44 protein-coding genes (2 of these 44 running past the window's edge) are annotated in these 57,671 nt (G+C 65.5%); 25 read left to right on the top strand and 19 right to left on the bottom strand.

Annotation, left to right across the window (positions count from 1 at the left end; all coding sequences use genetic code 11):
* Together ACVIYL_RS39290 and ACVIYL_RS39285 are read right to left on the bottom strand one after the other, a co-directional pair.
* On the bottom strand, nt 1–2,216 hold the 5' portion of the coding sequence (locus ACVIYL_RS39290) for a glycosyltransferase family 2 protein (RefSeq protein WP_456781939.1). 64 nt of this gene lie to the left of the window's left edge; 2,216 of the gene's 2,280 nt are visible here — the first part of the coding sequence; its start codon is at nt 2,214–2,216; its stop codon lies beyond the left edge, outside the window.
* A gap of 301 nt (nt 2,217–2,517) precedes the next feature.
* The gene (locus ACVIYL_RS39285; protein WP_225641897.1) at nt 2,518–3,444 is read right to left on the bottom strand and encodes a hypothetical protein; all 927 of its coding nucleotides are present in this window, start codon (nt 3,442–3,444) and stop codon (nt 2,518–2,520) included.
* Between the two features lie 194 nt (nt 3,445–3,638).
* Between ACVIYL_RS39285 and ACVIYL_RS39280 the strand changes: the two genes are divergently transcribed.
* The 5 genes from ACVIYL_RS39280 (at nt 3,639) to galE (ending at nt 7,957) form a co-directional block, all read left to right on the top strand.
* Nucleotides 3,639–4,874: a glycosyltransferase family 4 protein gene (locus ACVIYL_RS39280; protein ID WP_456781088.1), complete on the top strand. Its 1,236-nt coding sequence runs from the start codon at nt 3,639–3,641 to the stop codon at nt 4,872–4,874.
* A gap of 15 nt (nt 4,875–4,889) precedes the next feature.
* A complete protein-coding gene (locus ACVIYL_RS39275; RefSeq protein ID WP_028345280.1) occupies nt 4,890–5,552 on the top strand; it encodes a ParA family protein in 663 nt (220 codons plus the stop codon).
* Nucleotides 5,553–5,776: 224 nt separating this feature from the next.
* Nucleotides 5,777–6,406 carry a transglutaminase-like cysteine peptidase gene (locus ACVIYL_RS39270; protein ID WP_225161207.1) on the top strand — a complete coding sequence of 210 codons (630 nt, stop codon included), beginning with the start codon at nt 5,777–5,779 and terminating at the stop codon, nt 6,404–6,406.
* 158 nt (nt 6,407–6,564) lie between these two features.
* Nucleotides 6,565–6,822, top strand: a complete 258-nt coding sequence (locus ACVIYL_RS39265; RefSeq protein ID WP_143271190.1) for a hypothetical protein — start codon at nt 6,565–6,567, stop codon at nt 6,820–6,822.
* Nucleotides 6,823–6,961: 139 nt separating this feature from the next.
* Nucleotides 6,962–7,957 carry a UDP-glucose 4-epimerase GalE gene (gene galE, locus ACVIYL_RS39260; protein ID WP_456781087.1) on the top strand — a complete coding sequence of 332 codons (996 nt, stop codon included), beginning with the start codon at nt 6,962–6,964 and terminating at the stop codon, nt 7,955–7,957.
* 121 nt (nt 7,958–8,078) lie between these two features.
* Here galE and ACVIYL_RS39255 read toward each other — a convergent pair whose 3' ends face one another.
* Nucleotides 8,079–9,065: a UbiA family prenyltransferase gene (locus ACVIYL_RS39255; protein WP_456781086.1), complete on the bottom strand. Its 987-nt coding sequence runs from the start codon at nt 9,063–9,065 to the stop codon at nt 8,079–8,081.
* 36 nt (nt 9,066–9,101) lie between these two features.
* A complete protein-coding gene (locus tag ACVIYL_RS39250) occupies nt 9,102–10,679 on the bottom strand; it encodes a hypothetical protein (protein WP_456781085.1) in 1,578 nt (525 codons plus the stop codon).
* 126 nt (nt 10,680–10,805) lie between these two features.
* Between ACVIYL_RS39250 and ACVIYL_RS39245 the strand changes: the two genes are divergently transcribed.
* Both ACVIYL_RS39245 and ACVIYL_RS39240 read left to right on the top strand, forming a co-directional pair.
* Nucleotides 10,806–11,963 carry a hypothetical protein gene (locus ACVIYL_RS39245; RefSeq protein ID WP_456781084.1) on the top strand — a complete coding sequence of 386 codons (1,158 nt, stop codon included), beginning with the start codon at nt 10,806–10,808 and terminating at the stop codon, nt 11,961–11,963.
* Entirely contained in the window at nt 11,960–12,193 is a 234-nt protein-coding gene (locus ACVIYL_RS39240) for a hypothetical protein (protein WP_456781083.1), read from the top strand. Before ACVIYL_RS39245 ends, ACVIYL_RS39240 begins: the two co-directional genes overlap by 4 nt.
* Nucleotides 12,194–12,211: 18 nt before the next feature.
* On the opposite strand, the gene ACVIYL_RS39235 is transcribed toward ACVIYL_RS39240, so the two are convergent.
* Nucleotides 12,212–12,811, bottom strand: a complete 600-nt coding sequence (locus ACVIYL_RS39235) for a VanZ family protein (RefSeq protein WP_456781082.1) — start codon at nt 12,809–12,811, stop codon at nt 12,212–12,214.
* Nucleotides 12,812–12,983: 172 nt separating this feature from the next.
* Between ACVIYL_RS39235 and ACVIYL_RS39230 the strand changes: the two genes are divergently transcribed.
* The 11 genes from ACVIYL_RS39230 (at nt 12,984) to ACVIYL_RS39180 (ending at nt 28,693) form a co-directional block, all read left to right on the top strand.
* Nucleotides 12,984–13,646 carry a response regulator transcription factor gene (locus ACVIYL_RS39230; RefSeq protein WP_016841655.1) on the top strand — a complete coding sequence of 221 codons (663 nt, stop codon included), beginning with the start codon at nt 12,984–12,986 and terminating at the stop codon, nt 13,644–13,646.
* A gap of 292 nt (nt 13,647–13,938) precedes the next feature.
* On the top strand, nt 13,939–15,315 hold the full coding sequence (locus tag ACVIYL_RS39225; protein ID WP_168859207.1) for a sensor histidine kinase: 1,377 nt from the start codon (nt 13,939–13,941) through the stop codon (nt 15,313–15,315).
* 357 nt (nt 15,316–15,672) lie between these two features.
* Nucleotides 15,673–17,067 (top strand): hypothetical protein, encoded by a 1,395-nt coding sequence (locus tag ACVIYL_RS39220; protein ID WP_057020248.1) that lies wholly within the window; start codon nt 15,673–15,675, stop codon nt 17,065–17,067.
* Nucleotides 17,068–17,427: 360 nt separating this feature from the next.
* Nucleotides 17,428–18,567, top strand: a complete 1,140-nt coding sequence (gene ccmI, locus ACVIYL_RS39215) for a c-type cytochrome biogenesis protein CcmI (RefSeq protein WP_456781081.1) — start codon at nt 17,428–17,430, stop codon at nt 18,565–18,567.
* A gap of 47 nt (nt 18,568–18,614) precedes the next feature.
* Complete coding sequence (gene ccmE, locus ACVIYL_RS39210; protein WP_456781080.1) at nt 18,615–19,112, top strand: cytochrome c maturation protein CcmE; 498 nt, start codon at nt 18,615–18,617, stop codon at nt 19,110–19,112.
* Nucleotides 19,109–21,091 (top strand): heme lyase CcmF/NrfE family subunit, encoded by a 1,983-nt coding sequence (locus ACVIYL_RS39205; protein ID WP_456781079.1) that lies wholly within the window; start codon nt 19,109–19,111, stop codon nt 21,089–21,091. The genes ccmE and ACVIYL_RS39205 overlap by 4 nt, the downstream gene beginning before the upstream one ends.
* A complete protein-coding gene (locus tag ACVIYL_RS39200; RefSeq protein ID WP_456781078.1) occupies nt 21,091–21,597 on the top strand; it encodes a cytochrome c-type biogenesis protein in 507 nt (168 codons plus the stop codon). Before ACVIYL_RS39205 ends, ACVIYL_RS39200 begins: the two co-directional genes overlap by 1 nt.
* 171 nt (nt 21,598–21,768) lie before the next feature.
* Complete coding sequence (locus ACVIYL_RS39195; RefSeq protein ID WP_057020253.1) at nt 21,769–23,355, top strand: Do family serine endopeptidase; 1,587 nt, start codon at nt 21,769–21,771, stop codon at nt 23,353–23,355.
* 265 nt (nt 23,356–23,620) lie between these two features.
* Nucleotides 23,621–24,301, top strand: coding sequence for a response regulator transcription factor (locus tag ACVIYL_RS39190; RefSeq protein WP_028331552.1), 681 nt, complete (start codon nt 23,621–23,623; stop codon nt 24,299–24,301).
* On the top strand, nt 24,285–25,739 hold the full coding sequence (locus ACVIYL_RS39185; protein ID WP_253609477.1) for a sensor histidine kinase: 1,455 nt from the start codon (nt 24,285–24,287) through the stop codon (nt 25,737–25,739). The genes ACVIYL_RS39190 and ACVIYL_RS39185 overlap by 17 nt, the downstream gene beginning before the upstream one ends.
* The gene (locus ACVIYL_RS39180; protein ID WP_456781077.1) at nt 25,736–28,693 is read left to right on the top strand and encodes a bifunctional [glutamine synthetase] adenylyltransferase/[glutamine synthetase]-adenylyl-L-tyrosine phosphorylase; all 2,958 of its coding nucleotides are present in this window, start codon (nt 25,736–25,738) and stop codon (nt 28,691–28,693) included. The genes ACVIYL_RS39185 and ACVIYL_RS39180 overlap by 4 nt, the downstream gene beginning before the upstream one ends.
* A 143-nt stretch (nt 28,694–28,836) precedes the next feature.
* Here ACVIYL_RS39180 and ACVIYL_RS39175 read toward each other — a convergent pair whose 3' ends face one another.
* The 5 genes from ACVIYL_RS39175 to ACVIYL_RS39155 are packed head-to-tail and all read right to left on the bottom strand — an operon-like array spanning nt 28,837 to nt 34,812.
* On the bottom strand, nt 28,837–29,058 hold the full coding sequence (locus tag ACVIYL_RS39175) for a formate dehydrogenase subunit delta (protein WP_076833312.1): 222 nt from the start codon (nt 29,056–29,058) through the stop codon (nt 28,837–28,839).
* Nucleotides 29,042–29,878: a formate dehydrogenase accessory sulfurtransferase FdhD gene (gene fdhD, locus ACVIYL_RS39170; protein ID WP_456781076.1), complete on the bottom strand. Its 837-nt coding sequence runs from the start codon at nt 29,876–29,878 to the stop codon at nt 29,042–29,044. Before fdhD ends, ACVIYL_RS39175 begins: the two co-directional genes overlap by 17 nt.
* Before the next feature lie 2 nt (nt 29,879–29,880).
* Nucleotides 29,881–32,757: a formate dehydrogenase subunit alpha gene (gene fdhF / locus ACVIYL_RS39165; RefSeq protein WP_456781075.1), complete on the bottom strand. Its 2,877-nt coding sequence runs from the start codon at nt 32,755–32,757 to the stop codon at nt 29,881–29,883.
* 13 nt (nt 32,758–32,770) lie between these two features.
* Nucleotides 32,771–34,339 carry a formate dehydrogenase beta subunit gene (locus ACVIYL_RS39160; protein WP_456781074.1) on the bottom strand — a complete coding sequence of 523 codons (1,569 nt, stop codon included), beginning with the start codon at nt 34,337–34,339 and terminating at the stop codon, nt 32,771–32,773.
* A complete protein-coding gene (locus ACVIYL_RS39155) occupies nt 34,336–34,812 on the bottom strand; it encodes a formate dehydrogenase subunit gamma (RefSeq protein ID WP_456781073.1) in 477 nt (158 codons plus the stop codon). Before ACVIYL_RS39155 ends, ACVIYL_RS39160 begins: the two co-directional genes overlap by 4 nt.
* 256 nt (nt 34,813–35,068) lie before the next feature.
* Here ACVIYL_RS39155 and ACVIYL_RS39150 point away from each other — a divergent pair, with 256 nt between their 5' ends.
* The 3 genes from ACVIYL_RS39150 (at nt 35,069) to mdoH (ending at nt 39,782) form a co-directional block, all read left to right on the top strand.
* Nucleotides 35,069–35,965 (top strand): LysR family transcriptional regulator, encoded by an 897-nt coding sequence (locus ACVIYL_RS39150; protein ID WP_018270739.1) that lies wholly within the window; start codon nt 35,069–35,071, stop codon nt 35,963–35,965.
* Between the two features lie 242 nt (nt 35,966–36,207).
* A complete protein-coding gene (locus ACVIYL_RS39145) occupies nt 36,208–37,674 on the top strand; it encodes a glucan biosynthesis protein G (protein ID WP_456781072.1) in 1,467 nt (488 codons plus the stop codon).
* Complete coding sequence (gene mdoH, locus ACVIYL_RS39140; RefSeq protein ID WP_456781071.1) at nt 37,662–39,782, top strand: glucans biosynthesis glucosyltransferase MdoH; 2,121 nt, start codon at nt 37,662–37,664, stop codon at nt 39,780–39,782. Before ACVIYL_RS39145 ends, mdoH begins: the two co-directional genes overlap by 13 nt.
* A 10-nt stretch (nt 39,783–39,792) precedes the next feature.
* Here the strand turns inward: mdoH and ACVIYL_RS39135 are convergent, their stop codons facing one another.
* Complete coding sequence (locus ACVIYL_RS39135; RefSeq protein ID WP_456781070.1) at nt 39,793–42,114, bottom strand: ATP-binding protein; 2,322 nt, start codon at nt 42,112–42,114, stop codon at nt 39,793–39,795.
* Between the two features lie 193 nt (nt 42,115–42,307).
* Complete coding sequence (locus tag ACVIYL_RS39130) at nt 42,308–43,696, bottom strand: cation diffusion facilitator family transporter (protein WP_456781069.1); 1,389 nt, start codon at nt 43,694–43,696, stop codon at nt 42,308–42,310.
* A 428-nt stretch (nt 43,697–44,124) separates the two neighbouring features.
* On the opposite strand from ACVIYL_RS39130, the gene ACVIYL_RS39125 reads away from it, so the two are divergent.
* From ACVIYL_RS39125 to ACVIYL_RS39110, 4 genes are all read left to right on the top strand, one after another.
* A complete protein-coding gene (locus tag ACVIYL_RS39125) occupies nt 44,125–44,721 on the top strand; it encodes a TetR/AcrR family transcriptional regulator (RefSeq protein ID WP_456781938.1) in 597 nt (198 codons plus the stop codon).
* 92 nt (nt 44,722–44,813) lie between these two features.
* Nucleotides 44,814–45,665, top strand: a complete 852-nt coding sequence (locus ACVIYL_RS39120) for a DMT family transporter (RefSeq protein ID WP_456781068.1) — start codon at nt 44,814–44,816, stop codon at nt 45,663–45,665.
* A gap of 442 nt (nt 45,666–46,107) precedes the next feature.
* Nucleotides 46,108–48,129, top strand: a complete 2,022-nt coding sequence (locus ACVIYL_RS39115) for an alkyl/aryl-sulfatase (RefSeq protein ID WP_456781067.1) — start codon at nt 46,108–46,110, stop codon at nt 48,127–48,129.
* A 362-nt stretch (nt 48,130–48,491) separates the two neighbouring features.
* Complete coding sequence (locus ACVIYL_RS39110; RefSeq protein WP_456781066.1) at nt 48,492–48,986, top strand: RlpA-like double-psi beta-barrel domain-containing protein; 495 nt, start codon at nt 48,492–48,494, stop codon at nt 48,984–48,986.
* Between the two features lie 93 nt (nt 48,987–49,079).
* Here the strand turns inward: ACVIYL_RS39110 and ACVIYL_RS39105 are convergent, their stop codons facing one another.
* The 7 genes from ACVIYL_RS39105 to ACVIYL_RS39075 all read right to left on the bottom strand — a co-directional run.
* On the bottom strand, nt 49,080–50,048 hold the full coding sequence (locus ACVIYL_RS39105; RefSeq protein WP_141340892.1) for a zinc-binding dehydrogenase: 969 nt from the start codon (nt 50,046–50,048) through the stop codon (nt 49,080–49,082).
* A gap of 172 nt (nt 50,049–50,220) precedes the next feature.
* Complete coding sequence (locus tag ACVIYL_RS39100) at nt 50,221–51,216, bottom strand: NAD(P)H-dependent flavin oxidoreductase (RefSeq protein ID WP_168858126.1); 996 nt, start codon at nt 51,214–51,216, stop codon at nt 50,221–50,223.
* 246 nt (nt 51,217–51,462) lie between these two features.
* Nucleotides 51,463–51,897 (bottom strand): CBS domain-containing protein, encoded by a 435-nt coding sequence (locus ACVIYL_RS39095; RefSeq protein ID WP_028331534.1) that lies wholly within the window; start codon nt 51,895–51,897, stop codon nt 51,463–51,465.
* Between the two features lie 272 nt (nt 51,898–52,169).
* Complete coding sequence (oxlT, locus tag ACVIYL_RS39090) at nt 52,170–53,486, bottom strand: oxalate/formate MFS antiporter (protein ID WP_028331533.1); 1,317 nt, start codon at nt 53,484–53,486, stop codon at nt 52,170–52,172.
* A gap of 236 nt (nt 53,487–53,722) precedes the next feature.
* Nucleotides 53,723–55,015 carry an oxalate/formate MFS antiporter gene (gene oxlT / locus ACVIYL_RS39085; RefSeq protein WP_456781065.1) on the bottom strand — a complete coding sequence of 431 codons (1,293 nt, stop codon included), beginning with the start codon at nt 55,013–55,015 and terminating at the stop codon, nt 53,723–53,725.
* A gap of 258 nt (nt 55,016–55,273) precedes the next feature.
* A complete protein-coding gene (locus ACVIYL_RS39080; RefSeq protein WP_167350443.1) occupies nt 55,274–55,411 on the bottom strand; it encodes a hypothetical protein in 138 nt (45 codons plus the stop codon).
* Nucleotides 55,412–55,599: 188 nt separating this feature from the next.
* Nucleotides 55,600–57,671, bottom strand: the 3' portion of a protein-coding gene (locus ACVIYL_RS39075; protein ID WP_456781064.1) for an autotransporter domain-containing protein. 2,923 nt of this gene lie beyond the right edge of the window; only the last 2,072 of its 4,995 coding nucleotides appear in the window; its start codon lies off the right edge, out of view — the gene reads right to left on this strand; it ends in the stop codon at nt 55,600–55,602.

Genomic DNA, 57,671 nt, shown 5'->3' with positions numbered 1-57,671 from the left:
ACGTCATCGACCGCCCAGTCGCGTACGGCAGCAATCGTTGCATCGGCATCAAAGCCTGGCTGCAGCTGCAGGTCCGTGCTTCGGCCGCGCCCCGGAGGCGTCGGGCTCCATTCCGTCGCGGCGATCGGCAGGCCGGTTGCCAGCAGCGCGTCCACCAACGGATGGCCAAACGATGGTTCGCCGATGTCGAGAACCAATTTCGTGATGCCGTGACCTTCGATGAGCGTGGCGACGTCGTCGACGACAATATCGCCGGTGACGATGACATTCGTGCGCTGCATCAGCTTGAGATCGTCGAGGGTACTTCCCAGCACGATGATCTCGACGTCTTCGTCGGCGTCGGCCAGTTGATCGCTCAACGCTCGTATGAAGCGAAATTCCGCGGCGTTGGCGTGCAGGACCAGCAGGCCGAGACGCGCGGGGCCGCTCACGGCGGGATACAGCGCCGGCGGCGCGGGCGGGTCGCTCAGCCTCACGGCTTGCAGGCCGAGAACCCCTTCCGAAAAGGCCGCGCCGTGGTCATCGATCGCAGTCACGCGCCGCGCCCCGGCGACCAGGCTTGCCCAGTCCGGATGAACGCCTGATCCAACCGCCGCGCGCGTTGCAAGCGCGGTGTCGGTGATCAGGAGGTCGTAGGCAAAGTGTTGCGTGAGCTGCGCCAGACATGCGCCGGGAATGCGGTTCGGCTCTGCGATCTCGAGCGATCGGATTCCGAGATCGGCGAGAGACTTCAGAAGAGCTTCGCGGCCCTCAGGCGTCGCAACGTCGAGTACGATCGACTGCGGCGCTCCGCCATCCGGATCGAACATCGCAGCCAGCTGGCGTTGTCCCTCGGAGCGGATCTGCACGATCACACCGTGCTGATCCTCTGCCGCCAACTGCCGGCAGCGCCTGATGGCAATTGCGCGGCCGGCGAACGAGCCGCAGAGGATGACGGATGGGCCGGCGGCGACCTGCTGGTTCGTGAGCAGCTTGAGCTCAAGCGCGGCGCGGCAATCGCGGAGTGGATCGGCAAGCAGGAATGCGGCGCAGTCCGTCGCATAGCGCCGGTAACGGTGTTCGAGAACGCGAAGATTTCGCATCACGAGCGAACGCTTCTCGCCCAGAAACGAGCGCGAGCCCTCGTGCCCGACGAAAACCGAAGGAATGCACACGTTGCGGAAGCCGGCCTCCGCTGCGCGCAGGCAGAAGTCGACGTCTTCGAGATAGCCGCGATAGAAGTCGTCGGAGAGCTCGCACACGGCGTCGAGGCATTCGCGGGTAATGTAGAGGCAGAACCCGATGCCGTTGGGGATGTCGATCGCAATCCCGGAATTTGCCCTGCCTGCAAGTTCGTCCAGCAATTCGATTTCGCCGGGCGGGGGCAGGGGATTTGACCGGTTCGGGACTGGAAAGCTGGTGTATTCGCCGTTGTTCGACAGCGGGGTCGCCGTGCCTACCCGCGGCGTCGCTTGCACGGCGCTGCGCAGGCGTTGCAGCGCGTATTTCGGCACGATCGTGTCCGAGTTCAGCAGCACGACGTCGCCGGCGCCGGTCTCGCCGAGCGCCCGGTTGACCGCGCCGACAAAGCCAAGATTGTGCTCGTTGGTCAGGAGCCTGATGCGGAATTCGGCGGCGAGCTCATTGAGCAGGCGCTTGATGTCGGGCTCGGGCGACGCATCATCCACGACGACGATGGTCGAGCCCGGCGTGCAGGCGAGCGCATTCAACGCGCTGTCGATGCAGGCTCGCGTTGCGGCCAGATCCCGGTATACCGGGATGATGATGGTGAGCGGAGGAGGTTCGCCGTTTCGAAGGCGAGCCGGCCGGCGCGGTGCGGCCCGGTGATCCGGAACGCGGTTGGCCGGGAGTTGAACACTTGCGATCACCCGGTCCGCCTGCGTGATCTGCAGGCGCTGCGAGGTCGCGGACGCGGGCCGGATCAGACGGAAGCTCGCAGCCTGTCGCCCGTCACGCGCGAATCTGTGGCGTGGATCGGCGGGAAGCTGGATCGTGCTGGATTGATCCGCCTGCGCCAGCGAAAGGTGCGGGTCGTCCGGCCCGCGCCACGTCACCCATCCCTTCACCTCTTCGTCGAGAAAGTCGATGCGGGCGCAGCTGTCCTGGCCGCTCTGTTCGAGCAGAAGGAGGGCGCCCCTGACCGAATCCGGATCGTCATCACGCCGCGTGACGCTTCGCGCCGCCTCGATCTGCTGAAGGTCGTCGCCCCAGGCCATCATTCGCCGGGCAGCGACCAGATCGTCCGGCTCGAGCTCGAGCGCCCTCGCAACGCTGGCGATGGCCGCATCCCTGAGATCGAGATGAAACAACGCTTCTGCGCGCAGCAGATGGGCGCGGGCGCCCGGATGCGGCAGGATCCGGCAGCGGCGGTCGGCGAGCGCGAACGCCAGGCGGAAATCGCGCGCCTCGAGCGCCCCGACAGCGGCCCGCTCGAGATCGACGTGGTGGAGCGTTTTGGACGTAAAGGCGATCCTGCGCGCGTCGGCGGTCAAGTGGCGCCCTTATCTGCCCGCATGGTCAGCCTGCCGTCTTGACGGCGCCCTGCCGGCTCCGGAACACGCGCACCCGTCCCTCGAGGCGGGGTCCGTCTTGGTGCGGCATTGGAGTGGCGGGTTCGACGCGCCGCGGCTGCTGGGGCGCGAGAGGGGCTGCCTGCACCCGGCGCTCCTCGAGATTGAGCTTGAGGCCCACCAGCGGTTCCCGTCCGGAAGGACCCGACACCACAATCCGGTTCCCGGTGACCCGCAGGGTCGGAGCCCCCAGGAAGATGGTTTCAGCCGCGATGGCGTAGCGATCCGCGCCGGGACCCGAGGCTTCCAGCGAGAACCCCGTGATGGCCAATGCGCGTCCCCGGGTTCCGGCAAAAGTTCCGAGAGGAACGAACTGGTTGTCGCCGCGCTGCGGCCTGGCGAACTTGACGGCATATTGCAGCTGAAGATCCCGCGGCTTGTTGGGCCATTCGAGGGAAATTCCCTCGATCCGGGCCGGCGCGGACGGTCCGGCAATCCAGACATTCGAGCCGACGGTCACGTCGCCCAGGCCCGCGACATGCGCGAGCAGCTTGAGGTCGCTCAACTCGCCGGGGCCGGCCTCCGGCTCGAACATGTCGAATGGCTGGCTGGCCGGCTGCTGCTCAGCCGCCTGTCCCTGGGTCAGCGGCTCGATCTTGATATTGGCGGCGGTCGACCCGCCGACGCGCCCCGCCGTGACCTCGACGATCAGGCGGCTCGGTCGGGCGACCGACACGACCAGCGCGGTCTCGGGCGCGAACAGGGTTCCATTGACCACGTCCGGTCCGGTAATGATATTACAATTGTTAAGACTGGCGCGATCCGCGTATACGCGCACCACCGGAGGTGACACCTTATCATCTGCGCCATTGTATCGAACCAGGAAGAGACCCCGTGCCAGATCAATGGTTTTCTGCTGAATCTGTTCGTTCATTGTCGCCTGCGAGCCTAACGGAATGGATTGGTAAGTCTCGCGCAGTGTGCCCCAAAAATCTGTGTGATAGAAGGGGTCTTAATGTTAATCCGGTAAGATAGTTTCGCTCGCCAATCGATGACATACCGCCGGTGATGATGCAGACCCTGACCCCAATCGAAGACCGCGCGGCCGGGGGGCGCGCTCGCCCGCCAATGAACGTCCTGTTCGTCCACAATAACTTTCCGGCCCAGTACCGCCACATTGCGCGCGCGCTCGCGGAGCAGCCGGGCAACAGGGTCGTTGCCGTCGGTTCATCGACCGCCAGCACGACGCCGGATATCCGGCTGCTCAAATATTCGACGACCAAGACGGATTCCGCGGTCGTCCATCCGTTTGCCCGGCGCTTCGATGTCGAATCGCGGCGTGCCGAAGAGGTTCTGTACGCGCTGTCGTCGCTGTCGGGGCAGGGCTTCGTGCCTGACCTGATCTTCGCGCATCCCGGTTGGGGCGAGACACTGCCGCTGCGCACGATGTTTCCGCGCGCGCGGATCATCCTCTATTGCGAATTCTACTACGGTGCCGAGGGCAGGGACGTCGGCTTCGATCCCGAGTTTCCCATGACGGGCCTCGATGGCAACGTCGCACTCCATCTGAAGAATGCGACCACGCTGCTGGCGCTCACGGAATGCGATACGGGCGTCTCGCCGACGCCATGGCAGAGGTCGACCTTTCCCGCCGAGTTTCAGAGCAAGATCGAGGTGATCCACGAGGGCGTCGACACCGACGAGGTGAAGCCCAATCCCGTCGCGCGGTTTCAGCTTCCGAACGGCGCGACGCTGTCGGCGGACGACGAAGTGATCACCTACGTCTCGCGCAACCTCGAGCCGGTGCGCGGATTCCATATCTTCATGCGGTCCCTGCCGAGGATCCTCGCCGCGCGGCCGAATGCGCAGGTCGTGATCGTCGGCGGCAGCGGGACATCCTACGGGGCGAATCCACCCAAGGGCTCGAGCTGGAAGTCGATGTTCCTCGACGAAATCAAGTCGGACATCGACCTGCGCCGGGTGCATTTCCTCGGCCGGATTCCTCGGGAACCGTATCTCGAGCTGCTGCAGATTTCCTCGGTGCACGTCTATCTGACCTATCCCTTCGTGCTGTCCTGGTCGCTGCTGGAGGCCATGAGCGCGGGATGTGCGGTGGTGGCATCCGACACCGCCCCGCTTCGCGATATCATCTCGGACGGCAACGGCCTGCTGGTGCCGTTTTTTGATATTGATGTGCTGTCGGATCAGGTAGTCTCGGTGCTGTCACGGCCCAAGGCCTTCAAGAAGATGCGGATGAAGGCGCGCAGCTTCGTGCGGGACAATTACGACGCAAGGCGGGTCTGTCTGCCCCGGATGCTGACGCTCGTTGATGAAGGTGTCCTCCCGCGCACGTACGGGGGATAACGCCAGGAGTTTGCGATGCCGCTTGTCATCTCGGTTGCCCAGCGCAAGGGCGGAGTCGGAAAGACGACCCTTGCGGTCTTGCTCGCCGCAGAACTGGATCGGCGCACGGGCGTGGTCGGACTGGTCGACGCCGACTCGCAGGCGTCCGCGTGTCACTGGGCCGAGCCCGGCAATCTGTCGTTCCCCGTCTACCAGCTTGATCCGGAAACCCGGCCGGTCGCCGAATGGGCCAAGCTGATGCGCCAGATCCCGCATCAGATCATCGTGGTGGACTCCGCGCCGAACGATCGGGTGCTGGGAGCCGTGCTCGCGGTCGCCAATATCGTGCTGATGCCGTGCACGCCGTCCGGCCTTGACATCGAGGCCACCGCGCGGACGCTCGACATCGTGCGGGAAGTGCGTGCCACGCGGCGAACGGCGCTTCGTGCCATGATCGTGCCCAATCGCGTCGACCAGCGCACGCTCGAAGGCCAGCAGCTGATCGAGGAGCTCGATACGCTCGACGAGGAGATCGGGCCGATGATCGGCAGTCGCTCGGCCTATGTTCGCGCCGTCGCCTTGGGGCAATCGGTCGCCGATTTCGCCGGCGGCACACCCGCGGATCTCGAGATCAAGATGCTCGCCGATCTCGTGATGAGCTGGTGCGGGATCGCGCCCAGGCAGCGGGTGGCGATTTAACAGAGCGCGCCGGCGGCTTCACGACAGGCCAACCATGCCGGCATGGGAACGAGAGATTTCGGGCCGCAACCGGCTCTTGATCTGACGGCGGCGCCCCGCAGAAGAGGCTTGGTTAACGGACTGCTCGCGCGCACCCTCGCATTTGAAACAAATGCCACCGCGCGCTTGAGCCCAAGCTCAAGACATTTCCCGTACATGCTTCCCGTCACTGTGGGGAGTGAAGAATGTACAACGTCAAGAGAGTGATGGCCCTGGTTCTGGCCGTCCTTGCGCTCGGGACAAGCGCACAGAACACCCAGGCTGGGATGGTCGGCTTCCCGCTGCCGCTGCGTGGCGTGATCGAGAAGATCCGCTTCAGCGAGCCGACGCTGGCCCCGATGGCCTACACCATGTTCTGTATGCGCTATGCCGACGAGTGCAAGCCGAAAGCCCGCGCCCGGATGGTGTTCCGCGGCGGCGCCACACGCCTGACCAAGCAACGCATCGCCGACCTGATCGAGGTCAACGCTTCGGTCAATCGCAGCATCGTGCCACAGCGCAACGAACGCGGCCTTGCCGGCGAGGAATGGTTGATCAATCCGGCGCGCGGCGATTGCAACGACTACGCGGTCAGCAAGCGCCACGAGCTGCTGGCGCGCGGCTGGCCGATGCGCGACCTTCTGCTGAGCGAGGTTGTGACCTCCTCCGGTGAGCATCATCTCGTGCTGGTGGTCCGCGCCAAGGGTGGAGACATCGTGCTCGACAATCTGAATGCGCAGATCCGCAGCTGGTCGCAGGCGCGTTATCGTTGGGTCAGGATGCAGACCCCCGCGAACCCCGACCACTGGGCTGGCGTCGCGCAGGCCGGCGCCTGAATTTCTGAACGAGCCCCATCGTTCGAAAATGGCGCAGCGAGACATTTCGCCGCGCCATTTTTCGTAGCAGCGACGATCGCCAGCGCGCCGCGGCGACATTGCCGGAACGATTGGAGGCATCGACGGTTGACCCCGGTTCAACCCATCGAGGCATCGACATGAAGCTGGCCGGCCTTGTCACAACAGCGGCGCTGGTCGTCGCCCTAGCCACGCCGGTGCTTGCACAGGGCACCGGGCAGACCACGCAGGGCACAACGCGCTATTCGATCGATGGACCAGGCGGTGGTGTTCCGACATCGCGGCCGCAGGCGACCCAGCCGGTCCCGCCGGCAACACCGGCTTACCCCTATGGCAGAGCGTCGCGGCACGGGCCGCCGGTCGGTCAACGGACCAACGTGCCGCTGGGGTCGCGCTGACCGTCGCTTCGGCTGCAAATCCGTTCGGTCTTAACGCTATTCCCATCGTCATTTTGCCGCCCCAGACGGAATGTCGTACCGATGCGATCACTGCGCCTGTTGAGGCGCGGGATTGGTTCGCGCAGGGACAACACTTTCAATGGCGGGCAGGGGTTCGATCCTGATCACGGGTGGCGCGGGATATATCGGGTCCCATTGCGCCAAGGCGGTTGCCGAGGCCGGGTTTCTGCCGGTCGTCTACGACAATTTGTCCACCGGTCACCGTGATTTCGTGCGATGGGGGCCGCTCGTGCTCGGCGACGTCGCCGACCACGACAGGATCGCCGCCACCGTCCGCGAGCACAATGCGCTCGCCGCGATGCATTTCGCGGCGTTCAGTGCGGTCGGCGAGTCCGTGGCGGATCCGCAGAAGTATTTCACCAACAACGTTGCCGGCACGCTCGGCCTGCTGCGCGGCATGCGGGAGGCGGGCTGCGACCGCCTGGTGTTTTCCAGCACCGGCGCGGTCTACGGCAACGCCGGACGCGATCCAATTCCCGAGAGTGCCGCAGGTCCGACCGTCAATCCCTACGGCCGCTCCAAATTCATGATCGAGCAGATCCTGGCCGACTACCGCGCGGCCTATCAATTCAACTCGGTCTGCCTGCGCTATTTCAATGCCTGCGGCGCCGACGCCTCCGTCACCATCGGCGAACTCCGCGATCCCGAGACGCATTTGATTCCGCGCGCGCTGATGGCGCTGCTGGGGCACGTGCCGGACTTTGCGATCTTCGGCGAAGACTATGACACGCCTGATGGCACCGCGGTGCGCGACTACATCCATGTCGATGATCTCGCCAGCGCCCATATCGCGGCGCTCGAGCTGCTGCTGAAGAGCGACGCCGGCGGCGTGTTCAATCTCGGCACCGGCACCGGCTATTCGGTGCGCCAGGTGCTCGATGCGATCCGGGCCGAGACCGGTGAAGCGGTGCCGAGCGTGGTGCGCGAGCGCCGGGCCGGCGATCCGCCGATCCTGGTGGCCGATCCCTCCAGGTCGGAGCGCGGCCTCGGCTTCAAGGCCAGCCGGTCCGATCTCGGCTACATCATTCGCTCGGCCTGGGCCTGGCATCAGAAGGCACATCCGCGCCGGCGGTAGAGCATGATCCGGACCCGGAGGGTCGCGTTAGCGCAAAGTGCGAAGCGGTTTTCCCTCGCGACAAACGCGGAACGCGTTTGCGCGGAGATCATGCTCAAATAACGATTGCGCCGCGAGAACCTCAGTTCAATGTGATGTAGTGCTGTTCGGCCAGCCGCGCGAGGAACGGCATGTCGACAAGGCTTGCCACCAGGAAGACGGCGACCAGCGCCAGCACGAGCAGCATCAGGCCGCGCTCGCCATAGAGCTTCTCGGGCTTCTGCGCCGACGACCCCGGCGACGTCGACATCGAGAAGTAGGTGGTGAACAGCATCACCACCAGCGGCATCGCCAGGACATACTCGATACGGTACTTCACCAGGAACACCGAGAGGAAGAACACCGAGAACAGCGAATAGCTGAGGCACGAGGCCGTTAGCGACACCTCGGTATAGTGCGCGAAGCTCGCGCGGTAGCGCGCCAGAAGCTCCTTGCCATGGGACGCGGCAATCTCGCGATATTCGGACAGCCGCTTGGCCGCCATCAGGAACGCGCCGCCAAACCAGTAGCACAGGATCACCGAGCCCGGCGGCAGGGAGGTCGGATCGATCATCGCCCAGCCGATCAACAGCCGCAGCGGATTGTTGACGGATTCCGAGATGACGTCGAAATAGGCCTTGTCCTTGCTCCGGAGCGGCGGGACATTGTAGACGATGCCCTGCACGGCGAAGATGCCGGTTGCGAACAGCATCAGGCGGCTGCTCGCAGATGCGCAGACGAGGCCGAGCGCGACCAGCAGCAGCCACTCTAGCCCGATGATCTTGCCGTCCATCGCGCTCTGCACCGCGGAGCGCTGCGATTTGGTCGGGTGATGCCGGTCGAAGTCGCGGTCGAACCATTCATTGATCACATAATTGGCCGACGCGATGCAGATCGCGGCCACAAGGCCGAGGACGATAGCGCTTGCGATATGCTCGCCTCTCGGGCCGCGCAACAGCCAGGCAAGGACAATCCCGGGAACGATGAAGATGTGCTTGGTGCTGTGATCGAGCCGCAGGATGGCGAGATACTGCCGGATGCTTGCGGCCGGCGGCTTGCCGGCTTCGACCTTGCTGTCCATCAGCGCCATCGCGCGGTCCTTTTTCTGTCGTCGTTGATCGATCGCCTAGTTGAGGAGGTAGACGTCGAAACTCTCGTCGGTCTTGGCGGGGCCGAAGCGGCGGAGCATCGTGGTCGCTTCGCGGAAATCGCGGATCTGCGCCGCTGAGGCACGGAACGTCCGCCAGTCCTTGCCTTCGTCGTAGATCCGGTCGGGCGTGATCTCGTCGAGCCGGTAGGCCAGCAGGATGATGACGGGCGCACGGGTCGTGTCGCGAAGCTCGCGGGCGAGGCGCAGGGTCTCGCCGAGATCGCTGTCCATCTTGCCCTTGCGCGAGAAGATCACGACGCTGCCGAATTTGTGGTCGCGCGCGAGATAGGTCCGGTTCTTGACGTAGTAGGGCAGCGCCTCGACCAGCCATTCCGGCTCGCTGAGGATCACTGCATTGGTGAGATCGGCGCGCGAGGCGATCAGGCGGCCGAGATCGGCGCTGCGGCTCGCGACCACGCCGGTCACTGCGTTGCGCAGATCGTTGATGCCGGCGGCGGTCTGGATCGCGAGCACCAGCAGCAGCGACCCGCGTCCGATCGCCGGCAGGCGCCGGTCGAGCCATGCGCGAGAGCCGGATGGCGCGGTGAGCCGGCTCCAGCCGATCCAGTAAAGCGCGATCAGGAAGCTCAGCCAGACCGCGGCATGTCGGTAGGCACCGTTGGCGGCGACGGCGAAGAACAACGACGTCAGCAACAGGGCGGCGATGGCGGCGAGAAAGGCCGGTCGCCGCGGCAAGAGCCCGAGCGTCGCGCCGAACAGCAGCACCGATCCCGCGATCCCCGGCAGCAGATTGGCAAACAGCGCGCCCAGCGACGTCGCGCCGGGGTTCACCAGCGCAAGGATTGCCGCCGCGAGTGGTGACTCGTGCGACCAGTCCCGGGCCGCGGCGTCATTATAGGTCGGCAACATCGTCGCCGCGCAGATCACGACGCCAATCGTCGCGATCGTTGCATTGATCGCGAAATTGGTGAGTTGCGGCGACCAGCGCCAGTCACGGCTCTCTCGGATCTCGAGCAGGTCGAGCAGCCAGAACAGCAGGAATGCGCCGGCCATGATCGCGCCGACGACGTTGGTGTTGGCGAGCAGGAACAGCAGCGCGCCGAGCACCAGACCACGGTCGCGGTGAGCCCGATAGCAGGCCGCGATCGCGAACAGGAACAGGGCCGAGATGCCGTAATTCCTGGCCATCACGACATATTCAAACAACAGCGCATGGCCCGTGATCAGCAGCAGGACCAGCGGTCGTGGGAATGGTGACCGGAAGATCAGCAACGCGACCGTGATGAGCCCGACCACGAAGGCGACGGCGGGCAGCACCTCGACCTGGTCGAATACGGCATGCGTGCCGCGCAGCAGAAGGTACCAAAGGGCAGGGTGGCCCTCGCCATGCAACCCTCTCAGCATGGCGACCGGATCGTCGCCGTTCAGGGCAATGGTGAGCGCCCGGACCTCGTCGCGCCACATCACGTGACGGCCGATCTGGAAGCCGACCAGCGCGACCCATCCCGCGAGGAGCAGGACGTCCGGCCAGGATCGGCGGTCCCGCTTGGGCGCGAACAACCACTGGTCCAGGATGGGCAGAGAACGGGTCAATGAATCCTGCTGCTGCTCGGATCGGGACGGTCAAACCGGGGCGTCATCTGCCGGCCTGGTGGTTTGTGTTAACAGTAAAATCCACATAGAATGTTGTAACATTATGGGCAAACCAGACTAACATTTATGACGCCGACGCCGGCCCAGAGAACGGTCAGGGACATCGGTCCTGCGCACCCCGAGGTGGAGTTCGCGCTGGTGCTGGCACGAACCATCGATTCCGTGAGCGCCGACCCGCAGCAGCTGCGCAGCGCGGTCTACGAGCTCGCGCGGCAGAAGCTGCAGCAGCTCGCGCACGAGGATCCGGCGGAAAAGCAGCGTCTGATGCAGGCGCTGGAAGTGGCGATCGAAGGCGTCGAAGCGCACACCAAGAGCAATGTGATCGAGAAATTCGAGGTGCCGCCGGCGCGGGCGCTGCCCGCATTCCTCGAGGCGGCGGGCGCTGCGCGGCGGATCGAGGCACCGCCCCGGATCGATGCCGAGCCGGCCTTTGTCACGACGCTCGATCGCGTCGAGCCTGCCGCGGTGGCGCGCGGTCCGCGATGGTCGTCGTCGGCGCCGCTGCGTTACGTTGTCATGCTGGCGTTCTTCGGGCTGATCGCGGCCGTTGTCCTGCTGCAGCAACGCGGCGTGTCATTGGCCGCGGCCCGCGCGATGATTGCCGGCACGCTGGCATCGGCGCCGCCTGAAACCCAAAGGCCGGCCGTGGTCGCGGCCGTCCCGGCGCCGGCCGCTGCGGCCGAGCCGCCGGCGCCAAGACGGCCATTGCCGACCGCCTATGGCGTCTACGCCGAGAGCGGCGGCAAGCTCTACGAGTTGCAGCTGATCCAGGGGCGTGCGCCGGATCCGCGGGTGGCGATCTCGGCGGCGATCACCAGGCCGAGCGAGACCACGCTGCCGGACGAACATCTCCGCTTCATTGTGTTCCGGCGCGAGGGTGCCGGCGGCGCCTCCGATCCGATCGATGTACGTCTGATCGCTCATGTGAGCCAGCAGACCACGTTCGACGCGACCGGCAAGCCGGTGGTCTCGCCGGGCGACGACAGCTGGGTGATCCGCAACATCTCGATCCCGTTCCGCGCGGCGCCGCTCAAGGACGATCCGCAGATGTTCGAGATCCTGCCGCGCGACGACGCGCCGCTGCCGCCGGGACGCTACGCGCTGATCCTGAAGGCGCAGGCCTACGATTTCACGGTCGAGGGCGCGGTCACCGACAAGCGGCATTGCCTGCAGCGGCTGGCGGCCGCAAATGGTGTGTTCTACTCGGAATGCGAGAAACCGTGAGCGGGGTGTCCGTCCGGCTCAGCGTCGTGCTGGCGCTCCTGCTGGCATCGCGTGCCGCCGTCGCCGCACCCGATGCCGAGACCGCAAAGCGCTGCCTGCGCGCGGCCTACATGGTCTACCCCTACAAGCGACCGGGGGCCGTGCCGATGAATGGCGATCGGCTGCATTTCTTTCAGCAATGCATGGCGCAAGACGACACGAAGTCGGCGGAAGCGCCGAAGCGCGATTGAGCGCAATGCGCCGGCCGCTCAGTTCGCGGACTGCTCCACGCCCGACCTCAGCCGGCCGAGCTGGTTACGCAGCACGAGCAGCATGAAGCGACCGACGCCGATGCCGGCGAGACCCCCCGCCACCTTGACGATCGCATCGATCAGGCGGCCGTGACGATCCGGTGTCAGGAATTGCATTGCTTCGAGCGTGAACGCGCTGAAGATGACAAGGAGCACGATCAGCGCGGTGCGCCGCGGGTAGCCCAGCACGAAGGCCAGCGCCATCACGGCGAACGCCGCGAAATGCTCGATCTGCGGATGGAATAGCGAGGGACGGTCCTGGATCGGGGACAGTGTCACGAAGGCGATGAGCGCAAGCGCAAGCCAGCCTGCAATCACGCCGAACCTCCGTATCTTTGAAACAAGCAACGCGTTCTTCCCGGTCCATATGCGCTGGGCGCGCCGCCGTTGAATTAGCGCATCGCCGGTGTCAGCGACATGAAAATGGTCGTCGAAGGTTAACTTGCCGGTCGGCTGCAAATGACCCGACATGTTGTCCGCGCTCCAGTCCGCCGGAAGGTTGCCAGCAACAATTGCTTTCAAGTTTATGGTATTATAATACCCTAAACTGAAACCCAATCTCACTTCGCGCGCATCTCATGGAGGGAACCAGGGGTGCTTGCGCGGGTTCCCCGGATGGTGCACCTGACGAAAAAATTAGCGGCGCCTTGCGGGTCCATTCATAAGCCGTTCACGGCGGGAAGCCTCATTTGGTGCCGGAATGTCGTAATGCTCACTCTCGGAGGCCAAAGTGCGTCTGCTCGTCGTTGAGGATGATCCGGATCTAAACCGCCAGCTCACCACCGCGCTGACGGACGCCGGCTATGTGGTCGATCGCGCGTTCGACGGCGAGGAGGGGCATTTCCTTGGTGATAGCGAGCCGTACGACGCGGTGGTGCTGGATATCGGCCTGCCGAAAATGGACGGTATCTCGGTGCTCGAGGCCTGGCGGCGGAACAAGCGGGTGATGCCGGTGCTGATCCTCACCGCACGAGATCGCTGGAGCGACAAGGTTCAGGGCTTCGACGCCGGCGCCGACGACTATGTCGCCAAGCCCTTCCACCTCGAGGAGGTGCTGGCGCGGATCCGCGCGCTGCTGCGCCGCGCGACCGGGCATGCCCAGGTCGAACTGAACTGCGGGCCGGTGGCGCTGAACACCCGGACCAAGCGGGTCACCGTCAACGGCAATCCGATCAAGCTGACCTCGCACGAGTACAATCTGCTCGACTATCTGATGCACCACACCGGGCGGGTGGTCTCGCGCACCGAACTGGTCGAGCATCTCTACGACCAGGACTTCGACCGCGACTCCAACACGATCGAGGTGTTCGTCGGGCGCATTCGCAAGAAGCTGGAAGTCGATATCATCCAGACCGTGCGCGGCCTCGGCTACATGCTTTCGCCGCCGACCTAGAGCATGATCCGGAAAAGTGCGCAGCGGTTTTCCCTGCGACAAACGCGAAGCGTTTGCGCGGAGATCATGCTCTTGAAGCATTTTCGAGCGAAGTGGATGCCGGTTCGTTCGCGTGAAGAAAGCGCGGACCAAACAATGGGATAAGAGCATGTCCTATTCAATCGGATCATGCTCTTAAGGTGCTTGATCGCGATGCGGGCATTGGCATGATCCGCGCCAGGAGGACTGGATTCGCCATGTCTGAACTCGCCTTGTCGCGGCCCGCTGACGCGATGTTCGAGCTCGTGCCCTGATGGGCGGCAGCTCGCTCGCGACACGCCTGTTCGTCTCGGCGACCGCCTGGGTGGTGGTGATCCTGGCGATCACGGGCGTCATCCTGTCGTCGGTCTATCGCGACGCGACCGAGCGCGCCTTCGACCGCCGGCTCAATCTCTATCTGCGCACCCTGATCGCCGAGGTGGCGACGCCGGACGAGCCGGCGGACCGCCAGTTCCAGTCGCTGGGCGAGCCGCTGTTCGACCTGCCATTGTCGGGCTGGTACTGGCAGATCACCCGGACCGATACCGAAAAGGGCGAGACCCGCGCCTCGCGCTCGCTGTGGGACAAGAAATTGCCCAAGCTCGAGGAGCACGGCGCCGAGCTGACCGCTGCCGGGGTCCGGCTCGGCTATGTCGACGGGCCCGAAGGCCAGAGCCTGCGCGTGGTGGAGCGGCCGGTCGATCTCGGCGCCGACGGCAAGTTCCTGGTCAGCGTCGCCGGCGATGCCACCGAGATCTTCGATGAGACGCGCAGCTTCGACTATTATCTCGGCGGCACCTTCGCCGCGCTCGGCATCGTGCTGCTGCTGACCACGATCTTCCAGGTGCGCTACGGTCTCGCGCCGCTCAAGCGAATCTCGGATGCGATCGCCGACATCCGCTCCGGCCGCGCCGAGCGGCTGGAAGGCCGGTTTCCGGTCGAGATCGCACCGCTGGCGCGCGAGACCAATGCGCTGATCGATGCCAACCGGGAGATCGTTGAGCGCTCGCGCACCCATGTCGGCAATCTCGCCCATGCGATCAAGACGCCGCTTTCGGTGATCGTGAACGAGGCGGCCGCCCATACCGCCGATCCTTTCGCCAGCAAGGTGCTGGAGCAGGCCGATCTGATGAGGGATCAGGTCGCGCACCATCTGGAGCGGGCGCGGATCGCCGCCCGTGCCACCATCGTCAGCACCATCACCGACGTCGCACCTGTGATCGAGGCGCTGCGCCGGACCATGGAGAAGATCCATCGCGATCGCGACCTTTCGATCGAGGCGAAGGCCGATCCGGCGGCACGGTTTCGCGGCGAGCGGCAGGACCTCGAGGAGATGGTCGGCAATCTTGTCGACAACGCCTGCAAATGGGCGGCTTCGCAGGTGTTCGTCGAGGTGACCGTGGTCCCGCCCGAGGCCTCGGGCGCCGGGCCGAGGCTGCGCATTGTGGTCGACGACGACGGGCGCGGCCTGTCGGAAGCCGAGCGTGCCCAGGTGTCGCGGCGCGGCCAGCGGCTCGACGAGTCGAAACCGGGCTCCGGGCTCGGCCTGTCGATCGTGACCGATCTCGCCGGCCTCTATGGCGGCAATCTCACCCTGAACAACGCGCCGATCGGCGGCCTGCGCGCCGAGCTCACGCTGCCGGCGGTGTAGTGCAAGATGACTTTACTCTGAATCGAGCGGCAGATTCCGCTTCACCTCGCCCCGCGCGCGGGGAGAGGTCGGAACGCATCGTTAGATGCGTTCCGGGTGAGGGGGAGTCTCCGTAAACGCAGCTATCACCCGATACGCGGAGGCGGCCCCTCACCCCAACCCTCTCCCCGTAAGAACGGGGCGAGGGAGCGCAGCGCCGCCGCGGTCGCCATCCGACCTAAACTCATCTCGCTCTAGTCGGCCTTGGGAGGCTCGGCGCCGTCATTCTTCCTAAACGGCTTCTTAACGCGCCCGCCGCTATCATTGCGGGCGGACGGGCTGCGGCGCTTGCCGGGCACCAAGCTTTCACGACCGGGCATGAGCCAGAAATCGACCGAGCGGCTGAGGGATTATCTCGCGCAGCTTCCGCCGCAATCGCAGGCGCTGCTGATGCGTGAGCTGGAGCGCGCCGTCGAACGCGGCGATGACGTCGCCGTCGCCAATCTGGTCCTCGAGCAGCTGCGCAAGATCGTGCGCGGGGCCGAGGAGGACGAGCAGATCCAGCCGCGCAGCGACGACCCGGCGCGGCTCCTGTTCCGGCCGCTCGAGCCGTTCCTCGCCGAGACCAATTTCCCGACGCGAGCGGGCCAGATCCGGCGCGCCTCGCTGCTGCCGATCTGGCAATGGCTGGCCCGCGAGGGCGCGCCCGAAGCGGCTCGCGCGTTCGAGGCGGCGTTGGCCGCGGCCACGGAGAGCGGTCCGATGGAGGCCGCCGCGCGCAAGTTCCAGCTTGCCGCCGCGGACGCCATCCTCAAGATCGCGGCGCCGAGCCAGGACGACCGCCAGCGCGCGCTGTCGCGGGTCGGCCCGCCAAACGTGGTCGAGGACCTGCTGCCGATCGGCCTCGTTCTGCAGGCCCGCGAAGCGCTGGAAACCCTGGGAAGCCGGCTGCCGAGCCAGATCCGGGTGTTTGCCGATTCCCAGATCGCCTCCGCGATGGAGGCGCTCAAGCTGCCGTCGTTGCAGACGCCGCAACTGCTGCCGTTTGCGCTGTCATTGATTGCGCAGCGGCTCGCCGCGCCATGGCAGATCATCCGTCTCGCCATCAAGATGGCGGCCTCCGACGACGAACTGCGGGTTGCGGCGACGCCTTACGGCATCGCGGTCACCATCGCGCTGCATGATTTGTCGTTCGTCGCGGCCTGCCTGCGCACCGACATCAGGCGCGGGCATTTCGATTATGTCGGCGAGCAGCTCAAGACCCTGCATGACGGCGTCCGCGGCCTGCGCACCGAGCTCGATCTGCGCAACGATTCCACCTGGGGCCGCCAGCTCACCTCGGTCCGCGCCGATACTTCCAACGCGCTGCAATCGGAGATCGACAGCGTGCCGGGCCGGGTCCGCCGCATCCTGCGCCAGCGCGCCGACAAGGACATTACGGCAGGGGCCAAGATCGATGCGACCGAGGTCGAGGATGCCGCGGCGCTGATCGATTTCGTCGCGGTGTGCCGCACCTATGCCAGCGAGCTCGCCATCAACGAGGTGACGCTGCGGACTTTCTCCGACCTGCAACATTATGTCGAGCAGTCGACCGAAGGGCTGGTGCAGTCGCTGCGCGGCGGCGACGCCCGGGTCCGGGCGTTCCGCCAGCAGCAGGTCAAGGCCGCGATCCGCTTCTGCGAGGTGCTGTTCGGCCACGACTACGCCTCCCTGATGAACCGGGCCGCCGAAAACGCCGTGACCGGCGAGCGCAAGTCGTCGCGCGCGGGGTAGCGAGATCGCGCAATTCGCGAGCATGTTCGACGACAAGCCGACGAGCCCGCCAAGGCGGGACCATCAGCATTGCGCAATTTCGGAATAATGGAAGTGTGGCACTGATTTGCCCGACGTGTCAACCGTCAATCGAGCGCTGTTGGAAGCCTGCTCCCTTGCATGGGGTTGTTTTCGATATTTTGGTCGTGCGCGCCCTCGCCCGGAAACACCGTTGCAATACCGCCGGAACGGCACCGGAAACCGCCTGATTTCGACGTTCCGCCGATCCAGCAATTGTCAATTGCCGGGCTCGCTGCCGGTAGTGTAAAGCGATTCTAAGGCGGCTTGCCGGAAGTCGCCGTTCCATCCGGGAACCGCTTGATGACGCTGTGGTTTGTGTTCGCGCTGATGACGGTCGCGGCGATCTTTGCCGTGCTGTGGCCGCTCAGCCGCCGCGGGCGCGCGGATACCGGCGGCAGCGAGGTCGTGGTCTACCGCGACCAGCTCGCCGAAATCGACCGCGACATGGCCGCCGGCATCATCGGTGCCGCCGAGGCCGATGCCGCACGGGTCGAGATCAGCCGCCGGCTGCTGGCCGCCGCCGATCAGGGCGGACGTGAGACCCCGGTGCAAGGCAACCTCAATCTGCGGCGCACTGCCGCGATCGTCGGCCTGGTCGGATTGCCGGTGATTGCCTCGAGCTTCTATCTCGCGCTCGGCTCGCCGCGCCTTGGTGACTTCCCGCTCGCCGAGCGCGGCCGAGTGGCCGACGCCAACCAGCCGCTCGCCAATCTGGTCGCGCAGGTCGAGGCGCATCTCGAAAAGAACCCGACCGACGGGCGCGGCTGGACGGTGCTGGCGCCGGTGCTGTCGCGCCTCGGCCGCTACGATGATGCCGTCCGCGCCTATCGCAACGCCATCACCTATGCCGGCGACAGCGCCGATCGCCGCGCCGACCTCGGCGAGGCGCTGATGGGGACTGCCGGCGGCGTCGTCACCGCGGACGCCAAGGCGGAATTCGAGCGCGCGGTCGCGCTGAACGGCGACGATGCAAAGGCGAACTATTTCCTCGGTCTCGCCGCCGAGCAGGACGGCCGCAAGGCTGATGCCGCTGCGCTCTGGCAGAAGATGCTGGCGAAGGCGCCGGCGGACGCGCCGTGGCGGCCGCTGGTGCAGGCCGCGCTGGTGCGGGTGGGCGGAAGCGTGCCCGGCGGCGTCAGCGCACCCGGTGGCGTGAGCGCACCGGCGCTGCCGGACAGTGCGGTGGCTGCGGCCAGGGACATGAGCGAGGCCGATCGCGGCACCATGATCCAAGGCATGGTCGATCGGCTGGCGACGCGGCTGAAGACCAATGGCGACGATGTCGAGGGCTGGCTGCGGCTGGTCCGCGCCTATCTCGTGATGGGCGAGCGCGACAAGGCGATGAGCGCGCTCGCGGATGCCCGTCAGGCAGTCGCCAACGATGCGGACCGGTTGCGTCAGCTCAATGAGGGGCTGAAGAATCTCGGGCTGGATGGATAACGCATGACGCCGAAAAGTGCGGAGAACGTCATGCGCAAGGATGGACGATGACCAGGAAGCAACGGCGTTTGACACTGATCGGCTGCGCGCTCGTCGTGCTCGCGATCGCCGCGGGCCTGGTGCTGAACGCGCTGCGCGATTCCATCGTGTTCTTCTCGACGCCGTCGATGGTCGCCGAAAAGCATCTTGGTCCGGGCAAGCGTTTCCGCCTCGGCGGCCTGGTGGAGCAGGGCTCGCTGAAGCGCGGCGACAATCTCGCCGTGACCTTCACCGTTGGTGACGGCGGCGCGACGCTGCCGGTCGCCTACAAGGGCATCCTGCCGGATCTGTTCCGCGAGGGGCAGGGCGTGGTTGCCGAAGGCGCGCTCGACGCCAGCGGCGTGTTCCGCGCCGACACCGTGCTCGCCAAGCATGACGAGACCTACATGCCGAAGGACGTCGCCGACGCCTTGAAGAAGCAGGGCCACTGGAAGGACGATTACGGTGCCAAATCAGGCAATACGCCGAGTGCCTCCGCGGCGCCGACCCAGGGAGCCGTGCAGTGATTGCCGAAAGTGGACATTACGCCCTGGTGCTCGCGCTTGGGCTCGCGTTGATCCAGTCCATCGTGCCGATCGTCGGCGCGCGCTGGCGCGATGCGGCGCTGATGAACGTCGCGCGCTCGACCGCGCTCGCCCAATTGCTGTTCGTTGCGGCGTCGTTCGCGGCGCTGGTGACGCTGCACGTCACCTCGGATTTCTCGGTCGCCAATGTCTACGAGAATTCGCATTCGCTGAAGCCGCTGCTCTACAAGATCACCGGCGTGTGGGGAAACCATGAAGGATCGATGCTGCTGTGGGTGTCGATCCTGGCGCTGTTCGGCGGCCTCGTCGCTGCCTTCGGCAACAATCTGCCGCTGTCGCTGCGTGCGCATGTGCTGGCGGTGCAGGCCTGGGTCGCCAGCGCGTTCTATCTGTTCATCCTGATCACCTCGAACCCGTTCCTGCGCATCGCCAATCCGCCGCTGGAGGGACGCGACCTCAATCCGGTGCTGCAGGATATCGGCCTCGCCGTGCATCCGCCGATGCTCTATCTCGGTTATGTCGGCTTCTCGATCTCGTTCTCGTTCGCGGTGGCGGCGCTGCTCGAGGGACGGATCGACGCCGCCTGGGCGCGCTGGGTGCGGCCGTGGACGCTGATGGCGTGGATTTTCCTGACGCTCGGCATCGCCATGGGCTCCTATTGGGCCTATTACGAACTCGGCTGGGGCGGCTGGTGGTTCTGGGATCCGGTCGAGAACGCCTCGCTGATGCCGTGGCTTGCCGGCACCGCGCTGCTGCATTCGGCGCTGGTGATGGAGAAGCGCAACGCGCTGAAGGTCTGGACCGTCCTGCTGTCGATCCTGACTTTCTCGCTGTCGTTGCTCGGCACCTTCCTGGTGCGCTCCGGCGTGCTGACCTCGGTCCACGCGTTCGCCACCGATCCGACACGCGGCGTGTTCATCCTGCTGATCCTGCTCGTCTTCATCGGCGGCAGCCTGTCGCTGTATGCCTGGCGTGCGCCGGCGCTGAAGCAGGGCGGGCTGTTCGCGCCGATCTCGCGCGAAGGCGCGCTGGTGCTCAACAATCTGCTGCTCACCACCGCCTGCGCGACCGTGTTCATCGGCACGCTGTATCCGCTGGCGCTAGAGGTGCTGACCGGCGAAAAGATCTCGGTCGGCGCGCCGTTCTTCAATTTCACCTTCGCGCCGCTGTTCGTGCCGCTGCTGCTCGCGGTGCCGTTCGGGCCGCTGCTGGCCTGGAAGCGCGGCGACCTGCTCGGCGCGGCGCAGCGGCTGATGGTGGCCGGCATCGTCGCGCTGGTTGCGATGGCGCTGGTGCTGGCGTGGACCTATGGCGGCGCGACCTTGGCGCCGCTCGCGATCGGGCTGGCGGTGTTCGTGATCATGGGCGCGCTGTGCGATCTCGCCGAGCGCATCGCGCTGTTCCGGATTCCGCTGTCGCTCTCGTTGCGCCGTGCGCGCGGCTTGCCGCGCGCGACCTGGGGGACCGCCTTCGCGCATGCCGGTCTCGGCGTCGCGCTGATCGGGATCGTCTGCGAAACCACCTGGAACAGCGAATATATCGGCGCGATGAAGCCGGACGACGTCGCCCGTGTCGCCGGCTACCAGTTGCGGCTCGACGGCCTGAACCCACGGCAGGGTCCGAACTTCCGCGAGATGGTCGCGCAATTCACCGTGACGCGTGACGGCGAGAAGGTCAGCGTGATGACGCCGTCGAAGCGCAACTTCACGACCCGCGGCGCCTCGACGACCGAGGCCGCGCTGATGACGCGCGGCGCCAGCCAGCTCTACATCTCGCTCGGCGATACCTCGGCCGATGGCGCGATCGCGGTGCGCATCTATCACAAGCCGCTGGTGCTGATGATCTGGTGGGGCCCGGTGCTGATGGCGTTCGGTGGTCTGCTGTCGCTGTCCGACCGCCGCTTGCGGGTCGGCGCGCCGAAGCCAGCGAAAGCGGCGCGCGCATTGCAGGCGGCCGAGTGATGCGGTCGCGCGCGCTTGCAGCCGCCGTGCTTGCGGCGGCCCTGATGCTCGGGGCGATGCCCGCACGGGCGGTGCTGCCCGACGAGGTCATGGCGGATCCGGCCAAGGAGGCGAGGGCGCGCGAGCTCTCCAAGGAGCTGCGCTGCATGGTCTGCCAGAACCAGTCGATCGACGATTCGGAGGCGCCGCTGGCGCGCGATCTCCGTCTCTTGGTGCGTGAACGCATCTCGGCCGGCGACAGCGACGGCCAGGTGATCGATTTCCTGGTGGCGCGCTACGGCGAATTCGTGCTGCTGAAGCCGCGCCTCAACGAGCACACGCTGCTGCTGTGGCTGACCCCGCCGCTGGCGTTGCTGCTGGGCGGCTTTGCGCTCTGGCGCCTCGGCCGGCGCAAGGCAAATCCGGCCGCGGGCGGGGGCGATTCCGCCGCCGGACTGACGTCCGACGAGCAGGCGCGCTTGGAACGGCTGCTGGCGGCGGAATCCGCGCCGGACAAGCCGCTTTAGTTCCCTTTTAAGTCCTTTACTTACCTGCGCTATTCTGCCGCAGCGGCGGCCGCCTCGATTACAAAAGTTTAATTCCGCAGCCAGCGCGCCGTAAGGCTGATGACCCCATGTTCAGACCCATCAGGTGCTCGCCCCCGGCACCAATGATTCTGGCCCTGGAGATTTCAAGACATGACCGACCGTCCCGACCTCTCGACCCTTCCGTCCTACAAGGCGCCGAAGCGCTCGCTGTTCTCTGCCCGCAAACTCGCGCTGATGGCGTCGGTCGTGGCCGGCCTCGGTGCCGCCACCTATGGCTTCAGCCCCTCGCACAACCCCGCCGACCTGTTCACGACGCCCGCGCATGCGCAGGTCAATAACGAGGTCAAGAAGGTTCAGCAGCCGGTCGGATTTGCCGACATCGTCGAGCGCGTGAAACCGTCGGTGATCTCGGTCAAGGTCAACATTCGCGAGAAGGTCGCGAAGGATGACAGCAACAACAATGACGATTCGCCGTTCCAGCCGGGTTCGCCGATGGAGCGCTTCTTCCGCCGCTTCGGCGGTCCGGATGGCTTGCCCCCGGGTCTGCGCGGTGGACCGCGTGGCGGTGGCGTGGTGACGGGCCAGGGCTCCGGCTTCTTCATCTCGGCTGACGGCTTTGCCGTGACCAACAATCACGTCGTTGACGGCGCCGACAAGGTCGAAGTCACCACCGACGACGGCAAGACCTATTCCGCCAAGGTGATCGGCACCGATCCGCGCACCGACCTCGCGCTGATCAAGGTCGAGGGCGGCTCCAACTTCCAGTTTGCCAAGCTTTCCGAAACCAAGCCGCGCATCGGCGACTGGGTGCTGGCGGTCGGCAATCCGTTCGGCCTCGGCGGCACCGTGACCGCGGGCATCGTCTCGGCCTCCGGCCGCGACATCGGCAACGGCCCGTATGACGATTTCATCCAGATCGATGCGCCCGTGAACAAGGGCAATTCGGGTGGCCCGGCGTTCGACGTGTCCGGTGAGGTGATGGGCGTCAACACGGCGATCTACTCGCCGTCCGGCGGCAGCGTCGGCATCGCGTTCTCGATCCCGGCCCAGACCGTCAAGAGCGTCGTCGCCCAGTTGAAGGACAAGGGCGCGGTCAGCCGTGGCTGGATCGGCGTCCAGATCCAGCCGGTGACCTCCGACATCGCCGACAGCCTCGGCATGAAGAAGGCCGAAGGCGCGCTGGTTGCCGAACCGCAGGCCAACGGCCCCGCGGCCAAGGCCGGCATCGAATCCGGTGACGTCATCACCGCCGTCAATGGCGAGCCGGTGAAGGATGCGCGCGAACTCGCCCGCACCATCGGTGGCCTCGCGCCCGGCAACGCCGTGAAGCTGAACGTACTGCACAAGGGTCAGGACAAGACCGTCAACCTCACGCTCGGCCAGCTGCCGAACAACCTGGAAGCCAAGGCGGACACCGACAAGAGCGACAAGGGCAACTCGTCCCGCGGCACCGACGTGCCGAAGCTCGGCCTCACCGTCGCGCCCGCCAACAGCGTGGCCGGCGCCGGCAAGGATGGCGTGGTCGTGACCGAAGTCGATCCCAAGAGTGCTGCCGCTGAGCGGGGCTTCAAGGAAGGCGACGTGATCCTCGAGGTCGCCGGCAAGTCCGTCGGCACCGCCGGTGAAGTGCGGGATGCGATCACCGCGGCGCGCAATGACAGCAAGAACAGCGTTCTCATGCGCGTGAAGAGCGGCGGTTCGTCGCGCTTTGTGGCAGTGCCGCTGGCGAAGGGATAACTATCTATGAGTTGGAAGGCGTCGCCGGCATCAGTCGCCCCCGCCGACGGCGCTTTCCGGGGGGCGGGCCCCTTGCTCGCTCCCTACGTTGCCTTTCGATGGAATATGCCCCCCTCTGTCGGAAGGTCTCAGGGCGGTGAGGTCCCCCAGCTTCACCGCCCACTTTTTTCAAGCAATCGAGAATATGCGCGGTCGTCTTGCATGTGCAGGCCGGCCGCGTCATGCTGACAGAGGGCCAATTCCCGTGACCGCAATCGCTCCGCAAATGCGCATCCTGATCATCGAAGACGACCGTGAGTCAGCCGACTATCTGGTCAAGGCATTCCGCGAAGTCGGCTATATCGCCGATCTCGCCTCCGATGGCGAGGAAGGGCTGTCGATGGCCGAGTCCGGCGACTACGACGTGCTGGTTGTGGATCGCATGCTGCCGAAGCGTGACGGCCTGTCGCTGATCGGCAGCCTGCGCGACAAGGGCAACCGGACGCCGGTACTCATCCTCTCGGCGCTCGGCCAGGTCGATGACCGCATCAAGGGCCTGCGCGCCGGCGGCGACGACTACCTGCCGAAACCCTATTCCTTCGCCGAGCTGCTCGCGCGCGTCGAGGTGCTGTCGCGGCGCAATGTCGGCCCGGCCGAGGAGACGACGTACCGGGTCGGCGACCTCGAGCTCGATCGGCTGTCCCATCGCGTCGCCCGCGGCAAGGACGAGCTTACCTTGCAGCCGCGCGAGTTCCGCCTGCTCGAATATCTCATGAAGCATGCCGGGCAGGTGGTGACGCGCACCATGCTGCTCGAGAATGTCTGGGATTATCATTTCGATCCGCAGACCAACGTCATCGACGTTCACATCTCGCGGCTGCGCTCCAAGATCGACAAGGGTTTTGAGCGGCCGCTGCTGCATACCATCCGCGGCGCGGGGTATATGATCCGTGACGGCATTCGGTAAACTGATCCGGACCACGGCGTTTCGGCTGACGCTGGTCTACCTGTTCCTGTTCGCGCTGTTCGCCGCCTCGCTGCTGGCTTACTTCGCATGGAACACGCGGCGGCTGATCACCGAGCAGATCACGACGACGGTCAATGTCGAGATCAGCGAGATCACCGATATCTACAACCGCCGCGGCCTGCGCGGCCTGCTGGGCACCATGGGCAATCGTGCGCTGCGGCCGGGCGCCAACCTCTATCTGGTGACGGCGCCGAACGGGCAGATGCTTGCCGGCAATGTCGGCGCGCTGGCGCCGGGCGTGATGAGCACGCAGGGCTGGACCGAGACCGCCTATCGCCGGCTCGACGACCAGGACAAGACCGATCACCGCGCGCTGGTGCGGGTCACCCAGATGGACAACGGCTTCCGCCTGCTGGTCGGGCGCGACCTCGAGGAACGGCGGCGGCTGTTCGGCATCGTCGCCAAGGCCGCGCAATGGTCGATCCTCGTCGTCGTCGTGCTCGGCATCGGCGGCGGTATCTTCGTCGCCCGCCGCGTGCTGCACCGGATCGACGCCATGACCGGAACCACCAAGCGCATCATGGCGGGCGATCTGTCCGGCCGGCTGCCGGTCGGCCGCAGCGGCGACGAGCTCGATCGCCTGGCGGAAAATCTCAATGCCATGCTCGAGCGCATCGAGGCGCTGATGACGGGGCTGAAGGAGGTCTCCGACAACATCGCCCATGACCTCAAGACGCCGCTGACGCGGCTGCGCAACCGCGCCGAGGAGGCGCTGGCGCGGTCGGGCTGCGAGGCCGACTATCGCGCGGCGCTGGAGCGGACCATCGAGGAATCCGACGGGCTGATCCGCACCTTCAACGCCCTGTTGATGATTGCGCGTGCCGAGTCCGGCCAGGCGCGCGGCAACATGGACGATTTCGACGGTGCCGATGTCGCCAACGGCATCCACGAACTGTACGAGCCGCTGGCCGAGGACGACGGCATGACGCTGCAGGTGAAGACCGTGCCGGCGCCGATTCACGGCAACCGCGAATTGATCAGCCAGGCGGTCGCCAACCTGGTCGAGAATGCCATCAAATACGGCAAGCCCGACGTGAGCGTACAGCCGCTCAATGCGGATGCGCGGGAGATCCTGATCGAGGCGCGGCGCGAGGGCGACCAGGTCCTGCTCAGCGTCACCGACCACGGTCCGGGCATTCCCGAGGCCGACCGCAAGCACGCGGTCGAGCGTTTCGTCCGGCTCGAGGCGAGCCGGACCTTACCCGGTTCCGGTCTCGGCCTCAGCCTGGCCTCGGCGGTCGCCACGCTTCATGGCGGCGAGCTCAGGCTCGGCGATGCCCATCCGGGGCTGGTCGCCACCCTGGTGCTGCCCGCGCGGGCGGGCGGCAGTGACAGGCTTGCGGCTCAAACGCAGGATGTGCCACAGAAGGCGGCATGAATGCCGCCGCGCCGGGAAACGCGGATCGACATGGTCTGGCCGCGCGGTTCGCGGACGGACCGCGTGTCGCCGCGCCCACATCCGCCGATCAGCGCCTGACCGACTGGTTCGCCGAGCTCGAGCCGGCGCAATTGGCCGCGCTCAATGCGCTGCTTGAACATCCGTTCGCACGCGACATCCTGCGCGGCATCGCCGAGTTCTCGCCCTACCTGTTCGAGCTCGCGCGTGCCGACGCCGCGCGGCTGATCCGGATCCTGTCATGCGACCCGGAGTCGCATCTGGCCAATCTGATCGAGACGACGTCGCGCGAGGTGCTCGCCGCCGGCAGCGAGGCCGACGTGATGGTTCTGCTTCGCCGCATGAAGGCGGAGGCCGCGCTGATGATCGCGCTGTGCGACATCGGCGGCGTCTGGCCGGTGATGCGGGTGACGGCGGCGCTGACCGACGTCGCGGTGAATTCGGTGCAATCGGCGCTGCGATATCTGTTCCGGCAGGAAGTGGCCCGCGGCCGGATGACCGCGGCCGATCCCGATCACCCCGAAGCAGGTTCGGGCCTGATTGTGCTCGCGATGGGCAAGATGGGGGCCGGCGAGCTGAACTATTCCAGCGACATCGACCTGATCGTGTTCTTCGATCGCGCGGCCACCTCGCTCGCCGAGGACATCGAGCCGCAGCCGTTCTTCGTGCGCGTCACCCAGGCGATGGCGCGGATGCTACAGCAGCGCTCGGGCGACGGCTATGTGTTCCGGGTCGATCTCAGGCTGCGTCCGGACCCGGCCTCGACCCAGGTCGCGATCTCGACCGACGCGGCGTTGCATTATTACGAACGCGAGGGACGCACCTGGGAGCGTGCTGCGATGATCAAGGCGCGGCCCTGCGCCGGCGATCCCAAGGCCGGCGAGGCGCTGATCGCCGAGCTCGCGCCCTTTGTCTGGCGCAAGCATCTGGATTTTGCCGCGCTTGCCGATGTCCACGACATGAAGCGGCAGATGCAGACCTATCGCGGCCAGAGCGAGATCTCGGTCGAGGGCCATAACGTCAAGGTCGGCCGCGGCGGCATCCGCGAGATCGAGTTCTTCGCCCAGACCCAGCAGCTGATCGCTGGCGGCCGCCATCCGGAGTTGCGGGTGCGGCCGACGCTGGAGGCGCTCAACGTGCTCGCCAACAGCAACTGGATCACCTTTGAAGCGCGCGACGAATTGACGACGGCCTATGAATTCCTGCGCCGGGTCGAGCACCGGCTGCAGATGATCGCCGACGAGCAGACCCATTCGCTGCCCGAAGCGCCTGAGGATGTCGAGCGCTTTGCGCATTTCTTCGGCTACGAAAATCGCGAGGCCTTCGCCAGAGACCTGCTCGGCCAGCTCAAGATCGTGCAGAACCACTATGGCAAGCTGTTCGAGGGCGACGATCCGACCGGCACCGCAAAGCTGCCGGATATCGACTACGGCGCCGGACCTGAGGACGCCCGCCTGATCGAACATCTCGCCAATCTCGGCTTCAAGAAGCCCATTGCGGTTGCCGGCACCGTGCAGCAATGGATCGAGGGCGACTATCGCGCGCTGCGCGTCGAGGCGACGCGCGCCGCGTTCCTGGAATTCATTCCCGGCCTGATCGACGGCCTCGCGCATGCCGAGGAGCCTGACGATGCGGTGGCGGCGTTTGACCGTTTCCTCGGCGCGCTGCAGCGGGGCGGCCGGCTGATCTCGCTGCTCAGCCAGAACCGCGACTTCGTCGCGCTGGTGGCGCTGATCCTCGGCGCGGCACCGCGGCTCGGCGACATGCTGGCGCGGCAGCCGCAGATCATGGACGGCCTGGTCGATCCGCGCTTCTTCGGCGCGATGCCGGACAAGAAGGAACTGTCGGAGCGGCTGGCCGCCACGCTGCAGGATGCGTCGTCCTACGAGGATTTTCTCGATCGTCTGAGATTGTTCGGCCAGGAGAGCCTGTTCCTGATCGGCACGCGGATCCTGTCCGGCACGGTATCGGCGCAGCACGCCAGCACCGCCTTTGCCGATGTGGCCGAGGGGATCGTCCACACCGTGCACGGCCTCGTCACCGACCAGTTCGCCGCGCAATATGGTCGGATCAATGGGCAGGAGACCGCGATCGTCGCGATGGGGCGGCTCGGCAGCCGCGAGATGACGGCGTCCTCCGACCTCGATTTGATCCTGCTGTACGATTTCGATAGCGAGGCGCCGGACTCCGACGGCGAGCGCTCGCTGCATGGCGCGCAGTATTTTGCCCGCTTCACCCAGCGCCTGATCAGCGCCTTCACGACCCGGACCAATTACGGCGTGCTCTATGAGGTCGACATGCGGCTGCGCCCGTCGGGGCGCGCCGGCCCGGTCGCCTCGCGGATCGATTCGTTCTCCGACTACCAGGAGCGCGAGGCGTGGACCTGGGAGCACATGGCGCTGACGCGCGCCCGCGTGATCTCATCGTCGCCGGAATTCCGCGAGAAGATCGAAGCGATCATCCGCAGCGTGCTGACCCGGCCGCGCGATGCGGCGTCGACCGCGGCCGACGTTGCCGACATGCGGCGCGCGATCGCGCTGGAGAAGGGCGAGGACGACGTCTGGGATCTCAAGCTCGCCGCCGGCGGGCTCGTCGACATCGATTTCATCGCGCAATATCTCCAGCTCGCGCATGCCGCGGTGAAGCCGGAAATCCTCAGTGTCTCGACGCTGCAGGTGCTCGACAATGCCGCCAAGCTCGGCCTGCTCGGCCAGTCCGAGGCGGAGATCCTGCGCTCCGCGGCGCGGCTCTATCATGACCTGACGCAGATCCTGCGGCTCTGCGTCACCGGCAAGTTCAATCCGGAGAGCGCGGGCGAAGACCTACTGCGCGTGATGGCGCGGGCCGGGGACACGCCGGACTTCTCCGCACTGGAAGCCCGCCTGCGCGAGACCCAAAGCGAGGTGCGCCGCGTCTTCAACACGATCGTGGGGTAGGGGAAGCTACGATCTCAATCCCGTCATCCTGAGGAGCGCGTAGCGCGTCTCGAAGGATGCACGGCCACAGTCGGGCCGTCGACCCTTCGAGACGCCGCTATGCGGCTCCTCAGGGTGACGGTGATAGAGCAGGGCGCGGCTGCCTACGCCTGCTGCTTCAGCTTCTGCAAGGCATCGCGGACGTCGGGATCGAGGCCGGTGCCGCCGGCGTCGAGATGGGCGAAGATCTGCTTGCGCATCCGCGGATCCCAGAACTTCCAGATGTGCTCGGAAATGCCCTGCACGGCACGCTCGCGCCCCTGGCTCTGGAAGAATTTTCCGATCTGGTTCGCCATATAGACCAGTTTGTCAGGCGACGACGACATAAGCGGGCTCCTTGCCGGCCATCGCGCCTGTGACGCGTTCCGGATGCGTAAAGATTTCAAATCCATCGGCGCGAGCGATCGCGGCGAGCGTGATGCCGGCGGCATCCGCCATCCGCACCGCAAGCGCGGTCGGCGCCGACACCGCAGCGATCAGCGGCGCGCCGATCGCGGCGGTCTTCTGAACCATTTCGACCGAAACGCGGCTGGTGAGCAGCACCATGCCTTCGCTGGCCATGACCTTGTCGCGGGCCAGCGCGCCGGCGAGCTTGTCGAGCGCATTGTGGCGGCCGACATCCTCGCGCAGCGCCACGATGCCGCGCGCGCCCGTCCAGAACGCCGCGGCGTGCACGGCGCGGGTCTGGTGGTTGATCTCCTGCAGCGGCGCCACCGCCGCCACCGCCGCCATGATCTCGCGCGGCGAGAAGGCGCGGCCCGCGCGCACCACCGCAGCCGGCCGGACCGCCTCGCTGATGGAATCAAGTCCGCACAGGCCGCAGCCGGTCGGTCCGGCGATGTTGCGCCGTCGCTCGGCGATCCGCTCGGCCCTGTCAGGCCTGAGCCACATCCGAAGCTCGATGCCGTCATCGAGCTCGACGATGTCGAGGGTCTCGATCTCGTCGGCCGCTTGCACGATGCCTTCGCTCAGGCTGAAGCCCACGGCGAAATCGCCGAGGTCCTCGGGCGAGCCCATCATCACGGCGTAGGTGCCGCCATTATAGGTCAGCGCGAGCGGCGTCTCCTCCGGGATCAGGCGCGCGCCGTCGCTGAAGACGCCGTCACGCCAGACTTTCCGCCTTGATTGGTGGACGGGCTCGCGCATCGTTACTCCGCGGCTTCCACCACCGGCGCGATGCGGCGGGAGTGGCGTGCCTGCTCGTCATAGGCCTTCTGCCAGTCGGACGGACCGTTCGACGGCGAGATCTGCACTGCGGTGACCTTGTACTCCGGACAGTTGGTGGCCCAGTCGGAGAAGTCGGTCGTGATGACGTTGGCCTGGGTGTCAGGGTGGTGGAACGTGGTGTAGACCACGCCCGGCGCCACGCGGTCGGTGAGCTCGGCGCGCAGCGTGGTCTCGCCGGCCCGGCTCGCCAGCCGCACCCAGTCGCCGTCGCGCACGCCGCGCTGCTCGGCGTCATGCGGATGGATCTCCAGCCGGTCCTCGGCGTGCCACACCACGTTCTCGGTGCGGCGGGTCTGCGCGCCGACATTGTACTGGCTGAGGATGCGGCCGGTGGTGAGCAGCAGCGGGTAGCGCGGGCCGGTGCGTTCGTCGGTCGCGATATATTCGGTGAGGATGAACTTGCCCTTGCCGCGCACGAAGCCGCCGATATGCATCACCGGGGTGCCTTCCGGCGCCTTTTCGTTGCAGGGCCACTGCACCGAGCCGAGCTCGTCGAGCCTGGCATAGGAGACGCCCGCGAAGGTCGGCGTCAGCGCGGCGATCTCGTCCATGATCTCGGATGGATGGGTGTAGTTCATCTCAAAGCCCATCGCCTTGCCGAGCATGATCGTCACTTCCCAGTCGGCGTAGCCGTTGAGCGGCGTCATCACCTTGCGGACGCGCTGGATGCGGCGTTCGGCATTGGTGAAGGTGCCGTCCTTCTCGAGGAAGGTCGAGCCGGGCAGGAAGACATGGGCGTAGTTCGCGGTCTCGTTCAGGAAGAGATCGTGGACGATGACGCATTCCATCGCCGACAGCGCCGCCACCACATGCTTGGTGTTAGGGTCGGACTGCAGGATGTCCTCGCCCTGCACGTAGAGCCCCATGAAGCTGCCCTCGATGGCGGCGTCGAACATGTTCGGGATGCGCAGGCCCGGCTCGTTGTTGAGCTTGACGTTCCACATCGCCTCGAACTGCTCGCGCACCGCGTCGCCGGCGATGTGGCGGTAGCCCGGCAGCTCGTGCGGGAACGAGCCCATGTCGCAGGAGCCCTGCACGTTGTTCTGGCCGCGCAGCGGATTCACGCCGACGCCGGGCCGGCCGATATTGCCGGTCGCCATCGCGAGGTTGGCGATCGCGATCACCGTGGTCGAGCCCTGGCTGTGCTCGGTGACGCCGAGCCCGTAATAGATCGCGCCGTTGCCGCCGGTGGCATAGATTCGTGCCGCCTCGCGCAGCGCCTTCGGATCGACGCCGGTCATGATCGCGGTGGCTTCCGGGCTGTGCTTGGAATCGGCGACGAAAGCCGCCCAATCCTGGAACTCGCTCCAGTCGCAGCGCTCGCGCACGAAGGTCTCATCGACGAGCCCTTCGGTGACGATGACATGGGCGAGCGCGGTGAGCACGGCGACGTTGGTGCCGGGCATCAGCGGCAGATGCAGCGCCTTCACATGCGGCGATTCCACCATCTCGGTGCGGCGCGGATCGATCACGATCAGCCTGGCGCCCTGGCGCAGCCGCTTCTTCAGCCGCGAGGCGAACACCGGATGGGCGGAAGCCGGATTGGCGCCGATGATCAGCACGACGTCGGTGTCCTCCACCGAATCGAAATCCTGCGTGCCGGCCGAAGTCCCAAAGGTTTGCGACAGGCCGTAGCCGGTCGGCGAATGGCAGACGCGGGCGCAGGTGTCGACATTGTTGTTGCCGAAGCCGGCGCGGATCAGCTTCTGCACCAGATAGGTTTCTTCATTGGTGCAGCGTGACGAGGTGATGCCGCCGACCGCGTCGCGGCCGTATTTCTGCTGGATGCCCTTGAATTTCGCGGCGGCGAAATTCAAGGCTTCGTCCCACGACACTTCCTGCCAGGGATCCTCGATCCGCTCGCGGATCATCGGCTTCAGGATGCGCTCCTTGTGGGTGGTGTAGCCCCAGGCGAAGCGGCCCTTGACGCAGGAATGGCCGCGATTGGCCTTGCCGTCCTTCCACGGCACCATGCGCACCACTTCCTCGCCGCGCATCTCGGCCTTGAAGGCGCAGCCGACGCCGCAATAGGCACAGGTGGTGATGACCGAGTGTTCGGGCTGGCCGATCTCGATCACGGATTTCTCGGTCAGCGTCGCGGTCGGGCAGGCCTGCACGCAGGCGCCGCAGGACACGCATTCCGAGCCGAGGAAGCTTTCGTTCATGCCGGGCGAGACGCGGCTGTCGAAGCCGCGGCCGGAGATCGTCAGCGCGAAGGTGCCTTGCACTTCCTCGCAGGCGCGGACGCAGCGCGAGCAGACGATGCACTTCGAGGGATCGTAGGTGAAGTACGGATTGGACTCGTCCTTCGGCATCCAGTTGTCGTTTTCGCAGCCGTGCGATTTGGCGAAGACGTGATTCTCGCCTTCATAACCGTAGCGCACGTCGCGCAGGCCGACGGCGCCCGCCATGTCCTGCAATTCGCAGTCGCCGTTCGCCGCGCAGGTCAGGCAGTCCAGCGGGTGGTCGGAGATGTAGAGCTCCATCACGCCCTTGCGCAGCTTCTTCAGCCGCTCGCTCTGGGTGTGCACGACGAGGCCGGGCATGACCGGCGTCGTGCAGGAGGCCGGCGTGCCGGCGCGGCCCTCGATCTCGACGAGGCAGAGCCGGCAGGAGCCGAAGGCGTCGACCATGTCGGTCGCGCAGAGCTTTGGAATCTGGGTGCCGGCTTCCATCGCCGCGCGCATGATCGAGGTGCCCTCGGGCACCGTGATCTGATTGCCGTCGATGGTCAGCGTGACCATCGTCTCGGATTTGGACTTGGGCGTGCCGAAATCGGTTTCCTGGATCAGCGACATCGTGATTTCCTTGCTATTCCGCGGCCTGCAACCGGGCCGGTGCGGGACCTAGATCTCCGCCGAAATCTTCCCGGAAGTGTTTCAGTGCGCTCATCACGGGGTAGGGCGTGAAGCCGCCGAGTGCGCACAGCGAGCCGAATTTCATGGTGTTGCAGAGGTCTTCGACAACCGCGAGGTTTTCCGCGACGCGCTCGCCATTGATGATCTTGTTGATGGTCTCGACGCCGCGGGTCGAGCCGATCCGGCACGGCGTGCACTTGCCGCAGGATTCGACGGCGCAGAATTCCATCGCAAAGCGCGCCTGTTTCGCCATGTCGACGCTGTCGTCGAACACCACGATCCCGCCATGGCCGATCAGGCCGTCGCGCGCAGCGAACGCTTCATAGTCGAACGGCGTGTCGAACAGCGCGCGCGGGAAGTAGGCCCCGAGCGGGCCGCCGACTTGAACCGCGCGCACCTCGCGCCCGGTGAAGGTGCCGCCGCCGATCTCGTCGACGAGTTCGCCGAGCGTGACGCCGAAGGCGGTCTCGAACAGCCCGCCATATTTGATGTTGCCGGCGAGCTGGATCGGCATCGTTCCGCGCGAGCGGCCCATGCCGAAATCGGCGTAGGCCTTGGCGCCGTTGTCGAGGATGAAGGGAATCGCCGCGAACGACAGCACGTTGTTGATCACGCTCGGGCGGCCGAACAGGCCCTTATGCGCCGGCAGCGGCGGCTTGGCCCGCACGATGCCGCGGCGGCCCTCGAGGCTTTCCAGCAGCGAGGTTTCTTCGCCGCAGACATAAGCGCCGGCGCCGACCCGCACCTCGAGATCGAACTCATGGGTGGAGCCGCCGATGCGCTTGCCGAGCAAGCCGGCGCGGCGGGCGGCCACGATCGCCGCGTTCATCGCTTCGACCGCGTGCGGATATTCCGAGCGGATGTAGATGTAGCCCTTGGTGGCGCCTACCGTGATACCTGCGATCGCCATGCCCTCGATCACGACGAAGGGGTCGCCTTCCATGATCATGCGGTCGGCGAAGGTGCCGCTGTCGCCTTCGTCGGCGTTGCAGACGATGTATTTGCGGTCGGCGCTGGCCTGCGCCACGGTCTTCCACTTGATGCCGGTGGGGAAGCCGGCGCCGCCGCGGCCGCGCAGACCGGACGTGGTGACGTCGGCGAGGATCTGGTCGGAGGTCAGCGTCAGCGCCCGCTCCAGGCCCTTGTAGCCGCCATGGGCGCGGTAGTCGTCGACCGAGCGCGGATCGATCACGCCGCAGCGGGCGAAGGTCAGCCGGGTCTGGCGCTTCAGCCAGGGAATCTCATCCGTGACACCAAGCCACAGCGCGTGCTGGCCGCTGCCGGCCATCGCGTCGAGCAGGGATAGAACGTCCGCCGGCGTCACCGGGCCGAACGCGACGCGGCCCTGGGCGGTCGCCAGCTCGACCAGCGGCTCCAGCCAGTACAGCCCGCGCGAGCCGGTCCTGACGATTTCGAGCGGCATGCCGCGCGCTGCTGCGGCCTGCTCGAAGGCGAGGGCGACATCGTCGGCGCCGACGGCGACCGCGCCGGCGTCGCGGGGAATGAAGATCCGCATTGTCATCGCTGTGCCTCCGCGACCAGCGCGTCGATCCGCGCTTCGTCGAGCCGGCCGACCACGCGGCCATCCAGCATCGCCGAGGGCGCGGTGGCGCACAGCCCGAGGCAGTAGATCGGCTCCAGCGTCACGCGGTCATCCGCCGTGGTATTGCCGAGGGCAATGCCGAGCCTGGCTTCCGCGCGCGCCGCGAGCGCATCGCCGCCGGCGGCCTGGCAGGCCTCGGCGCGGCACAGCTTGAGGACGTGGCGGCCCGCAGGTTGCTTCCGGAAATCGTGGTAGAAGGTGAACACGCCGTGCACCTCGGCGCGCGACAGGTTGAGCGCCTCCGCCACCATCGGGATCGCAGGCTCCGGCACGTAGCCGAAGGCCTCCTGCAGCGCGTGCAGGATCACCAGCGTGGCGCCTTCAAGCCCGGCATGCTCGGCGATGATTTCAGCGCCGCGCGCCTTGTCCCAAGGTTCGTATCCCACCGTCATCAGCGCTTCTCACGATCAGTTTTTTGCTTCGCACATGAGAGTTGGAATCCTTCGAAACATCAATAAAGCTGTCTCATGCGGCGATTGCGAAACGCGATTAATAGCGTCGCCGAATGGATCGATGCGGTTTCGTAATAATGTTCTGGAATCACGGACTTCCGCGGCGCTTTGGATTTCGGGATCGCACCCCGATCGTGCTACCTATGGACGTATCGGGCTGCCGCTTGGGGCGCCGCTTTCCGAAGGGATCTGAACCTTGATCGACAAGCTGGAACTTCTGCTGGCGCTGGCCAAGGAGCGGCATTTCGGCCGGGCCGCGGAGGCCTGCGGCGTCACCCAGCCGACGATGTCGACCAGCCTCAAGCAGCTCGAGGAAATCCTCGGCGTCATGCTGGTGCAGCGCGGATCCCGCTTCCAGGGCTTCACGCCGGAAGGGGAGCGGACGCTGGACTGGGCGCGGCGCATCGTCGGCGATGCGCGCGCGATGAAGCAGGAGATCAACAGCCTCAAGGACAAGCTGTCGGGCGAGATCCGGATCGCGGCGATCCCGACCGCGCTCGGCATGGTGGCCTCGCTGACCACGCCGTTCCGGGCGCGCCATCCCGATGTGCGGTTCCGCATCCAGTCGTGCACGTCGGCCGACGTGCTCGGCCTGCTCGAGAATCTCGAGGTCGATGCCGGGCTGACCTATATCGAGAACGAGCCGATCGGCAAGGTCCGCACCATCCCGCTCTATAACGAGAGCTATCGCTTGCTGACGGCGCCGGATGCGATGTTCGGCGACCGCAAGCAGGTGACGTGGAAGGAAGTCGGCACCGTGCCGCTCTGCCTGCTCACGCCCGACATGCAGAACCGCCGCATCATCGATCGCGCGCTGACCTCGGTCGGCGCGGAGGCGACGCCGACGCTGACGTCGAACTCACTGCTCGTGCTCTACACCCACGTGAAGACCGGCCGCTGGGCCAGCGTGATGCCGGCCAAGCTTGCCGAGACGCTCGGCCTTGCGGATGCCGTGCGCAGCATTCCGATCGTCGATCCGGTCGTGGACTACAGCATCGGCCTCGTGATCCCGCAGCGCGATCCGATGACGCCGCTGATCGCAGCCTTGGTGCAGGTCGCACGCGAGGTCGCGCCGACGCTCGAGAGCGCGTAGCTCCCGGCATTCTCTCGCAGCCTTTTCGCCACGGTTTCGGCACGGCAGCAACCGACCACGCGTTGTGTGGTTGTGTTGAAGCAAGTCCTGGTGTTCAGCCGGCGGACAATCTTCGCTTGCTCGCAGCAAAGATGGAACTCAGCGCCGGTTCGGCGGTTGCATTGCGGCGTCCCGGTCAGCGAGCAGGAGCTGCTTTGAATCGTCGCCAGTTACTCCACGGATCGGCCGTATTGCCGACACTCATGTTCTTGCCACAGCGCCAGGCCGCCGCCGCAGGGAGCGCGACGGACGCACCCTTCAACCCAGGCATGGTCAGGGAGCTTGCGCGCAATCTCGCCGGCAAGTCGTTCGAGGCGCCGGACGAGAAGTTGCCGAACGGTCTGACGGACCTGAACTACGACCAGTACCGCTCGATCCGCTTCACGCCCGAGCGCGCGCTGTGGCGCGGCGCGAAGCTGCCGTTCGAAGCGCAGTTCTTCCACCGCGGCTTCTTCTACAAGAACAAGGTCAAGATCTTCGAGGTCGCTGACGGCAAGGTCAGCGAAGTCAAGTACAGCAAGGACATGTTCTCGTTCGGCGAGACCGTGCCTGACTTCACCGAGACCAACCTCGGCTTTGCCGGATTTCGCATCCACGCGCCGATCAACAAGCCGAACTACTATGACGAGGTCTGCGTCTTCCTCGGCGCGAGCTATTTCCGCGCGGTCGCCAAGGACGAGACCTACGGCCTGTCGGCGCGCGGCCTGTCGATCGATACCGGCGAAGCCAAGGGCGAGGAGTTTCCGTTCTTCAAGGCGTTCTGGCTCGAGCGTCCCGTGCCCAACGCGACCTCGCTGGTCATTCACGCCTTGCTCGACAGCAAGAGCTGCGCGGCAAGCTACCGCTTCACGATCAGGCCTGGAGCGACCACGGTGTTCGATGTCGAGGCATCGCTCTATCCGCGTGCCGATCTCGAGCACGTGGGCCTTGCGCCGATGACGAGCATGTTCTTCTTCGGGCCCAACGATCGCAACGAGGTCGACGACTTCAGGCCGTCGGTGCACGATTCGGACGGGCTTGCGATCTACAACGGCACGGGCGAGAGCCTGTGGCGCCCGCTGAGCAATCCGCGCGACCTCCAGATCAGCACGTTCCAGGACGTCAATCCGCATGGCTTCGGTCTGATGCAGCGCGAGAAGAATTTCTTCGCCTATCAGGACATCGAATCGCGCTTCGAGAAGCGTCCGAGCCTGTGGGTCGAGCCGATCGGCGACTGGGGCGAGGGCGCGGTCATCCTGTTCGAGATCCCGACCAAGGAAGAGATCCACGACAACATCGCCGCGTTCTGGCGGCCGAAGGCGCCGCTCAAGGCCAAGAGCGAGACCAATTTCACCTATCGCCTGCATTGGGGGCCGGATGCGCCGAAGCCGCATTCGCTCGCGCGCTTCACGCGCAGCGGCATCGGCGCGCATGGCGAGAACAGCAAGCTGTTCGTGCTCGACCTGTTCGGGGACAATCTGAAGGGGATCGATCCCAATAGCGTCAAGGGCGTCGTGACGGCCGAGAAGTCCGAGATCACGAATGTCGTCACGCAGCCAAATCCGAATACCGGCGGATGGCGGCTCAGCTTCCAATGCGCCGTCAAGAAGGACCCGGTCGAGCTGCGTGCGCATCTGGCGCAGGATGACAAGCCGCTCTCCGAGATCTGGGTCTATCGATGGGCGCCATAGTCACGTCGCCTCATCCTGACGTCGCTGCGGCGGCCGACGGCTTCCTGCCACAAGAGAGCCCGCTTGCGATGTCGGCGGCCGATCTTGGCCGGCCGCCGCTTGCGGTGAGCAAGCCGGTGTCGGTCGGTGCGGGCATGTTGATGCGCCGCGCGTTCGTCCTGATGCTGACGGCGGCGCTGACCGGTGCCGGCGCCTACGAGATGTACATGGTGGTCCAGGTCGGCAGCGTGACGATCATGGAAGGCATGGTGCTGGTGCTGTTCGTCGCGCTGCTCGCCTGGATCGCGTTTTCGTTCGCTTCGGCGCTCGCCGGCTTCTTCGCTCTGCTTCGGCGCAACGGCAACGCCTTGCCGATCCGCGACGACGGTCCGTTGCCGCAGCTCGCGAGCCGGACCGCGGTCCTGCTCCCGACCTACAACGAGAATCCGCATCAATTGATGGCGCGCCTGCGCGCCATCTACGAGTCCGTCGAGGCAACCGGGCAGGGCGACAGCTTCGACTGGTTCGTGCTCAGCGACACCCGCGATCCCGATATCTGGATCGCCGAGGAGAGGGCGTTCCTCGAACTCTGCGAGGCCTGCGGCGCGCAACGGCTGTTCTACCGGCATCGCGCCGACAACACGGCGCGCAAGTCCGGCAACGTCGGCGAGTGGATCACGCGGTTCGGCGGCGCCTATCGGTTCATGATCGTGCTCGACGCCGACAGCCTGATGTCGGGCGACACCATGGTGCGGATGGCGCACGCGATGGAGACCAACCCGCAGGCGGCGCTGCTGCAGACGCTGCCGGTCATCGTCAATGCGCGCAGCCTGTTCAGCCGCCTGCAACAGTTCGCCGGCCGGCTCTACGGACCGATGGTCGCCGCCGGTGTCGCGTGGTGGCACGGCTCGGAGGGCAACTACTGGGGGCACAATGCCATCATCAGGATCGAGGCATTTGCGGAGCAGGCGGGGCTGCCCGAGCTCTCCGGACGCAAGCCGTTCGGCGGACATATCCTGAGCCACGACTTCGTCGAGGCGGCGCTGATGCGGCGCGCCGGCTGGGGCATCTACATGGCCCCGATGCTCGGTGGCAGCTTTGAGGAGGTCCCGCCGTCGCTATTGGATTTTGCCGCGCGCGACCGCCGCTGGTGCCAGGGCAATCTGCAGCATCTCGCCGTGCTGAGGACGCGCCGGCTGCACTGGATCTCGCGGCTGCATTTCATGACCGGGATCGGCTCCTACATCACCGCGCCGCTCTGGCTGTCGTTCTTGCTGCTCGGAATCCTGATCTCGTTGCAGGCGCGCTTCATTCGGCCCGAATATTTTCCGAAGGGTTTTTCGCTGTTCCCGAACTGGCCGGCCCAGGACCCGGTGCTCGCCGCCTGGGTGTTCGGCCTCACCATGGCGCTGCTGATCGTGCCGAAGCTGCTCGGCTTCATCCTGTTGCTGACGCGCTCGGACGTGCGCCGGCAATTCGGCGGCGGGTTCCGGGCGCTGACGGGCGTGCTCGCCGAGGTGCTGATCTCGGCGATGATCGCGCCGGTCATGATGGTGTTCCAGTCGATCGCCGTCGTCGAGATCCTGCTCGGCCGGGACGCGGGTTGGCAGACGCAGCGGCGCGATGACGGCGCGGTCGAGCGGCGGGAGCTCTATCGCAAGTACGGCGTTCCGACCGCCTGCGGTGTCGCGATGGCGATAAGCGCCTGGGCGGTGTCGCTGCCGCTGCTGCTGTGGATGTCGCCGGTGATCGTCGGCCTGCTGTTTGCGATCCCGATCGGCGCCTGGACCGCAAGGCCCGCGATGCGCGCGCTGTTCGTAACGCCGGAGGAAGCTAAGCCGCCGCGCGTGCTGGTCCGAGCCAACGAGCTCGCATCGTCGCCGGCACACGCATCGGCCCCCGCGCTCGCGACGTTGCGGCAGGATTCCGGGCTGCTGCATCGCCATCTCTCGTCGCTGCCGCCGGCGCGGCGCGGCGGTCCGGGCGAGATCGATCTTCACCTCGCGGTGGCGCGTGCGCGGATCGAGGCAAGCGACAGCTTCGACCAGGCGGTCCGCCATCTCACGCCTCGCGAGACGCTGGCCGTGCTCGGCGATTCCGCTCTGCTGGAAGGGGTGCTTGCGAAGTAGTGTGGGGGGCTCAGGCCGCTTCCGGCAGCTTCGTCTGCAGGGACCGCGGATCGCGCGGCAGCGTGACGCGCACGACGGTGCCGACGCCGAGCTTGGAGCGCAGCCGCATCGAGCCGCCGTGCAGATTGGTAAGCGAGCGCGCGATCGCAAGTCCGAGACCGGAGCCCTGGTAGCTCTTGGTGAGCTGGCTCTCGACCTGCTCGAACGGCTTGCCGAGCCGGCGCAGCGATTCCGGCGCGATGCCGATGCCGCTGTCGGCGATCAACAGCACGATCGAGTCATCCAGCATCTGGCCGCGCACCAGCACGCGGCCGTGGTCGGGCGTGAACTTCACCGCATTGGAGAGCAGGTTGACGATGATCTGCTTGACCGCGCGGCGGTCGGCGACGACCGAGATCGTGCTTTCGATATTCGACTCCAGCGACAATCCCTTGTGCTCGGCGCGGCCGGAAACCACGCGCAGCGACTCCGCGAGGATGCCGGAGAGATCGAGCGGCTCCATGTCGAACTTCATGCGGCCGGCCTCGATCTTCGACATGTCGAGGATGTCGTTGATGACCTCGAGCAGGTATTTCCCCGACGTCAGGATGTCGTGGCAGTACTCCGCGTATTTGTCCGAGCCGAGCGTGCCGAACAGGCCGCTGCCCATGATCTCGGAGAAGCCGATGATGGCGTTGAGCGGGGTGCGCAGCTCATGGCTCATATTGGCGAGGAATTTCGACTTCGCGGCGTTGGCGTCCTCGGCGCGGGTCTTTTCCTGCGAATATTTTTCGGCGAGGTCGGCAAGCTCGACGGCCTGCCGCTCCAGCTCGGATTGCGAGCGCTGCAGGTCGATCACGGTGGCGCGCAGGCGCAGGTCGTTGTCGACCAGCTTCTGCTCGTGCGCCTTGATGCGGGTGATGTCGGTGCCGACGGAGACGTAGCCGCCGTCCTTGGTGCGGCGCTCGCTGATGTGCAGCCAGCTGCCGTCGTCGAGCTGGGCCTCGAAGGTGCGGGCGCCGGGCGCTGGGACGCCGCTCTCGTGCAGGCGGGTGCGCACTTCCGGCATGCTGCCGACCTCGATCACGGTCTCGTAGGAGGTGCCGGGGCTGACGGCGGAATCGGGCAGCTTGTGCAGCCGCTGGAAGTGCGAGTTGCAGAGCACGAGACGATCGTCGGCGTCCCAGAGCACGAAGGCTTCCGGAATGGTCTCGATCGCGTCGCGCAGCCTGAGGTCGGCTTCCACCGACTTCTCGGCGAGGCTCTTCTGCTCGGTGATGTCGACCGCGATGCCGATCAGATGCAAGCCGCCGTCGGCGGCGGCGTGGCTGAGCTCGCAGCGCACCCGCAGCCAGATCCAGTGGCCGCCGACATGGCGCATGCGGAAGCTCTGGTCGATGTGATCGATCTTGCCCGAGATCAGCTGGTCGGCGATGTCGAACAGGTTGATGTCGTCCGAATTCACCAGCGCGTTGACCTCGCCGAAGGTGAGGAGGTCGTTGCGGGTGTCGAGGCCGAGCAGGGTGAACATCGACTGCGACCAGAAGATCCGGCCGCGCGACAGGTCCCAGTCCCACAATCCGCAGCGGCCGCGGTTGAGCGCGGTGTCGATCCGGCCGCGCACGGCGTCGTTGATCAGGTCGCCCTCGCGGGCGCGGGTCGATTGCCAGTGGAACGCGAAGCCGAGGATCAGCACCACGAAGCTCGTGGTCGCCGACAGCGTCACCGAGAGCGCCGCGTCCGATCCCCAGATCGGCTCGTTCATTTCCTGGATGACGACGACCTGGCCGGGCAGCGACTTGACGAGTTGCGAGATCGCCAGTGCGCCGGTGCCGCCGGGCAGCGTCATGTCGCTGACCGTGCCCTGCTGGCCGGGCGCGACGAGCAGTTGCGCGGTGGAGACGATGTCGAGGATGCGGTCGTTCTCGCCGGCGCCATCGACCGGCACGCGCGCCAGCACGCGGTGATCGGCGCTGGTGATGATGACGTGGCGGCCATAGGCGATGCCCCAGGACGGGATCAGGTCCGGCAGCAGTTCCTGCATCCGCTCGATGTTGGCGAGCCGGTCGCGCCGCACCGAGGTCAGGCGATCGAGACGTTCGGCGAGGATGTCGGAGAGCGCGGCGAGGTCGCGCTTCATCGCGCCGCGCTTCTGCCGGTTCTGGTCGATCACCTGGACGAAGGCGCCGAGGCAGATCGTGATGAGGAAGGCGATGATGAGGGTAGGGACAGCGCGGCGCAGTGCAGGCTCGGCCATCAGGAGCCTGTGATAGGCCGGTTTCGCGATCGACTGCGCCAATCCCTTGATCGAATCGGATTGGACGCACGCGTTCGCTGCATGCGCGCGCGCCATGCCTGAGACCCCCGCTCTAAGCTGATTTTTTACCCGGTTCGCATGCTCCCCACGATGCATCCGAATCATGATCATTTGAATCCAGATTTCCGGGACTGTCGAGAGTCAACGATTCGTTAATGCGAAAAAATTCTTGTCCCGGAGAGAATCATGCGGCGCAAAGTGAGTCCGAAACAGGAACAGCTCCGTAGAATTACCCGCGCGTCGGCTCTGCGTGACTGATCACACGCTTCACGGTGGGGAACGCACGACGCAGCTTGCGTTCGATCTCGTCGACGCTTTCGTGCACCTTGATCACACTCATCGAAGGCCGAGCTCGGCAATGGAAGTTGACGACCTCGCCGGCGTCGGTGTTGCGCACCCGCACATTGTGGATGTCATGGATCGCGCCGCCATCGGCAAAGCCGGTCAGCGCCGCCTTGATGGCTTCGACGCGGTCCGGCGCGGCGTCGGTTCCCCACGGCAGTTCCGGCTCGAGCGGCTCGATATGGGTGTCGACCTCGACGTCCTCGCCGAAATCCTCGCGGATCGCGCGCTCGAGCTGGTGGGCGATGTCGTGCGCCGCGTCGAGCGCCATGTTGCCGTCGACCTCGAGGTCGATGCCGACGATCAGCTTGCCGCCGATGTCGTGCACCGTGACGTGGTGGATGGCGAGGCCGGAATTGCGCGCGATCACCATGATGCGCTCGCGCACGCTCTCATTGTCGCGCGCCACCGGCACCGCGGTGAAGGTGAGGTCGGCGTCGCCGAACGCCTTGGTCACCGCCGCCTGCGCCCTGCGCTTGATGTCCTCGACGCGGTCGATCGGGTAGGTGCGCGGCACCTTGGCGATGGCATCGATGAAATGCGTCGCGCCGACCATGCGGACGCGCAACCGGTCGACATCGACCACCCCCGGCACGGCCTTGATGGCGGCGGTGGCCTTCTCCAGCGCGCCTTCGGGCGCGCGGTCGAGCAGGGTCTCGACCGTCTCCCGCGCCATGCGCAGGCCGAGCAGGGCGATCATCACCGCGACCGCGATCGCCGCCGCCGCATCACCCCACCAGAAGCCGAAGCCGGCCAGCACCAGGCCGACGATGACGGCGCTCGAGCCCATCACGTCGGAGGCGAAATGCAGCGCATCGGCGGCCAGCGCCTGGCTCTTGGTGTCGCGCGCGGCGCGGTGCAGCGCGCGGGCCCGCCACAGATTGACGCCGATATCGATGACCAGAACGACAAAGGGAATGGCCGAGATCGACGGCGGCGGCGCGCCCTCGCGCAGATGGCTGTAGGCCTGCACCAGGATGCCGCCGGCCAGCACATAGAGCAGCGCGATGATGCCGAGCGCCGAGACGCTCTCGAACTTGCCGTGTCCGTAATGATGCTCGGCGTCGGCCGGCTGGTCCGACACCCGCACCACCGCCCAGGTGATGATGGTGGCGACCAGGTCGATCGAGGAGTGCAGTGCCTCGGAGATCAGCGCCAGCGATCCGATCGCGATGCCGACCACGAACTTCGCCACCGCCATGCTGCCACTGGCGAGGATCGAGATCGCGGCGACGGATGTCTTGGTGGAGGGGGCGCTGGTGTTTGAAGGGCTCATGGGCGGCGGTTTAGCAGGGAGTTGGTGAACATCAAGTGTCGTTGATGAAACGCAATCGCCACTCAGTTGCAATTGCAGGATTTTGCCAAAATCACGCTGTCGTCCTGGCGAAGGCCAGGACCCATGACCAAGGGTTGTGTTGTTGAAGTGAGCTGTAGCGACTGAATCGCGTCATGACTCGCATTCGGGGTAATGGGTCCTGGCTTTCGCCAGGACGACGCTGGACGTGTTGCGCGACGTGTCAACTAAACATCCGCGTTCTCGCGGCGCGTTTCGCTAGAGCGCAGCGAAACCCATCATCTCGGCGTGCGGATGCAATCGATGGGTTTCGCTGCGCTCTACCCATCCTACGAGCTAATGATCCAAAGCGGCCCTTGCCATTTAAGGACCGATTGGTCTATATATCGGCAATGAGCCGCCAAACCACCATGCAGGCGCCCCGCGGCCGCCCGCGAAGTTTCGACGTGGACGCCGCCATCGAACGCGCGATGAATGTGTTCTGGTCGCGCGGCTATCACGCCACGGCACTCCCGGACCTGCTGCGTGCGACAAAACTCTCGCGCGGCAGCCTTTATGCCGCTTTCGGCGACAAGCACTCGCTGTTCCTGCGCGCACTCGATCGCTACATTGCCGATGCCCTGACCCGGATGGATGACGAACTCGATCCCCGCAGAGATCCGGTCGATGGCCTGCGGGCCTACCTTGCCGGTTACGTTGAACGCGCGTGCGGTGCCAATGGCCGGCGCGGCTGCCTGTTGGTGGCGACGGCGATGGAGCTGGCTGGCCAGGATGCCGAGGTTGGCCGCCGCTTCGCGAGCTTCTTCAAAACCATGGAGACCAGGGTGGCGGACGCATTTTCCCGTGCGGAGACCGCGGGCAGATTGGCCGATGGCGTCGAGCCTTCGAGTGCCGCCCGAATTCTGATCTGTTTCCTTTGGGGGCTGCGCGTGGTCGCCAAAACGGCGCCGGCGCGCACCATGTCGCAAGCCACCGCCGACGCGCTGCTCGATCGCTTCATCAAATAAGCAACTGTTGGAATGACCCTTGATGTCCTCTGGACGTCTGCGCGATCGGTACGCCAATATATGGACCGATCGGTCTTGAAAGGAAGGATGCGATGTCTGCCATCCAGATCATTTGCGCGGTGGCCGTTCCCTTGCTCTGGGGTTATCAGTTCGTGGTCATCAAGGTCGGCGTCACCGAGTTTCCGCCGCTGTTCTTCCTCGGACTGCGCTTCCTGGCCATCGCGCTGCTGCTTGTTCCGTTCGTCAGAAGGCCGACACGCCAACAGCTCGGCCCTGTCGCAGCTATTTCGGTTTTCCTCGGCGGACTGAACTTCGGGCTGTTCTATGTCGGCCTTGGGCTCGGCTCGGGGAGCATGTCGGCCGTCGCCTATCAACTCGCCCCGCCCTTCACCGTGCTGCTCGCCTGGCCGCTGCTCGCGGAGCGGCCGTCGCTCATCACATCTGCCGGCGTGGTGCTGGCGTTCGTCGGCGTGGTGGTGCTGGCGGCGGGGCCGGGGCTGTCGGCAAACGTGCTGCCACTGCTGCTCGTAGTTGCCGCGGCGTTCGCATTCGCGGTGTCCACCGTCCTGACGAAACGCTACGGCCCGTTCGATCCCCTGATGCTGATGGGGTGGTCGTCGCTGCTCACCGTGCCGCAGGTGATGTTGATGTCGTTGCTGCTCGAATATGGACAGCTGGCGAGCCTTGGCACGGCGGATCAACGTGGCTGGCTGGCGCTCGCCTACACCGTCTTCATCGGCGGCATTGTCGGGTTCGGCCTGTGGTTCTGGCTGATCGCCCGCTGCTCCATGGCCCGCGTCGCCCCGTTCGGGCTGCTGCTTCCGGTATTCGCGTTGATTTCGAGCGTGCTGTTCCTTGGCGACAGCGTGACGCCGAAGCTGATTGTCGGTGGACTGCTTGCAATCTCCGGCGTCGCCATCACACAAGTCAGGCCGGGTGCGTAGGCGAGCCAGACGTAGCGCTCGCAGGGACGGAATTCGGCCGTGGCCGATGGCTCCCGCTTCCACAACAGGGAACCGCCTTCGGGCGGCCTTCCGCTTGCGTAAAATGCGAACTGTTCGCCATCGCCAGGACGCGAGCGTGTGCGGCAAAACAGCGCTCTCTCAGCGTGGCCGGTGCGCTGCGCCTCGCCTCAGAGCCGGCCATCGCGGCATGCAGGGGCTACTCGGAGCGTGATTTCGCGCGCCAGACATCTTTTTTTGACCGCTCAGCCCGCAGCGTTGGTGTGCAGCTTGTGCCAGAGCGCGCAGCCATGCGGACGGATGCTGCCGGACATGTTTCGACGTCGCAACTTCGGGTGGAACGATTGCTCTCTGGACGTGTTTGGCGGCGATGCTCTCGGTGCTCAGGGAGTGGACCAATATCCAATGTAAAGGGAGAGGCCACATGAGGAGCGTTTTCGCGAAGGCGTCAATCCTCGGGGTTGTCAGCGCGGGGCTGATCGGTACGGCCGCAGCACAGACTCAAGATTTGCGCAAGGGCGCGGCCGATGCGACCAAGCAGACGAATTCGGTCTTGCTGAAACAGCTGCCGTTTAACGACACCTCCGATTTCGACGCCGCGAACAAAGGCTTCATGGCCGCGCTGCCTTCCGAGGCAATCAAGGGAAGCACGGGCAACGCGATCTGGAACCCGCAGCAGTATGGCTTCATCAGCGACGCGACAGCCCCCGATACGGTCAACCCAAGCCTGTGGCGACAATCCCGGCTGATCAACATCTCCGGCTTGTTCGAGGTGACCGACGGCATCTATCAGGTCCGCAATCAGGACCTGTCGAACATGACGATCATCGAGGGCAGCGAGGGCATTACAATCGTCGATCCGCTCGTGTCGGCAGAGACGGCAAAGGTGGCGCTCGACCTGTACCGCTCGAAGCGCGGAAACAAACCCGTCAAGGCCGTGATCTACACCCACAGCCACGTCGATCACTATGGTGGTGTGCGGGGCGTCACCAGCGAGGACGACGTCCAGTCCGGCAAGGTCAAGATCTACGCGCCGGATGGATTCCTGGAGGCTGCGGTCGCCGAGAACGTCATGGCCGGCACCGCGATGAGCCGGCGCGCCAGCTACATGTACGGCAACCTGCTCAAGGCGGATCCGAAGGGGCAGGTCGGCGCGGGTCTCGGCACCACGACCTCGGCAGGCACGGTGACGCTCATCGCGCCGACCAACATCATCAAGGAAACCGGACAGAAAGAGAAGATCGACGGCTTGACCTACGAGTTTCTGATGGCGCCCGGTTCGGAAGCGCCGTCGGAGATGATGTGGTTCATCGAGGAAAAGAAGGCGATGGAATCCGCCGAGGACGCGACCCACACGCTGCACAACACGTATTCGCTTCGCGGCGCCAAAATTCGCGAGCCGCTTCCCTGGTCGAAGTACCTCAACCAGGCGCTGGTGATGTGGGGCGACAAGGTCGATGTGGTGTTTGCGCAGCATCACTGGCCGACATGGGGCTATGACAAGGTGGTTTCACTTCTGGAGAGCCAGCGCGACCTTTACCGCTTCATCAACGACCAGACCTTGCGCATGGTCAACCACGGCATGACGATGCGCGAGATCGCCGACGGATTCAAAATGCCTGACAGCCTCGCCAATGTCTGGGCAAACCGCGGTTACTACGGCTCGATCTATCATGACGTGGCCGCCACCTATGTTCTTTATCTTGGCTGGTTCGACGGCAACCCGGCCACCCTGCACGAACTGCCGCCGGTCGAGGCGAGCAAGAAGTACGTCGAGTTCATGGGCGGCAGCGACGAGGTTCTGAAGAAAGCCAAGGCATCCTACGACAAGGGCGAATATCGCTGGGTGGCTCAAGCCGTCCACCACGTCGTGTTCGCCGATCCCGACAATCAGGCCGCCAAGAATCTCGAAGCCGACGCGCTCGAGCAGCTCGGCTATCAGGCCGAGTCCGGACCGTGGCGCAACTTCTACCTGACCGGCGCCCAGGAGCTGCGCAACGGTGTCGCCAAGCTGCCGACGCCGAACACCGCGAGCCCCGATACGGTGCGCGCGATGTCCGCGGATTTGTTCTTCGACTATCTCGGGGTTCGCCTCAACGCGGAGAAGGCCGGCAACGCGCATGCGAAGCTCAACTTCGAGTTCGGCAAGGACGGCAACTACTTCGTCGAACTGAAGAACGGAGTGCTGAACCACACGGCGAACATGAAGTCCAACAATGCCGATGCGACCGTCGCGTTGTCGCGGGATACGCTGAACAGCATCATCCTGCAGCAAACTAGGTTTGATGATGCCATCTCGGCCGGCGCGGTGAAGGTCAGCGGAGACCAGACCAAGCTGCGCGATCTCGTGTCGTATCTCGACACGTTCGACTTCTGGTTCAATATCGTGACGCCGAACCAGACGGCTCAATCCGCCACGACGGGGCGAGGGGGAACGTCGCGATAATCGTACGATAATGACACGGTCAAGCGGCGCGGAGCATTTGCTTCGCGCCGCTTCGCTATGCGCACCTTCGTCGTAGATCGCACGGATTTCCGCGATCGAGCGGGTGCGGAAGGTGACGATACACTCCTCACGCGCTGTCGAAGACAGCTCCGTTCAGTCATTTTGCTGACGCAATCTCTGTTTTAGTCGAGCGAGAAACTGAAAAACACGGTGTGAGGGCCGCCCAGGTTCTCACGATGGTTCCACCGCCGGAACTGGCACGAATCCGCAAGGAATTGGCACGCGTAAACGCCTCCGCGTCCGCTTGACCATGTTTTGCGGCATCGGGAACCGGACGATCGAAGAAAATCAATCAAGGAGTTATGATGCTGTTCGGCTCGAGCGCCGCGATTTGCGGCGCCCTGGTTGCGCTCGCCTTTTCTGGCACCGCTGCTCGAAGTGAAATCGCTGCGGTTCATTCAAGCGCCGTCGTCAACGCCGCGTGTGGGGATGCAATCGTTGGCGCGGCATCCATGTACAATCCATTCAAGCCCGGCAAGGAGGAGGGCGGTCCAAGCACAGCTTCCGGCGAGCGCTATGATCACTCGGTCTGGGCGGCTGCCATCAAGACGAGCTTGCGTCGGAAGTTTGGTGGGGTCCAATTTGGCGCGCGGCCGAAATATGCCCTCGTCGAGGCTGTCGGAAAGAAGGTCATCGTGAAGATCAATGACGTGGGGCCACTCAGGCCTGGCCGCATCATTGACCTCAACGAGCGGACGATGCGCTATTTCGATCCAAGCCTGGAGCTCGGAGTCCTCAGTGGCGTCAAGGTCAGCCCGCTTGCGGGGGACTATTGGATTCCAGGACCTGTCGGCTGAACATCGCACGCGAAAGAGCCAGGGCATAGCACGCGGCAAGCGCGGACCCGTTGGCTGATCCGCCCTTCACTCGCAAATCGCCGGAGCCTGCTGCTACAGCGTCACCACGATCTTGCCGAGATGCTTGTTGGCTTCCATGTGTTCGAACGCCTTGCCGATGTCGGCGAATTTGTAGACCTGGTCGATCGGCAGCTGCAGCTTGCGTGCCTCGACCGCGGGCCAGATGTCCTTGCGCACCTCGTCGAAGATCGCGCGGATCTCCTCGATCGAGCGGGTGCGAAAGGTGACGCCGATATACTGGATGCGGCGCGCCGCGTGCAGGTCGAAGTTGAAGTCGCCATGGGTGCCGCCGAGCCGGCCGACATTGACGATGCGGCCCTTGACCTTGGTCGCCTTGAGGTTCTGGTTCGCGACCGGTCCGGAGACCTGGTCGACGATCAGGTCGACGCCTTCGCCTGATGTCGCCTGCAGCACCTGATCGACCCAACCGGGATCCTTCGAGTCCACCGCGAGATCGGCGCCGAACTCCTTCAGCCGGCCGCGGCGCATCGCATCGGTCGATGAGCCCACCACGAGCTTGGCGCCTTTCAGCTTGGCGATCTGCATCGCCATCAGCCCGACGCCGGAGCTTGCGCCCTGGATCAGCACGCTCTGGCCCGGCAGCAGTGCGCCATTGGTGACGACGGCGTTGTGCATGGTGGCGAGCGCGACGGGCAGGGTTGCGGCCTCGTCGAAATTCATGTTCGAGGGCGCGCGGAACAGCCGGCCGTGATCGGCCAGCGTGTATTCGGCGAACGCCGCGCCGCCGGAGCCCATGATCTTGTCGCCGACCTTGACGCCCTTGGCATCGGGGCCGAGCTCGGCGACCTCGCCGGCCCATTCCATGCCGAGCACGGTGCCGACGCCGCCGGCCGCGCCGTGGACATGGCCCTTGGTCATGCCGAGATCGGCGCGGTTCAGCCCGCAGGCATGGACCTTGACCAGCACCTGGGTGCCCTTCGGCACGGGCTTCGCAACGTCGGTGATTTCAGGGCCGTTAGGGCCGTAGACATAGGCTTTCATGGGCTTCTTCTCGTTTGTGTCTAACGCGAGATGACTTGAATTCCGTCATCCTGAGGTGGCCGCTTTTTCAGCGGCCCTCGAAGGATGGACGGCCCGGCTGGTGGCCGTCGACCCTTCGAGACGCGCTTCGCGCTCCTCAGGGTGACGGATAACACTCGTGCTCCGCTCCGGCTTATTCCGCGGCCTGACGCTTGGCGCCGGACATCATGGCTTCCAGCCGTTCGCGGATGATCGCTTCCGCTTCGTGGACGATGCGCGACACCAGCTCGGCACAGGACGGAATGTCGTGGATCAGGCCCTGCACCTGGCCGGCCGACCAGATGCCTTCGTCGGCATCGCCTGACGCGTAGACCATCTTGCCGCGCGCGCCGGCGACCAGCTCGCGCACGTCCTCGAACTTGGCGCCTTCCTTCTCCATCTGCACGACCTTGGTCGAGATCGCGTTCTTGGCGACGCGCGAGGTGTTGCGCATGGTGCGGAAGATCAGCTCGGTCTCGCGCTCGTCATTGGCGACGATGCGTTCCTTTACCAGCTGATGGATCGGGCTCTCCCTGGTGCACATGAAGCGCGTGCCCATGTTGATGCCTTCGGCGCCGAGCGCGAGCGCTGCGACCAGGCCGCGCGCATCGCCGAAGCCGCCCGAGGCGATCATCGGGATCTTCACCTTGTCGGCGGCGGCGGGGATCAGGATCAGGCCGGGGGTGTCGTCCTCGCCGGGATGGCCGGCGCATTCAAAGCCGTCGATCGAGATCGCGTCGGCGCCCATCCGCTCGGCGGACAGCGCGTGGCGCACGCTGGTGCATTTGTGCAGCACCTTGATGCCGTGCTTCTTGAACTCGTCGACGTGTTCCTGCGGCTTGTTGCCGGCGGTCTCGACGATCTTGATGCCGCTCTCGATGATGGCCTGGCGATACTCGGCGTAGGGCGGCGGCTTGATCGCGGGCAGGATGGTCAGGTTGACGCCGAACGGCTTGTCGGTCAGCTCGCGGCAGCGCGCGATTTCCTTGCGCAGATCGTCCGGCGTCGGCTGCGTCAGCGCGGTGATCATGCCGAGCGCGCCGGCATTGGCGACGGCGGCAACCAGCTCGGCGCGCCCGACCCATTGCATGCCGCCCTGCACGATCGGGTGGTCGACGCCGAACATTTCGGTGAAACGTGTCTTGATCATTCTGCCCTCGTTTCCATCAAAATTTTCCGTGTCGCGGACGGCGGCGCACGGTGTTGTTATGGATGTCGAGGGGAAGGATGCAGTCCTGTCCGGCAATTGTCTACCGGCGACCTGCGGCGCGCCCATGCGGAAATGACAGGCCGCGGCGGTCGGGCGAGGGCGGGACGGAAATCTTTCGTCATCTGTTCAGGCGCTGGTGATCGAACACGCAGCGCCTGGCTGAGAGCAACGCAAAGCAGGCGCTTGTTACGCCGGCACGGCGTCCTTCTTCGACGCGGCGGTCTCCTCGTCGAATGCGGCGGCGATGTCGCGCATGCTGACGACGCCGATCAGGCTGTAATTGTCGATGACGGGCACGTGGCGAATGTGGTGCTTGGTCATGAGATGACGGATGTGCTCGAGCGTGTCGCTCGATGTGCACGACACCAGCTGCTGCACCGACACGAACTGCGACACCTTCATGCTTGCGCCCGCCGCACCGTGCTCGGCGATCGCGCGCACCACGTCGCGCTCGGTGAACATGCCGACGGCGGTGTTACCCTCGGTGCGAACGACATCCTTGACCACGAGCGCGCTGATATTGCTGGCGCGCATCAGTTGCGCGGCGATCGCCACCGTCTCGTTCATGCGCACCGTGGCGACGCGGGGGGTCTTCTTGCGCAGGATATCTCCGACTTGCATGGCAACCTCCTTGGTTATCGTTGACTGGAGTCTGGTATACAAAATGCCAATTGTCAACGTGGCTGTCACAGAAATCTACCATCAGCAAAATGCTTAAATAGGCAGGTTTGCTGACATTTCCGACGATTGTGAGCGGCCGTGGGCGGCGCGGGCGATCTGCCGCACTAAGCGTGGTGGCATCTGGCATCCCTGAGCTGGCAAAAAAGAGAAGAGGCGCACCGAGATGCGCCTCTGTCCGTTCAACAGGAAAATTGAGAATTCAGGCCGTCTTGTTAAGCCGTCTTGGCGCTTGTCGCGGTCTCTTCCGCGGCGGCAGCCTCGTTGCCGTTGATGAAGGCGCGGCGCATCGGCTTGATCACGAACAGCGCCATCAGCGCCGCGGTGGCGTTGAGGGCGACCGCGATCACGAACACCGCCTGCCAGCCATAGCTGGCGGCAACGATGCTGGCGGCAGGCACCAGGAGCGCTGCGGTGCCCTTCGCGGTGTAGAGCATGCCGTTGTTGGTGGTCGCGAACTTCGAGCCGAAGGTGTCGCCGCAGGTCGCCGGGAACAGCGAGTAGATCTCGCCGAACACGCCGAAATAGACCGCGGTCGCCAGCACGAACACCACCGGGTTGTGACCCCAGGTGGACAGCGTGAGCAGCATCAGCGCGCCGGTGCCGAACGCGATGAACATGGTGTGCTCGCGGCCGATATTGTCGGAGACCCAGCCGAAGAACGGCCGTCCGAAACCGTCGAAGATGCGGTCGAGCGAGATCGCGAAGGTCAGCGCGGCCATCTGGAAGCCGGCGAGCGTGACCGGCGTGTTCGCGATCTTGTAGTCGTGCGCGATCGGTGCGATCTGCGCCGCCGCCATCAGGCCGCCGGCGGCGACCATCACGAACACCAGATACATCACCCAGAAGATCGGGCTGCGCAGCACCTGCGGCGGCGTGAAGTCGACCTTGGTCTGCGGCAGATTGAGCTGCTTCTTCTTCGGCGGGATCGAGACCGCGGGCGGCTGGATGAAGAAGGCGAGCAGGAAGACGATCAATCCCTGTCCGATGCCGAAATCGAAGAACGCAGTCTGATAGCCGCTCGCGGCGATCATCTTTGCAATCGGCACCACGGTGAGCGCGGCGCCGGCGCCGAAGCCGGCCGCGGTTGCGCCGGCGGCGAGGCCGCGGCGATCGGGAAACCACTTCAGCGCGTTGCCGACGCAGGTGCCGTACACCGCACCGGCGCCGATGCCGCCGAACACGGCGGCGGTGTAGAGCAAGGCGAGCGAGTCGGCATAGGAGTTCAACACCCAGGCGAGCGCGATCATGATGCCGCCGAACATGATGACGAGCCGCGGGCCGTATTTGTCGACGAACCAGGCCTCGACCGGCACCAGCCAGGTCTCGGTCACCACGAAGATCGTGAAGGCGAACTGGATCGCCGCGCGCCCCCAGTGGTGCGCGCCGTCGATCGGATCGACGAACAGCGTCCAGCCGTATTGCAGGTTCGCGATCATCGCCATGCAGACGATGCCCATGACGAGCTGCAGCCAGCGGAAGCCGCTGGACGAAGGTTGAGCTTGTGTGACGGCAGTATTGCTGGAAACCATCAAGTCCTCCCGAGCGCGCTGGTCTTGTGACCGAGTGTCGCAATTATTGTGGCGTATCGTCGCAAGCGCCGGCGGAAGTTGGTATACTATATTCCAGAAAGCAAGCCCTTCATTCTGCTGCAACGCAGCAAATCTGCCCTCCGACGCGCCGGTCCAGACGGCATCTCGTGGCCAGCCAAAATGAAAAGCGCCCGGCTTTTGGCCAGGCGCTTCGCAGGCTGTGGTGAGGCGGTTGCTTAAGCCGTAGCCGATTTCGCGACCACGATTTTCCGCCAGGGCTTGAGCAGCATGATCGCGAGCAGCGAGGCGAGGATGTTGGCGCCCGCCGCGATGATGAACACCTTGTCCCAGTTGCCCGACGATTGCTGCATGTAGTTGGCGATCGGCACCAAGAGCGCCGCGGTGCCCTTTGCGGTGTAGAGCAGACCCGCATTCGTGGTGGCGAACTTGGCGCCGAACGTATCGGTGCAGGTCGAGGGGAACAGCGAGTAGATCTCGCCCCAGGCAAAGAACACGAAGCCCGAGAGCAGCACGAACCAAACCGGGTCGTGTCCCCAGAGGTAGAGCATCCAGATGCCGATGCCTTCCATGCCGAAGGCGATGAACATCGTGTTCTCGCGGCCGATCATGTCGGAGATCCAGCCGAAGAACGGACGCGTCAGGCCGTTGAGGACGCGGTCGATGGTCGCCGCGAAGGTCACGGCCGTCATCGTCACCGCCATCAGCGTGACCGGCACGCTGTCGACCTTCCAGTCGACCGCGATCGGCTTCAGGTTCGCCGTCACCATCAGGCCGCCCGCGCCGACGATCACGAACATGAAGTACATCAGCCAGAAAATCGGCTGCCGCAGCACTTCGGTCGGCTGATAGTTGCGCCGGGTCTGGATGATGTTGGCGTTCGCCACGACAGTCGGCACCTGTCCGGCCTTCGGCGCCAGCAGGAAGAAGGAGAGCAGCACGATGATGATGCCCTGGCCGAGACCGAAATACAGGAAGGTGGTCTGGAAGCCGGAGTCCTTGATCATCGCCTGGATCGGCGCGACCGTGAGTGCCGAGCCTGCGCCGAAGCCGGCAGCGGTGATGCCCGCAGCAAGTCCGCGTTTATCAGGAAACCATTTCAGCGCATTGCCGACGCAGGTGCCGTAGACGCCGCCGGCGCCGATGCCGGCGATGATCATGCCGAGATAGTAGCCGTTCAGTGTCGTCGCCTGCGCGTTGATCGCCCAGCCGAGTGCGCAAAGGATGCCGCCGACCAGCACGACGATGCGCGGACCGTATTTGTCGACAAACCAGCCTTCGACCGGCACCAGCCAGGTCTCGAACAGCACGAACAGCGTGAAGGCCCATTGGATCGATGCGCGATCCCATCCGAATTTCTTCTGGATGTCGGGGACGAAGAACGTCCACCCGTATTGATAATTTGCGATCATCACCATCGCGGCGACGCCGATCGCGAGTTGCGTCCAGCGATAGGTGTCGCTGACACGCGCGGCCGCAGGGGCCGCAGTTGCCTGAACCATGTCCGACATAGATCCTCCCAGTGCGCCCCTTGTCGTTGCTTATGAGCGCGCGACGGCCATCTTGGTATCCGATATGCCAAGGTTCAAGCTGTCGCAGGGGCAGCGCGCGCTTATGCCGCACAGGACTCAGCCCGGGCACCCCGGGAGACTAGTTCAGCGCGCAAGGAAATGGCCCCGAAAATCGGGGCCATTGGTCGAAGGTTCAATGTCAGGTCGCATCTTGCGACGAAAGCTGCATCCGGCGGAGAGCGCCGGAAATCCCTTGGCTTAGAGGCCGAAGCGCGGCAGGTCGCCGTTGCGATTCGAGATCTCCGCGCTCTTCATCAGCAGGCGGTCGATCGAGGCCAGCAGGCGGCCGAACAGGGTGGAGGAGGGCGCGAGCGTCAGTACAGTGGTCTTGGACATTGGTGTCCCCTTTCATTGGAGGCCAGCAATGGGCCGGCTCATCATCTGCAGCCAAACTATGTATACCAGATGCCAGATACAACGAACTTGTTTGCATAGCAGCATGCGCGACTGTGCAATGCAGCAAAATCGGCAGATCGGCATTCCGGATTGGCGTGGAAGGGACGGAGTCCGGCGGCGCCGCCGGATCAGAATTTCCAGCTAAAACTGGCCTTTACCGAGTGATCCTGGACCCGGTCGGCGAGCTGGCCGACATAGGCGATGCCGATGCTGGCCTGCGGCGTGACCCGCAGGTCGAGCCCGCCTTCGACCAGCGCCGCGTTCCGCGCCAGCGGCACGCCGGCCACGCTGAATCCGGTTCCCAGGCTCTGAAACGCGAGCGCCGCCGTCGGGGTCACGTCGCCGAAGGCGTACTGCCAGGCCACCGAGGCCCGCGGCGTCAGCTGCATGCCATTGGTGAGGGCGAAGCTGGTGGCGATGCGGGCGCCAAGTGAGGAATAGCCGACATCCTGGTCGTTGCCGGAGCCGCGCAGCGCGGCGGCGCCGGTGCCGCCGGTCTCGGCAAAGCTGTCGGTGTTGAGGTGGGCCCAGGCAAGGCCCGCGAACGGCTCGAGCGCGGTGCGGCCGAGCGAGAGCCCGTAGCCGATCTCGCCGAACACCTGCGCCGTGGTCGCGTCATAGCGGGCGCGCGCCGCGTCGAAGAAGCCTGGGAACACGATCGAACGGCTGGTGTCGAGCGTGCTGAAGCTTGCCGAGGCGCCGCCACGCAGACTGAGCGCGCCGTAGGTCGCGCCGACATAGCCGGCGAGATGCGCGGTGTCGATATCGGCCGAGCTCGCGCGATTGCCGACATGAACCGACGAACTGGTGTAGCCGCCGGCGATGCCGGCGATCCAGTTCGGCGCAAATCTGTGATCGACGCCGCTGAAGAAGCCGGCGAGGTCGCGCGTCATTCCCGCGGCATTGCCGTCGCCGTTCAACCGGCCCCAGGCGCCCACGCCTTGCGCCCAGAACGTCGTGGTGTCCGGGATCGGTGCAGGACGCGCGAGCGGCGGCGCCTTGACCGGAAACGCTGACCTGTCCGTGCCGGCATAGGCGAGCGCGGAACTGACCGAGAGTGAGTCCATCACGGCGGTCTGCGGGCCACCCGAACCGAGCGCGGCCGTCGGCCCGCTGCTGCCGGCGAACGAAGCTTGCCGCAGGCGGCCGAGCACGGCGTCGCGCAGGTAGCGCGAGTCGTCGAGCATCGCGGTCTGCGCGCTGGCGTGCACTTCGCCGGACAGCGCATCGAACGCCTGCCGCGCGCCGGCGGCGTTCTGGTTCAGCACGGCGACCATCAGCGGATCGCGCTGTTGCCCGCTTGCGTCCAGTGCGCCGGCGACGGCGATCTGGTTCGGTGTCGTCGCGACGCTCGTCAGCGAGGTGGCGTTGCGGGCGAGCGTCAGGAAGACGTCGTTGGCGTCGTAGCTCAGCGTCGGCGTGAGGAATGTCAAGCTGCTCGTGACATCGGTGAAGGTGCCGTTCACGCCGCCGTTCGCGGTGAGGATCGTGTAGACCGTCTGCGGCGCATAGGTGCCGGTCTGCGCCAGCGCCAGCACATTGCCGCCGGCGAGCGTCGCGGTGTCGGTGGCTATGATCTTGTCGGACTGGCCGGCCGCATTGGCCTCGACCTGGTAGATCGAGCCGGCCGCGAAGGAAACGTTGCCGGCGACGTTCAAGGTGCCGATCGAATTGCCGGGCGCGACGATGCCGCCGGCATTGGCCGTGATGCCGCCGACGGTGCCGATGCCGCCGAGGGTGCCGCCATTGTTCACCGTGACGGCGCTGGCAAGGCTTGCGCCGCCGTGGCTGTCGTCGCCGACCACGAGCTTGCCGGCGTTGACGTTGGTCGCGCCGGTGTAGGTGCTTTGGCCGTTCAGGGTCAGCGTGCCGGCACCGATCTTGGTGAGCGATGCGCCGGTGCCGCCGCTCGCGCCGCCGTCGGCGATGACGCCGCTGACGATCGTCGACAGGTCGTTGCCGCCGACGGTGAGTGCGTTCGCGCCGAGACTATAGCGGCCGGCTCCCTCAATCGAGCCGGCGGAGAGAACGCGGTTTCCGGCCGGCCCCGTGCTTGCGGAAAAATCCACGACGCCGCCGGCGTCGGTGACGAGACGGGCATTGCCCGCCGTGCTGTTGCCGGCAAACGCGGTCTGGCCGCTCGCTGTGGTGGTGAGCGTGGCGGCGCCGGCCGAGGTCGCGTTGCGGAAGTTCAGCTTGC

This window comes from Bradyrhizobium sp. USDA 3315 (assembly GCF_054056795.1).
The sequence above is the reverse complement of the archived record's forward strand: the minus strand, read 5'-3'. Positions and strand labels throughout refer to the sequence as shown.

Bases quoted from the DNA above. Each gene is read 5' to 3' on its own strand.
- ACVIYL_RS39285 (WP_225641897.1), bottom strand. From the start codon at position 3,444: ATGAACGAACAGATTCAGCAGAAAACCATTGATCTGGCACGGGGTCTC.
- ACVIYL_RS39145 (WP_456781072.1), top strand. From the start codon at position 36,208: ATGTTCTTGCCACAGCGCCAGGCCGCCGCCGCAGGGAGCGCGACGGAC.
- ACVIYL_RS39255 (WP_456781086.1), bottom strand. From the start codon at position 9,065: ATGGCGCTGATGGACAGCAAGGTCGAAGCCGGCAAGCCGCCGGCCGCA.
- ACVIYL_RS39245 (WP_456781084.1), top strand. From the start codon at position 10,806: ATGACGCCGACGCCGGCCCAGAGAACGGTCAGGGACATCGGTCCTGCG.
- ACVIYL_RS39110 (WP_456781066.1), top strand. From the start codon at position 48,492: ATGATGCTGTTCGGCTCGAGCGCCGCGATTTGCGGCGCCCTGGTTGCG.
- ACVIYL_RS39180 (WP_456781077.1), top strand. From the start codon at position 25,736: ATGAATGCCGCCGCGCCGGGAAACGCGGATCGACATGGTCTGGCCGCG.
- ACVIYL_RS39175 (WP_076833312.1), bottom strand. From the start codon at position 29,058: ATGTCGTCGTCGCCTGACAAACTGGTCTATATGGCGAACCAGATCGGA.
- ACVIYL_RS39120 (WP_456781068.1), top strand. From the start codon at position 44,814: ATGTCTGCCATCCAGATCATTTGCGCGGTGGCCGTTCCCTTGCTCTGG.
- ACVIYL_RS39220 (WP_057020248.1), top strand. From the start codon at position 15,673: ATGAGCCAGAAATCGACCGAGCGGCTGAGGGATTATCTCGCGCAGCTT.
- ACVIYL_RS39280 (WP_456781088.1), top strand. From the start codon at position 3,639: ATGAACGTCCTGTTCGTCCACAATAACTTTCCGGCCCAGTACCGCCAC.
- ACVIYL_RS39105 (WP_141340892.1), bottom strand. From the start codon at position 50,048: ATGAAAGCCTATGTCTACGGCCCTAACGGCCCTGAAATCACCGACGTT.
- ACVIYL_RS39195 (WP_057020253.1), top strand. From the start codon at position 21,769: ATGACCGACCGTCCCGACCTCTCGACCCTTCCGTCCTACAAGGCGCCG.
- ACVIYL_RS39270 (WP_225161207.1), top strand. From the start codon at position 5,777: ATGTACAACGTCAAGAGAGTGATGGCCCTGGTTCTGGCCGTCCTTGCG.
- fdhD (WP_456781076.1), bottom strand. From the start codon at position 29,878: ATGCGCGAGCCCGTCCACCAATCAAGGCGGAAAGTCTGGCGTGACGGC.
- ACVIYL_RS39115 (WP_456781067.1), top strand. From the start codon at position 46,108: ATGAGGAGCGTTTTCGCGAAGGCGTCAATCCTCGGGGTTGTCAGCGCG.
- ccmI (WP_456781081.1), top strand. From the start codon at position 17,428: ATGACGCTGTGGTTTGTGTTCGCGCTGATGACGGTCGCGGCGATCTTT.
- ACVIYL_RS39225 (WP_168859207.1), top strand. From the start codon at position 13,939: ATGGGCGGCAGCTCGCTCGCGACACGCCTGTTCGTCTCGGCGACCGCC.
- ccmE (WP_456781080.1), top strand. From the start codon at position 18,615: ATGACCAGGAAGCAACGGCGTTTGACACTGATCGGCTGCGCGCTCGTC.
- ACVIYL_RS39130 (WP_456781069.1), bottom strand. From the start codon at position 43,696: ATGAGCCCTTCAAACACCAGCGCCCCCTCCACCAAGACATCCGTCGCC.
- fdhF (WP_456781075.1), bottom strand. From the start codon at position 32,757: ATGTCGCTGATCCAGGAAACCGATTTCGGCACGCCCAAGTCCAAATCC.
- ACVIYL_RS39135 (WP_456781070.1), bottom strand. From the start codon at position 42,114: ATGGCGCGCGCGCATGCAGCGAACGCGTGCGTCCAATCCGATTCGATC.
- ACVIYL_RS39190 (WP_028331552.1), top strand. From the start codon at position 23,621: ATGCGCATCCTGATCATCGAAGACGACCGTGAGTCAGCCGACTATCTG.
- ACVIYL_RS39100 (WP_168858126.1), bottom strand. From the start codon at position 51,216: ATGATCAAGACACGTTTCACCGAAATGTTCGGCGTCGACCACCCGATC.
- oxlT (WP_028331533.1), bottom strand. From the start codon at position 53,486: ATGGTTTCCAGCAATACTGCCGTCACACAAGCTCAACCTTCGTCCAGC.
- oxlT (WP_456781065.1), bottom strand. From the start codon at position 55,015: ATGTCGGACATGGTTCAGGCAACTGCGGCCCCTGCGGCCGCGCGTGTC.
- ACVIYL_RS39095 (WP_028331534.1), bottom strand. From the start codon at position 51,897: ATGCAAGTCGGAGATATCCTGCGCAAGAAGACCCCCCGCGTCGCCACG.
- ACVIYL_RS39160 (WP_456781074.1), bottom strand. From the start codon at position 34,339: ATGACAATGCGGATCTTCATTCCCCGCGACGCCGGCGCGGTCGCCGTC.
- ACVIYL_RS39200 (WP_456781078.1), top strand. From the start codon at position 21,091: ATGCGGTCGCGCGCGCTTGCAGCCGCCGTGCTTGCGGCGGCCCTGATG.
- ACVIYL_RS39275 (WP_028345280.1), top strand. From the start codon at position 4,890: ATGCCGCTTGTCATCTCGGTTGCCCAGCGCAAGGGCGGAGTCGGAAAG.
- ACVIYL_RS39080 (WP_167350443.1), bottom strand. From the start codon at position 55,411: ATGTCCAAGACCACTGTACTGACGCTCGCGCCCTCCTCCACCCTGTTC.
- ACVIYL_RS39265 (WP_143271190.1), top strand. From the start codon at position 6,565: ATGAAGCTGGCCGGCCTTGTCACAACAGCGGCGCTGGTCGTCGCCCTA.
- galE (WP_456781087.1), top strand. From the start codon at position 6,962: ATGGCGGGCAGGGGTTCGATCCTGATCACGGGTGGCGCGGGATATATC.
- ACVIYL_RS39155 (WP_456781073.1), bottom strand. From the start codon at position 34,812: ATGACGGTGGGATACGAACCTTGGGACAAGGCGCGCGGCGCTGAAATC.
- mdoH (WP_456781071.1), top strand. From the start codon at position 37,662: ATGGGCGCCATAGTCACGTCGCCTCATCCTGACGTCGCTGCGGCGGCC.
- ACVIYL_RS39125 (WP_456781938.1), top strand. From the start codon at position 44,125: ATGCAGGCGCCCCGCGGCCGCCCGCGAAGTTTCGACGTGGACGCCGCC.